Source organism: Methylobacillus caricis (genome assembly GCF_020532705.1).
GTDB lineage: Bacteria > Pseudomonadota > Gammaproteobacteria > Burkholderiales > Methylophilaceae > Methylobacillus > Methylobacillus caricis.
The window spans coordinates 401946-458076 of the sequence record NZ_JAJAVD010000001.1 but is presented as its reverse complement, the minus strand read 5'-3'; the positions used below and the strand labels follow the sequence as shown (position 1 = coordinate 458076).

Below are 56131 nucleotides of genomic sequence, written 5' to 3'. Positions count from 1 at the left end.
TCACCAGCTGTGCCCCATAGGGCAAGTGCCCACTCACCATCTGGTAGGCAATCACGCCCAGCGAAAAGACTTCCGAGCGCAATGAACCTGACTCCCCCAGCAAACATTCTGGCGCAGCATATTGCATGGTGCCTAGCCAATCATCCCCAGGCAGGGAATCAGCCAGCCCAGCCACCTGGGTCGAAGCAAGATCGATCAGTTTGATGCTTCCATGCTGGTCTATCATGATATTTTCAGGTCGCAGATCCTGATGCAGCATTTCCAGGTGATGAAAAGCCTGCAAGGCCTTGGCGATTTGCTCCATGATGCTGCGTACTTGTTCCAAAGCAGGCCGGGGATGATCACGCATCCATTGTGCCAGTGTCTGGCCTTCAATGAACTCAAGGGCAACGTAGAGATACCCTGGCTTGCGTGTTGAGTGCGCAGGCCCTACCACATGAGGATGATGCAAACGGCGCGCAACCCAGTCCTCGAGCACGAAACGATCCAGGTAATCGTTATTCGCGCTCATATCCACAGAAGGAGTCTTGATGACTATCTGCTCTCCGCTTTCCTGGTCAAGTGCAAGATAGAGATGGCTCCGGCTACTGCGGTGCAGGTCCCGCAGGATCAGGTAACCATCAAACAGCATGCCTGCTTCCAGTATGGGAGGCAGTGCTAATTCAAACCGCTGCTGCTGGATTTCGGGAAAGCCTGGGTCAGGCAAGCGGTCTATGCGCACGATTTGCAAGGTCTGGTTATCCAGACTGCCGCGCCGTGTTGCCTCAGCCACAATCATACGCGCTGCAAGGTCAAGATCATCAGCATGTTGCGCCAGCACCTGCGCCACCAGCGTGCCATCAATATAATCATGTACGCCATCTGAGCTTAACAAGAGATACTCCCCTTCTTGCAAGACCCAGGATTGATAGTCAATCTCCAGCCGGGACGAGATGCCCAAAGCACGCTCAAGATAACTTTGGCCGCCACCGATGGCTACACGGTGATCAACGGTCAGTGGCTCCAGCACGTTCCCTGTCAAGCGCGATATCCGTGTGTCACCGACATGAAAAGCATAGGCACGTGTGGACTTGATGATCAATGCTGTAAATGTGCACACATAGCCCTTGTCGCGCTCAAACCGGTATTCACTACGCTGGCTTTGGGCATATAGCCAGGAGTTGCTGGCCATCAGTACTGCTTGCGCCGACCGGCTGACACTCCAGGCATCGGACGTACAATAGTAATCGTCAAGAAAACTGCGTACGGCCATCGCACTTGCCTCATGGCTGACAGCGCTGCTGCTGACGCCATCGGCGATGGCAATCACAGCCCCTTTGCGGCTGAGCAGGGGCTCAGCCGGAATCAGCGCAGCATGGAAATCCTGGTTGAGTGGCTTGGACCCGCTAACCGAGCACTGCCCCAACGTAATTTCCAGCATAGCGCCCACCCTACTGAACCCTTTTCATGAGGATAAATCAACGCACATTGCGCTTGGCTGCAGTACGTACATGCGTCGCATACAGCGTCAACCCTGTGAAGGCCAGGCCCCCGACCAGATTGCCCAATACTACTGGCAATTCGTTCCAGATGATGTAGTCCATAATGGAAAAATCACCACCCATCAGTAATGCGGAGGGAAACAGGAACATATTGACGATCGAATGCTCGAACGTCATGCCGAAGAAAAGCATAATCGGCATCCACATTGCCACCACCTTGCCCGTCACACTGGTGGAAATCATGGCGCCCACCACGCCAGTAGACACCATCCAGTTACATAGCATGCCACGTACAAAGACTGTCAGCATCCCCGCTGCACCATATTGAGAATAACCCAGTGTACGTTTCTCTCCAATGCCGGCAATCACCGTGCCTACCTTGTCCGGCTCTACAGAAAAACCGAATGTAAATACCACCGCCATCAACACCGCAACGGTAAAAGCCCCCAGGAAATTACCGACAAACACCAAGCCCCAGTTGCGTAACACTCCTTGAATATTGACGCCTGGACGTTTATCTATCAGAGCCAGGGGCGTTAATACAAAGACACCTGTCAAAAGGTCAAACCCCAGTAAATACAACATGCAAAATCCAACCGGGAACAAGATCGCCCCGATAATTGGATATCCTGTCTGCACCGACGCAGTAATCGCAAACACCGCGGCCAATGCCAGAATAGCCCCTGCCATGTAAGCACGGATTACGGTATCGCGTGTGGACATCAATACTTTGGATTCCCCGGCATCCACCATCTTGGTGACAAATTCGGAAGGTAAAAGATAAGCCATAACAGTTCCTATGCTTGATTAGCAGACAAAAAAACGTCCACCCCCAGCCCTCTGGATTAAAGAAAGCTGGGGGTGGACGTCGTTGTCCAAAAAAATCTATGTCAAAAGCACCATTACTTTTGATGCTACCTTCCAAGCAATAAACAGACCATAATGTATAGGTGCTGAAAGTGGGCCAAATAAAGAGATGTCTTTCTATTCCGGCCCTCCAAATGCCCTGAAATAGGGCAATGAGAATGACGGCTGTCACATTAAGGTGCAATCGAGATGCCACAACAGGGCTCTCATTTGACCCTGCAAGCTAAAACCGGAGAATCCCTATATTGGACTCATTCTCAGGATAGCCATATAAGTAGCTTCATTCCAGTTGATGCTATTGGCTGGAGTGTCTGCCGGTTTTAATCTCAAGAATTATTCCATAGAGAGAATGTCATGAATGACAATAAAGCGTCGTGAATCTCGTGGGTAATTAACGGGTGAAGAATAGCTTGATACGGCGAAAGATACGGTCAAGCAACGTGCCATCCAATTGATAGTGCTTATGCAGCGGCTGCTTGACCTGCCAGGTGCAACGCAAACCAGCTGGAAAGGTCACAAGGTCGCCCTTGTAGAAGGTCACAGGAGCACTACCGTCGTTGGGCGTAATGACTACTTCACCTTCAAGAATGTAGGCAATCTCCTGTTCCGGAAAAACCCAGGGGAAAGTCGAGATTTCCTTGCTCCAGGTTGGCCATTTGCTGACACCAAGGGATTCCAGGCGTGAAGCGGCAGGGTTCTTTTCAATAACAATCTTGCTCATGATAATTCTTTCAGTTTTGCCCGGAGGCATATACATTACAATTAACCCGGCCCCGCCGGATTACAACCAGGCGGTATGGTACCGGCCCTGACCTATCATGACTAGCCAAAGAATTTAGACACGGAAAACCCGGCAGGAAACATATGTCCGATCACGCTATCCACTGGCCCGCCATCATCCATCATGCTGGTGACGATGAGCTGGAATATATTGCAGACCAGCAAGGCTGGAACTTCTGGCATCCCTCCCATGGAAAGTCCAGGCTGATAGATACAGCAGGCCGCATCTATACAATCACCAGTCACAGAAAATTGCAGGCAGAAGGCACTTCATTATCACTGGATGAAATATTAGCCTTGGTAAGGGCGCATGCAATGCTGGAAGGCATATGTTGTACTACCAAGATTGGGGCAGCGAATATTCATGCTGCCATCACACTAGTCGCCAGCCTGGAGCAGAAATAACCATGCAGACTGAAGACCTTGAGTTACTCGCCACGCGCACCATGCCTTACGGCAAATACAAAGGTCGCTTGATTGCCGACTTGCCGGGCAATTATCTCAACTGGTTTGCACGTGAGGGATTTCCCCCTGGAGAAATTGGTCGCCTACTGGCATTGATGCAAGAGCTAGACCATAACGGCTTATCCTCGCTGCTGGTTCCATTAAGGCAAAAATGAGCGACCCGCAAATTTAAAGTGCAGGGTCGGGAAATATAGATAGGCAGAAAACTACGCCTACCCTATTAAAGAAAACGCCGGACATTAAGTCCGGCGCTTGGATTTGAGTCATCACCAGGGGGGGATGGCGAGACTCGAAGACAGCCCAACATCAGCTTATCCTTCTGAAGTCATATAGCATGTATCGTGCCAAAAACATAACCAATTGTTTTAAAACAAATTTATTAAACAACCCCGATCAAGCCAACTCAAAATTCGTCTCCATATGAAGACACATAAAAAATAAAATCAACATCGATAAATATAACTCATTGTTTTATATAAAAAAATATGAGTCTCAAAAATGAGACATATTATTGATAGCTCTATAACCCGCTGAATGACTTAATTATTTTTTAAAATCAGCAGATTAGAACCATTACCAGACATTGATGGTGATGTGACAAAAAATGTAGAATATGATTGTTGAATTTAAGAGGCGGTTATTTGAGCCTGATGGCTCCTATCGCTGGATATGGATTGGCTGGTCATTCTTGCGTATGTACGCCACCATTTTTCTCCATGCATTCAATTGCTCTTCCTCAATTTCCAATTGTATTCCCAGCATCTCAGTGACTGACACACCATCCTTGAGTAATTGGCTTTGGAGCCCGATGCTCATTCTGGACATCAAGCGCTCTGCTTTTTTAATGCTCAGGCTCTGGGCTTTTACTAGATAATCAGCTTTACAGGATTTGACTTTCACAATAGTTCTCTTTAAGTTGGCAACGTAATACTTCATGAAAATATTGCATTTTTATGAATACCAATCATCAGCCTAACCAACCAAAGTTACAATGGGATGACAATTTCATGTCACTCAGTCCTCGGCATAATATTTAATACCATTCGGAACAAAATTAAACCCGCACGAAACTTTTTGCCACTAGCACTCTCAAACTGTGAGTGCTAAAATTGTTTTCATGAGAGAGGTTCCAAACATGAGCAACGCCATGACATTACCTTCAATTTCTTCTTTTGACAGTCTTGATCAGTACATGCGTACAATCAAGACTTTCCCCGTGCTCAGCGCGGAAGAGGAGCATAGCCTGGCTACCCGCTTGCACAAGGAAAACGACCTTGAAGCGGCAAAAACCTTGGTGGTTTCCCATTTGCGCCTAGTTGCGAGTATTGCCCGTGGCTACTCAGGTTATGGCTTGCCACAGGCAGACCTGATCCAGGAAGGCAACATTGGTCTGATGAAGGCAGTGCGCCGCTTTGATCCTGAACGCGGGGTTCGCCTGGTATCCTTTGCCATGCACTGGATTAAAGCCGAGATACATGAATACATCGTGCGCAACTGGCGCTTGGTCAAGGTAGCCACGACCAAAGCCCAGCGCAAGTTGTTTTTCAATCTGCGTAGCATGAAAAGCGGCAAAACCGCGAGCCTGCAATCCGACGAGGTTGAGCATATTGCCCGCGAGCTGAATGTTAAGCCTGAAGAGGTATTGGAGATGGAGTCCCGCATGTCGGGGCATGAAATCTCGCTGGAAGGCAATACTGATGACGATAGCGAAGATATCTTCAGTCCAATCTCCTATCTGCAAGATACCAATGCAGAACCGTCAGAAATACTGGCTGAACAAGAGGCGGAACACCTGCAGGCCACAGGTCTGGCAACCGCGTTGGCAAATCTGGATGATCGCAGCCGCCGTATCGTTGAAGCCCGTTGGCTGCAAGAAGACAGCTCTGCTACGCTGCATGAACTGGCAGCCGAGTTTGGCGTTTCTGCTGAACGCATCCGCCAGATCGAGCAAAAGGCCATGAAGCAGATGAAAGGCTTCCTGGCTCAAGCAGATTAAAGCTGTAGCAAACCCAATAAAAAAGGCTGCATCTGCAGCCTTTTTTATTGGGTCAAATCTTTGTTAGTTGCTATGTACTAATAACGCACCAATCAACCAAAGATAATCACTGACAACACACTAAACCACGACATGGCAATCAGGGCTATGGTAATGGTCAATGGGAGATTCTCAAAAGTGAAATAGGACTTGATGCCATCCTTATCTGTATCTGTAGTGGTACTCATTTCATTCCCCAGCAATTTATTTCTCAATTTTATTCTGATTGGCCACATGCTTCAAGTGGTTAAACGGGATCATGGGATCGTCATCGTCCATCAGGATACGCTGCGCAGGCCCTTCAAGATCATCATACTGCCCGCTCTTGATCGCCCATAATATGCCAACTGCGGCAAAACCGATAAATACAAAGGTTAATCCCAGCTGCAATAACAATCCCGATAAACTCATGCCGCGTTTTCCTCTATCGCCTCCTCAAAATGAAGGGCATTATGCATATGCTGACGCAGTACCTTAAGGTCTGCAATTTGCGCCAGTATGCTTTTTTCTACCAATTCCAGCTCGCCAATACGGTCTTCCAGGGTATCCGTTGCCTTGTAGATGCGCTTGATACTCTCCAGGCGTCTGCGTAACTGCAACTGATGCTCACGCACCTGGGACTCCATAGGGGCAATCACAGCCTTAAGCCAGTTCTCCACATCATGGTTGGCCACTTCGTAAACATGGATCACACGACTGGCCAGGGTCTCGAAAAATTTAGACGTCAATGTCATCTTTTCGTTCGTGATCATGTTCAACGCAGTATTGAACTGCTCCCGATAGGCCCGCTCAAGCTTAGCCAACTCTTTCTGATAACGCAGTGTCGAGAATGCTGGAGGTTCCGCCTTGCGCAAGCCATGGTCCTTGGCAAACTTTTCATACATGGCATCCATCATGCGCTTGATCTCGTCAATCTGACTATCAGACTGGACAAGCCTGTCCCTGAGATCGGCAAAAAAACCATCCATGGCACTGCGGATACTTTTGGTAAAGCTTGCGCTGATCATGGTATTGCGGGTATTGGTCACCTGCACCCTCAAGGCTTCCATACCCAGCAAGGTAAAGAGCTTATTGGTTTGCTGGGAGAATACGCTGCGTAGCGCCTGGAAGCGTTGCAGCCCCTTTTCGAAGATTTCCTTGTCCACCTTGACCTTGTTCATCATGTGCTCAATGACATCTTCGTTCTTGCCACGCAAGCCGCGTAGTTCTTCCAGCTGTTCATTCAAACTGGCAAGACGTGCATCCAGGAGAATATGAGAATTACCGACCAGGTCATCTATCTCGCTTTGCGTATTGTCCCTGACTATTTCCTTTTTGGAGGGAATCAACTCATCGGACAAGGCCTTTTCCAGTACTGGTAGTCCACTGCGGGCAAGCAAGGCATTATCACTGGCAATTTTGGCCAGCAGGCCCTTCTGAGCAGAAATAGGGAATATCTGGCTTTCCTGCAATCCCAGCAACTCAGCACTTGAACTTATTTGCTTGCTGATCTCACGGCTTATTTCTTCATCGTCGCGCAATTCATCCCACAAACCATCTATTTTGTTCAATACAGCCAGCCGTCCCTTTTGCTTCCAGCGCGTGCCACTTATATATTGGCGCCAGACATCAATTTCGGACTTGGTCACACCGGTGTCAGCTGCGAGGATGAACAATACGGCATGCGCATTGGGAAGCATGTTCAAGGTCAGTTCAGGTTCGGTACCAATGGCATTCAGGCCAGGAGTGTCAAGAATGACCAGGCCTTGCTCAAGCAGTGGATGGGGGAAGTTGATCACCGCATAACGCCAGCATGGGATATCCACACTGCCATCATTATTCAGGCTCAGCGCATCATCCGCACTATTGGCATCAAACAGGCCATAGCGTTCAGCCTCTTCAACTGTCACGCGCTTGGTACGACTCACTTCCCTGAATACTTCCACCATGCCTTCACTATCGGCAACATCAAACGGCAGCGTGGTCCACTCATCAGGGTAACGTTTGTATTCAGTGGTAGTAGCGTCAGATGTACGGGTTTCTATCGGCAATAATTGCAGGGAAATGGGCTTGGTTGCATCGTAAAGCAACTCTGTCGGGCACATTGTGGTGCGCCCAGCGCTTGAGGGGAGCAGCCGTTGGCCGTAATCAGGGAAAAAGATGGCATTGATCAACTCAGACTTGCCGCGGGAGAATTCAGCAACAAACGCCACATTCAACTTGTCTTCACGCAGGCGCTCAAGCAGCTGTTGCAGACGCAGGTCCATTTGCGCATCATTCAACTCCTGCTCATTGAGCCAGTTGCGATAATCGCAAATCGTCTCCACCAAGGCTTTACGCCACTCCGTGTAAATCTGAAAATGACGTGTCAGCTTATTACCTGTCATAGCACCCCCCGATGCTTTTTATTTAGCTATCACTCTAGCACGGTTGTGTAAATAATTAAATGAATCATACAGCTAATACATATAGTTGAAGTCCTGTCCAGACAAGCGGAACCATCGAATGGACAGACGGTATTTTGAAGCCTGATTGCACATTCTGCTATCATCGGCTTTTAGCACTTACCGGCACAACTAGAGATGAGCGGCTTGAGCCCAGATTCCCCTCGCCCTACAGATATCCGCTTGCACCAGGCATCACACAAGCTGGAGATATCTTTTGACAATGGACTGAGTGGCACGCTCTCCTGCGAATTTCTCAGGGTTTACTCTCCCTCTGCCGAAGTGCGTGGTCACGGCGCAGGCCAGGAAGTGCTGCAAACAGGCAAACAGGATGTCAATATCACAGCGATCGAACCTATCGGTCATTATGCAGTGAAGCTGACATTCAGCGACGGCCACAATACCGGCCTCTATTCCTGGGACTATCTATATGAATTGCTGGAAAACCATGATGCATTATGGCAAAAATATCTGGAAAGACTACAAGCATCCGGTGGCAACCGTAGCCATGAAAACCGTTAATTGCAATGCGGTTTAAATAGCGACAACTTGGAAATTGAGCATATGAGTGACAATACAAAAACACATTTCGGCTTTGAAACCGTTGATGAAAGAGACAAGGCACGCAAGGTAGGCGAGGTATTTCACTCTGTTGCGCGCAAATATGACCTGATGAATGATGTCATGTCAGCGGGCCTGCACCGCGCCTGGAAACGTTTTACTGTGGAGATTAGTGGCGTCAAGGCTGGCGACCGCGTGCTGGATGTTGCTGGCGGCAGTGGCGACCTTTCCAGGCTATTTTCCAACAAGGTCGGGCCAGATGGACAGGTGATACTCACCGATATCAATGCATCCATGCTGGCCGTAGGCCGTGATCGGCTTATAGATGAAGGCAAAGCTGTGCCTGCATTGCAGTGTGATGCAGAAAAACTGCCTTTTCCTGACCAGTACTTCGACTGCGTCACCGTCGCATTCGGCTTAAGAAACATGACGCACAAAGACAAGGCGCTTGCAGAGATGCAACGCGTGCTCAAGACCGGCGGCCGCTTGCTGGTACTCGAGTTTTCGCAAGTATGGAAGCCATTGGCGCCACTTTATGACGCCTACTCCTTCAAACTGTTGCCAATCATGGGCAAACTGCTTGCAAACGACGCAGATAGCTATCGTTATCTCGCTGAATCCATCCGCATGCATCCTGATCAGGAGACGCTGAAGCAAATGATGCTGGACGCTGGTCTGGGCAAGGTGGATTACTACAATCTGTCAGCTGGCGTTGTCGCCTTGCACAAGGGCTGGAAAACCTGATCAAGAACAGAACTATAGGGGATACGAGCCCATGCTCAAGCAAGTATTAACACGCCTGCTAAACCACCTGCTTGCACAGAACAGCTGGGCACCAGCCCTGTTGCAACCTTTTGGCGGAAAAAACGTTCGTTTTGTAATGCCGCCCATCAGCGCAACCGTTGCAGTACTGGAAGACGGGGGGTTGGCGATTGCAGGTGAAACTGCAATCACGGATGCCACCATCACGATTCCCCTGCCAGTGGCTTTACGCATATTGGCAGGCGATGAAACCGCCGCTGCCCAGGCCTCCATAGAGGGAGATACAGAACTTGCTACTGCATTATCACGTGTGTTGCAGGGCATTTCCTGGGAATATGAGGAAGATTTAAGCCGGATTGTGGGTGACGTGCCTGCCTACGAGATTGCCAAGCTTGGTCGTCAGGCAGTACAGCAGGTCAGAAAAAACAGCATCAGCGTGGCGGGCATGTTTGCCGAATACTGGCAGGAAGAACTGCCATTGATCGCGAAAAAGCGGCACGTCGAGCGGTTCCTGCAGGATGTCGACATTCTGCGTGAAGATGCTGAACGCCTGGAAAAGCGTATTCAAAAACTTCAATCACGGTCCACTGCAGCCAACAGCCAATCCTGAAAGACTCTACTCTCAATGCGTTTTATCCGGCTCTTCAAAATTATCTTTGTCACCCTGCGGTTTGGTCTTGATGAGTTTATTCTGGGGCACACCCGTTTGCGCCCCCTGCAACGTCCAGTCAATATGCTGCTGTTCTGGCGCAATACCTCCAATCCAAGAGGGGAGCGGTTACGCCTGGCACTGGAATCCCTAGGTCCTATTTTCGTCAAGTTCGGCCAAATGCTCTCTACCCGCCGCGACCTGATACCCCTTGATCTGGCAGATGAACTGGCAAAACTCCAGGACAGAGTCCCGGCATTTCCTTACAGCGATGTGCAGGCCATTATAGAGACGTCCTTCGGCAAACCGATTCTTGAAGTATTCGAACAGTTTGATATTGAGCCTGTCGCCAGCGCATCTGTCGCCCAGGTGCACTTTGCACATTTGCCGGGCGGCACGCCGGTCGCAGTCAAGATATTGCGCCCCGGCATCAGTACCGTGATTGAGAAAGACTTGCGGTTGCTGGACGGAGCGGCCTGGCTGTTGCAAACGCTGTCTTCGGACGGCAAGCGGCTTAAGCCACGTGAAGTGGTCGCAGAGTTCGCCCGTCATATCCATAGCGAACTGGACCTCATGCTGGAGGCAGCCAATTGCAGCCTGCTGGGCCGCAATTTCGCAGACAAGCGCTTGTTGCTGGTACCGGAAGTTTATTGGGACTGGTGCCACGAGCAAGTCATGGTCATGGAGCGCATGAACGGCACTCCTGTCAGTCAGGTTGCCCATATGCGTGAGGTCGGCGTAGACATTCCCAAGCTGGCACGCGACGGCGTGGAAATTTTCTTCACCCAAGTGTTCCGCGATGGCTTCTTCCATGCAGACATGCATCCGGGTAACGTCCAGGTAGCGGATGACGGCCGCTATGTAGCGCTGGATTTCGGCATCATGGGTACGCTGAGCGATCAGGACAAGCAATACCTTGCCCGCAACTTCCTGGCTTTTTTCCGCCGTGACTACAGGGAAGTAGCTCGTGCCCATATCGAATCCGGCTGGGCCCCCAAGGACACACCTCTGGATGAGTTTGAAACCGCTATCCGCGCAGTCTGTGAACCCATCTTCGACAAGCCTCTCAAGGAAATCTCCTTCGGCAAAGTGCTATTGCGCCTGTTCCAGACATCGCGCCGTTTCGGCGTGGAAATCCAGCCGCAGCTGGCCATGCTGCAGAAAACCCTGCTGAATGTGGAAGGTCTTGGGCGCGACCTGGACCCCAACCTGGATTTATGGAAAACCGCGCGCCCATATCTGGAGCGCTGGATGTCGGAGCAAATGGGGTGGCGCAGTGCACTGGACAATCTTAAGACTGAACTGCCTTACTGGGGCAAGATACTGCCGCAAATGCCGCGTTTGCTGCACCAGCAACTGGAACGCAACCTGGAGCATCCGCCGAGCAATGTAGAGCTGCAGCTGATCCTGCAAGCGCACCAGCGCCAGGGCTGGTGGTTACGCCTGATAGCCGTGGTATTGATATTGCTTGCCATACTGCAGCTGGCCACTGCATTCTGGCTTCCGGCGCACTGAGGAGGGCATTTCACGGCAAAGCTGTTGATTAGCCGCGAGAAAGTCGCCAGCCTTGCCGAGTTTTTGCTAAAATCTGCCAGCCAAAAATAAGCTCGTCAAAATTTCATGGATCATTTTTAGCAAAGGGCCGGTTTAGTGCTGATCTGGTTTGTCATTCTTTACGTCCTGATTTCTATCAGCATTGGCCTGTTCGCCGCCACCCGTGTCAAAACCACCAAGGATTATGCTGTTGCCGGACGGCACCTGCCCTTGCCTGTGGTCATGGCCACAGTCTTTGCCACCTGGTTTGGCGCAGAGGCAGTTTTCGGCATCTCGGCCACTTTTGTGAAAGACGGCCTGAATGGCATTGTGGCCGATCCGTTCGGCTCAAGCATGTGCCTGGTGATTGCGGGCTTCTTCTTCGCCACCCAGCTCTATAAGCTTAATATCATCACCCTGGGCGACTTTTACCGCATGCGCTACAACCGCACAGTAGAAATGCTTACCACCATAGCCATCGTCGTCTCCTACCTAGGCTGGGTGGCCGCACAAATCAAGGCGCTGGGCTTGATTTTCCATATCATCACCGATGGCGCTGTCAGCCAGGAAGCCGGGATGATCCTGGGAACGGCCATCGTGCTGACCTACACTACCTTTGGTGGCATGCTATCTGTCGCCATCCTTGATTTTGTACAGATGACGGTCATCATCGGCGGCATGCTCTATATCGGCTATATGGTTTCAGGCATGACCGGTGGTGTAGCACCTGTGATCGAGCATGCACGCCTGGCTGGCAAGCTGGACTTCCTGCCTCCTGCAGATCCTTGGCTCTGGGTAACGTTCATAGGAGCATGGATGACCATGATGCTGGGCTCCATCCCGCAACAGGATGTGTTCCAGCGCATCACTTCAGCCAAGAGCGCCAAGGTGGCCATGTGGGGATCGCTACTCGGCGCCTCCGTGTATTTCTGCTTCACTTTTGTGCCGATGTTCATTGCCTACTCGGCCACCATCATAGACCCAGTGTTTTTCAACAAACTGATAGACCAAGACTCACAACGCGTCCTGCCCACCCTGGTGTTGCAGCATATGCCCATCTTTGCCCAGGTGATCTTTTTCGGTGCCGTCCTCTCTGCCATCATGAGTTGCTCTTCCGCCACCCTGCTCGCCCCTTCCATCTCGTTTGCAGAAAACATCGTGCGCGGCTACCTGCCGCACCTGGATGACCGGGGCTTTCTCAAGGTTATGCGCATCTGTCTGGTAGGCTTTGCTGCTTGTGTGCTCATATATGCACTCAATTCAGAACTATCGATTTTCGGCATGGTAGAATCCGCCTATAAAATTACCCTGGCAGGCGCTTTTGTGCCCTTGTTCTTTGGAGCGTTCTGGAAACGCGCCACCAACCAAGGGGCGCTGGCTGCGATTATTGGCGGCATTGCCGCCTGGGTGTTGGTGGAGGTACTAGTAGGCGAGGAAAGCCTGATTCCTGCCCAATTGATAGGATTGGCAATCAGCATTATCGGAATGGTGGCAGGCTCATTACTGCCGCAGAAAATCGCGAAGACGATCCACGAACAGCCAGGCTACCTGCATCGTCACGCAGCACATCCCCATGTACCACATAAGTAAGACTGTAAAGTTGGTTGCTATTTGCAGTGATACCGCTGGTTTCATCCCCTAAGATCAGTCCAGTCTATCCTTTTGATTTCGCGCCCAAGGAAACTTCTTAATTACCGGAGGCCACTCACTCAGCCCGACTTCTTGCCAAGCCCACATTGTTTCATCGCTGCGTCTTTCACTCTGTTGAATTGAGACATGTTGAGAACGGGGTCTTTGGCAAAATCTGCTACTGTTTTCTCCGCTGTGCAAGTGCAGATTTCTTCGGCGTTTGGCCGCCTCAATTTCAGCACGAACGCACAGGGCTCATAGACATATTTGTATAGGTCTTCTCGATTGACGCATTGGTTGCTCATCGGAGGGTTGCTGACCTTTTTGAAGATTTCACCTTCAGCGACACTGGCGTCACTTCGCATATATTCAGCTTTGGCCTGGTTCTCGATACAGTCGCAATCGAACATGGATTTCATGGAGTAGTTGCTGACGCATTGCCGATTTATTTTTTTCGCGCGCTCGCTCGCCTCCGGTTCGGTAAGCAGAGCAACCGGAGCGGGCTTGTTGCTATCGCTGAGCTTTCCTGTTTTTGGATTGCAATAAAGTTCATATTCCTTGCCTGACGCAACTTCAATGATTTTTAGCGGGGACTTCCACCTGATGCATTCGCTTTCTGCCCAACCACGCGCATGCTTCTCCGTTGGCAAGTTCGACTTTGATCTCCGCCATGAACCACTCTTCTCTTTGACTTCGAGATTCCACCCTAATGCCAAAGGTGACGCGGGTTTCGTAGGCTTATTGGTCTCCGGTTCAGCAGACTTAGCGATCGGCAAGCTGTCCAGCCTTGAGATCACACTGAAACACATGCTCCTTGCCGGAGTCAGTATCAACGATTCTTACAGAAGAATTACTTACACTTTTCCCGGCCATTATGTCGGCCATTTTCATTGCGGATTGCATCTTGCATCCAGCATTTGCAGTAGCGCGCGCGACTTCCTCGGTTGGTTTCCGACCTGTGCTCTTCCATGAGCCATCCTCCCCTTGGGTTTGAATCTCCCAGTCGGCAAAAACGCTACTACTACCCAGGAGACAACCAAGAAATACAGCAGCGATTCTTTGATATGTTGTCATCGTGTTCCCCTTCCCCCTTCTTGGAGAAGATAAGAAAAAAAGTTTTCATATTCCTTAGCAAATCAAAGGGTCAGGCTCAATTAGCCTATAAGCAATGTCTCAGAAGGTACAACAGTATTAGGCCGTTTTTGACCTACGCCATTGTCGAACATAGGGCCAATAACTAGCCAGGATCAACAGCAGTGCCAGCACAAGATATACCCAGCGCAATGAATAAGCCGTGACAAAGCTGGCCGCGGGTTTCTGCTTTTGCACAAAGCGATAAAATGCTGGCGCATCATCGCCATGGATATATTGGCCATTGATCTCTTTTGCCAACTCCTGCAAATACTCTGAATCCAGCTTGGACAAATATCGATCATATTCAGCAGAAGCCACGGGCGGATCCGGGTCATCCTTGCTGGTATCGTTATAGGTCACACCCACTGCCCCAGCAGAATTCTCCTTGGCATCGGATGACCAATACCCTATCCATTGGTTATTGGAGTTATAGCGGGGAATCGGTACATCCTGATCCTTGCCCACGCCAACAAAAACAACATTTTCGCCAATCTGCAAATCGCTCAGGTCCAGTTTGTTGATGGCATTGACCTTGGGGGCTTCATCGCCATCCGTGAAAAACAACAAACGGGCTGGCGCATTCAGGGAATCAAACACCTTGGCAGCACCCTTGACGCCAAAGCTCAGCCGGCTATTGCCGCGCCAGGACATGCGCCACTCCAGATGGTCAATTGCATCCACGATCACGTCATAATTGGCACAGGTTTCCAATGGCATGAACAGCAGCGCCACATCCTCTGCGGCAAACACGCCCAGGCTGAAATAGGTGCCACAAGGCGAGGACTCCACAACCTTGCGCATCAGATGGCGCGTATAGGCAATGCGGCTGACGTTCTTGCCATCCAACTGTACATCTTCCGCATTCATGCTTTGTGAGACATCAGCCAGCAACAGGTAGTTGTGCACTTCCTGCTTGAGCTGAACCTGTGGCTTGAAAATAGCCAGCAGCAACAGAATGACGACACCCAGGTAAAGGACAGATTCGTAATGGTCCTTCAGCCACAACCAGGTCTGCTGCACGGAAATCCTTCTCATGGCAGGCCCACGGGAATATTACTCAACTCCATGCCAGCCTGCTCTTTTTGCAGGCCTTGAATGCCGTCTGGCAGCACCAGCAATAGCAGACTGAGATTGAATTTAGCCATGCGCGCAGCCGGATCAAGCCTTAATGCCTGTTCATAGGCAATCCGTGCCTGCGACAAATCATACTTGGCCTCATCCTTGAGGCTGCCATCATCATTGAGGCGACGCTTCAAGCCCGACAATAATAGATTGTTCCCGATGTTGTACTGAATCAAGGCCTGATCGGATTGGGCGGGTGCAGTTTCCAGCAACTGGCTGTAGCTCTGCACGGCATGCTTGTGATCGCCAGACTGCCCTAGTTTGTAGGCGGCCATGAACTTCTTTTGCAGGGGGTAGGCATCACTGCCTACCAATTCGCTCTGTCTTATCTGGCGGTTCGCCTGCTCAGCCCGCCACCATTGGCTGCCCTCATAGACAGCGCCAGCCGACCCTGCCAATAGCAGCAAGCCGAGAAAGAGGTTAATCCCTTTTATGCGGTTTCCCATGTATGCACCCTGAAGTTTTTGATGACGAGCATGCCTATGCTCAATACCATGGCCAGTAGTATCAGGTCCCGCGAATAATCATGGCCGGGCACTGTCACTGAATACTGGATAATGTTTTTCTCGCGGCTATCAATATCCTGGATAGCAGTCTGCAATGCCACAGGGTTATCTGCCTCGTAAGCCTTGTAGGTAATCTTGAGGGACTTGAAGAAGCGGTCCAGCTGTATAGCCGCCGGGCCTTCGCCTGCTGGGTAGGTGCGCTTGCCGAAAATGCTGATGTCGTCCGGTTCGCGCAACACGATCCAATAGAGGTTGATGCCCTTGGTCTTGAGTTCCTCCCTGATTCGCTCTTTCACCCTTGGACTGAGCTTGCCGGCACCGTCAGAAAGCAGGATGATGGCTCGCGATCCGGAGCTCTGGATACTGTCAAACAAAGTGCTCGCCTGGGTAATACCTGCCCCTATATTGGTCTGGTTGATGCCCGCACTGGTAGCTGCATTGATGGCAGCATGAATGGCATCACGGTTAGCGGTGATCTTCACACCATAAAGCGCCGAGTTGGTGAACGCCACCACGCCCATCATGTCATCTGGTCTGGAGTCGATAAACTGCGTAATCAAGCGGCGGGCAGCGGCAGACTTGATCTCGCCAGCCCGTCCACTGGTCGCATCGCCGGCAAAGGGATGATCCATGCTTACGCTGCGGTCTATCACCATCACGGTTTGCGCGCCTTTCCCCACCTTGCGCACGATCTTGTCCTTGCCCTGCGGCGACGCAAGCGCAAGCACTATACTTAAAAGTACGATGGCAGTGACTGCTTTCAACAGCAGGTTGATGTTGTCCGAGAATTTATCTTCCGGCACCATTTCCAGCCATGAATAGCGTTGCCCCTCCAGGCTTTTCAGCCAGAATGGCACCAAGGCAAGCGGCAACAGCAGCAAGGCCCAGGGATGCATTAAACTCATGCCACTCTCCGTTCGCAATCCCGGAGACTGCGGCAGAAATGCTGTGCATCCTGGATAAACTGCGCAGCATCTACAGGCTGTGTGGTAAACAGCAAGGTTTCAGAACGTACAAAAAACGCATCAATCTCATTCCGCATCGGGCTGTATTCAGGATATGCGGCAAAAAACTGCCCCAGGTTTTTGCGGAAGAGTGAACGTCCATAGACCTGATTGAAGGCTTGGTGCACATATTGCAGTGCCTGTTGCTCCTGGCCGGCTTTTTTCGGCAGCTTGCGCAACTTGCGATAAGCCTGTGAAAACTCACCGCCCATGAATGGCAACCAACGCTTGTCCGCATTCACATACACCAGGCCGGCCAATCCTGTCATCAATGCCACCAGCGCCAAGACGAATCTCAACCTGTGCGCATCACTGTCAACCAGAGACGGCTTGATCTGCGGCTGAATATTGTCTCTGGCAGTATGGATACTGCCCGTCACCAAGGGTGAAAACCAGAACTGCCATGCTGGAACATTGATCGCGGCAGCCTCCTGGCCACCGGTAAGTGCCAGTGCAGTTTCTGGCAGGCGCAGCACCTTGGGCAATTGGCCCGTACTGAATATCTGGTAACTCAGACTCACCGAATAGCGATTGCCATCCCCTGTTTTCTCGGTATGCACGCCGATATCTACCAGCTCCACACCCTGGTTGCGCTCCCCTTTCTTGGGCAGCGCCGTCATGGACAGTTGGTATGGGGCTTTTGCCTCCAGCTGGATCTCTCGCTGCAATACGTCACCAATATGAATCCCGGTGCTGATGCGCGGATTGGCTACACTGATCAGGCTGGCAGGCTCTTCTGCTGCCTGTACCAAGATGGGGAAGGTAATGCTGGTGAGCATCAACCATAAAATCGTTACTTTTTTCATGCTGTCATATACTTTTCAAAGTATTGGGTCATGGCGTCAGGCTGGAACTCGCCGCTGACAAAATGTGGAGGGCTTTCAAATGCCAGGAACAAGTCCTCGAGCACCTGCCGCCGTTGCTCGAAGGCCTCTATGAATTTGGCCCGGATGGACTCCCGGAAGAAAATCGTGCGGTCCCTCCCAGTTTCAGGATCTATCATGGTACCCAGGCCAAACCGTGGCAGTTTGCGAAACTCCTGCTCTTCCCACAATACAACCGGCACCACCTGGTGCTGGGAGAACATGTTCATGGCCTGCTCTATCATGGAAAGTGGCATGTGAAAGTCCGATATCCAGAATACCAACCCCTTGTTCTGGCTCAGGTACTGCGCTGCTTCTAGCACACCGGCGGACCCCTTTCCAAAACTGTTGATACTGGCAAATGACTCGATCCGCTCCAGCGCCTCATGTACCTGGTAGCTCAACGGCAGCACGTAATCATCCAATACATGTTGATCATAACCAATCAGCCCGAAAATATCGTTTTCCGCCGAAACCGAAAAAGCCACTGAAGCGGCAATCTCCATCACCAGCTCGATCTTGCGCTTGCCACCCTTGAACAGCATGGAGCTGGAAAGATCACACACTGCATAGACCGGCGTAATCGAGTCATGATTGAACAATCTCACCTGCACTTGCTCATAGGGATCACGCAAGGTCTGGCGCAGATCCATGCGTCTCAGGTCAGGATAGTCGACCAAGGAGGTATTGCCCTTGTACTCAAAGCCGAGGCCGCGTTGTATCCCCAGATGATCGCCTGAGTGCACACTGGCGGACTTCCAGGGAATCTGATAGGCAAATGGCTTGACGTAAGCGGGTATCATGGTCTCAGGACTTGGCTGGCACTGCCACAGTTTCCAGGATCTTTGCCGTCAATTGCCGCGATAGCAATGTACGACGGCTTTCATACATGGAGTTGAACACCATTCTGTGCGCAATTACCTCATGGAACACGGCATGGATATCCTCAGGGTACAGGTAGTCACGATTCATGAGCCATGCATGTACACGTGCAGCCTTCAACAGCATGCCCATGCCACGCGGGCTGGCACCAGCCTGAATCAAACGGTGCATATCCACCCCGTCAAGCGCTATGCCAAAACTTTCAGGTTTTTGTGTCGCAGACCATAAGTCCATGACATATTCTTCCAGCGCAGGAGATGACTGCACATGGTTTTGCACCACATCGGAAAAGTCATTCAACTGGTCAAATGCCAGCAGGCCTGACTCCACTTTTTGCGTGAGCTTCTCTGCATGCTGGAACTTGGTATCGAATACCAGGGACTTGCGCAGCTCGCGGTCGTCCGGGATATCAATCGCAATTTCCATCATGAAGCGGTCACGCGCAGCCGATGGAATTTCAAAGGTTTCATTCTTCTCCACTTGGTTGCGGTCAGCAAATACCACCATGTGCGGCAAACGATATTCTTTCTTGAATGCATGTAGATGGCGTTCCGCCATCACACGCAGCATCAGTGCATGTACCTGAGGACGGGCGCGGTTGATTTCATTGAAGAAGAATACGGAAAGTTTTTCGCCAGCGCGTAACAAAGGGCCTTCGTCAATCTGCGGGCGACCTTCGGGGCCAAGAAAAGTGTGATAGACCAAGTCGTTAGGCATCAGGTCCACCGTACCCTCAATACGCTCATAAGCGCCGCCTATGCCACGAGCCACGGATTGCAACAGCGTGGTCTTGCCTACCCCGACCCCGCCCTCGAGCATCACATGGCCTCTTGCGAAAATTGCAATATTGATCAGTCGTATGGCGGCGTCCTGGCCCACGATCACGCCCTGAACCTCATTTTCCAGTTTCAGGGCACGGGTTCTCCAATCTGCCAACTGGGTATCGATAGCTGCACTTGCCATGTCACTTCCTAATCTTGAATAAACGGTAGGATAAAATATACAGATCTGTATATTAATGTAGTATGGCTGCGATATTATTTTTTCGCAATACAATTTAGAAAAATTCCCGAAATCCGGGCATTGTTGGGAAATTCTCCCAGCCATAACAGATGGTCAATACAGAGTAATCAGGCAGAAAATGATGAAGGATATAGCCAGGATTGAAGTTGGAATTCATCATCAACCAATGGCTATTTACAGCAAATACCATGTAGTAGATATGGCATACGATTAAGAGATCACTGTTCAGAATCATAACCTGCTCTAGCAGACAAGCATGAAGATCATCCAGTCAGAGCTCGTTAAATCAGATTACCTTTTCTGGCAATGCGGACAGTAGAAAGTGGAGCGTTGTCCCAACCTGATGCTGAGTATAGGAGTCCCGCAAATCTTGCAAGGCTGGCCAGTACGGCCATAAACAAAATACTCTTGCTGGAAATAACCAGGATTGCCGTCCGCACCAAAAAAGTCGCGCAAACTGCTCCCACCAGCCTGCAAGGCGTCGTGCAAAGTAGCCTTGATCTCTGCAACCAGTCTTTCGCATTCGGGCAGTCCCAGCTGGTTGGCTGCCTTCTCGGGATGAATGCGAGCACGGAACAATGACTCGCTTGCATAGATATTACCCACCCCCACCACCAGATGGCTATCCATGATCACGTTCTTGATACAGGAACTGCGGGTGCGGATCTGGCTATATAGCCAGGTACCAGTAAAGACGTCATCAAGCGGTTCCGGCCCGAGTACACTCAAGAGCGCATGGGTGGCTGGATCCAGCCCCGCCCAGAGCACAGCCCCAAAACGTCGGGGATCCCGTAGACGCATCACACGGCCATCCGTGAAATGGATATCAAAATGATCATGCTTTTCTGGCTGGATATCACACTGTAGCAAGCAGAGCCTGCCAGACATGCCGAGATGGAGTATCAGCGCGCCACTTTCAAACCGGGCAATAATATATTTGCCGCGACGACTGAGTTCAAGCAGCTTCTTATCTACCAGGGTTTGCTGGAGATGATCGGGAATGGGCCAGCGCATTGAAGGTTGTCGCACAATGACCTGTGCGACAACCTGTCCCAGAAGCGGCACCAAGCCGCGGCGGGTCACTTCAACTTCTGGTAGCTCTGGCATTAATACTGGCTTGAGTGTCTGGCCTTAGTTGGCAAGACCTATAGGTGGGTTCAGCAAGGTAAAGCCGATATCGGATGGGAAATGATAACGCATTCCCTCATCAGGACGCCCTATAATCATCTCCGGCGCTTCCTGCAACTTGTCAAAATGCACACTCTTGCCACCCTTGAGCTTGACCGAGAATGAAGGATAAGTGGCCTTGCGATCCGGTGTATACGGCTCCACCGCGGTAGCACGGATCTTACTCCAATAACTTTCATACCATTCGTTCATGGCATTCTGGTCCGGCTTGGCATTTTCCAGGGACACCTTCCATTTGCCATCATCAGCCAGGTCCACCTGCAAACGCACTTCTTCCCATTGCTCCAGCCTGGAGAAATCGAAACCCGCGACTTTTTCCCCGGGCCTCAGCGGGCTTTTGTCCAGTAGCTCGACAACCTGCGTGGCAGCAGTCTCAGAATAGATAGGCGGCACCAGATAGACTGCATCCTTGTAAGCCACATACTGCTCGGAACTGACAGGATTATAGATACCGAACAAAAACTCTTCATTATCAAGCTTGATCTTGAGACGCGGATTATCCAGGCCAAAGCGCGCAAGGTCATTGGCAGGAAATTGATCCGGACTGTTGGCAGCCACAATGGAGACAATACGTTGTACCGTCATCTGGTCTGCGCGAGCCTTGTAAGGCTGGGACAGGTACCAGAACCCATCCACCTTATCAAACACCACGGGTGCCTTGGCAGGAAACTCTATACTCAGCCTGCTGAAATCAGCAAGCTTGAGCGCAGACACCGGATATTGCTGTACGGATTCTTCCTTTTGCTGCGGCCTGAGATAGAGGAATGCAACAATCCCGGCAATCACCAGCAGCAGTGCAAAGTTAACCAGCCAACGTGCTCTCATGCCTTGCGACGCCTCCACCAGATCACCACACCAATAATGACCAGCACCACCGGCAAGATTCGGCTGAAACCGAGGAACACTGACTGAGCCAACAGATTGGACCATCCTTCTGAAGGAATGATCACGTTGACGTCCTTCAGTGGCTTGGGCTGGATCGTGATCAAACGGTCATCACCGGCAAGCCAGTTGACCATATTGAGGCCAAGGTCGAGATTGCCACCATTGCCCAGGAAGGTATTGGACAAGAAGTTGCCATTACCCACCACTACCACGCGCTGGCCCTTTTCGCCGTATTTACGCTCCATGGCTACCGCAATATTGATAGGACCGGGAATGTCCTTCTTGTTGTCGAAACTGACCTTGTCATTGATTTCACCGGTTTCAAGCCAGCCATTAGGTGCAACTTCAACAATATTGGAAACCTGCCAGCCATTATCATAGGTCCCTGCAGCAGTAAGCATGCGCGCTTCCGGGAACAAGGTACGCAACATGAAGTTCTTGGTGATGGCGTGCACGCCATACTGGTTGGCAAAGGCGATCTTGGCATCCGCACCATATTGCTTGGCTGACAAATCCACCACCATCCCCGGGGTCAATTCCAGGCCCAGGTACTCGGCAACCGGTTGCAAGCCATGCAGGTTTTTCTCGTCATCAATCAACCAGAACAGGTTGCCGCCAGCATCGAGGTAATCCTTGATCTTTTTGACTTCAATTTCAGTCACGTCAACCTGCGGGCTGGCGATAACCAACATGGCACCATTATGTGGAACGGCCTGGGCAATCAACAGGTCAGGATTGGCAAGCTTGAAACCCTTCTTTTCCAAGTGCTTGCCGAAATCTCCGATATCATGGTTCTTGACACCTATTAGGCTACGCTCCCCATGCCCATCCAGGAACATGATGGCATTCTGGTTGGTACGCGACAGCCTTACCATCAGGTTGGTCATTTCCTGTTCAATGAAGGCCTGTGGCGGCACGATATGTTCTGTGCGCTTGTTGAACTCGACCACCAGTTCGATTTCCGAGCGCACACCAGCATCCTGCGTCGCCTTCGGCTCTTCTGCCGGATTGACGAACTCCAGCTTGATATCAGGCTTCACACGTTGGTAACGCTCGACAAACTTATGGATGAACTTGCGGTAAGACTCATCCTTGGTCACATAGGCCGTGATCGTGATCGGCCCATTCATTTGCTTCAATACGTTAACGCTGCCTTCAGTCAGCGTATTGCGGCTACCCTGGGTAACGTCCCGGCTGGCATGGTACTCATGCGACAGAAAGCCGATCAGGAAGATAAACACCAGAAACAGTACAACAAAAAAGCTGTTCTGCACGAACAATTGAAAGCGTAGTTTGCGATTGGTTTTCATAAAGTCTCTCGATCAGCCACGCAAGCGATCAGCATCCAGTCTACGGATAGTCAGGGTCAGGAAAGTCACGATAAACAACACGAAATAAGCAATGTCTCGCGTATCAACCAGACCGCGCGAAAAAGGCTCGAAGTGCTTCATCAAGGAAAGGTAGGCCACCGTATTGCTGGGATCTCCTGCCAGGAAGTGGTCCAGCAGCAGCAAGGCGAACAATGCAACAAAGGTAATGATTGCCGCCACTACGGGTTGCTGGGTGGTGCTGGAAACATAAATGCCCAGCGCACAGAAACTAGCGACCAGCAGCCACAAACCTGCAATATTGGAAAGCACAAACCCCGTATCAATATCAGCCCACAGGTTAAGTGAGAACATCATGGAACCGATCAACAGGATGGTAATCGTGAGAAATGTCACTAAACCAAAAAACTTGCCCAGGACTATCTCCGTCAGTGACAACGGCGCACTGAACAAAAATGGCAGGGTTTGCTGGCGACGCTCTTCACTGATGAGCCGCATGGAGAGCAAGGGCACTGCAAACAGCATGATGAAGGAGGCGATGCCAAATACATTGCTGCCGACAAATTCGGTTACGCCTATCCGCTGGTCTGGGCGCATGGCACCGGACATGGTCAGGAAGTATTGGTCTATACCCATCAGGAAAAATGTAGCGAACACAAACTGCAGCAAAGCCAGGATTACCCAGCCCATGGGCGAGGAAAACAGCCCCTTCAGTTCTTTTCTGGCAATATTGATGATCATGAATGAAGCACCCTCTTGGGAAAACTGCACCTATCAGGCAGCAGCTGGTTCCTGGAATGTTAATTGAACGAAAACTTCTTCAAGGCTGGTCTGATCAGGATTGATCTGGAACAAACCCCATCCCTGGCTGACAGCTGCTTGCACCAGCGCTTCAGCAGGCACATGGCCAGGTGTGTGGTGTACGCGCAGGAACCCGCCTTCAACAGCATCCACACTTTCAACACCGGGGATGGCAAGCAGTGACTCAGTGGCAGGTGGATGATGCAAGCCCAGCAATAACCGGTTGCCGTGACGCTGTTCCTTAAGCACATCGATAGAACCGTTAAACACAAGGGAACCCTTGTGTATGATCTGCACCCGATCACAGACCATCTCGACCTCAGGCAGGATGTGGGTGGAAAGAATGACGCTATGCTCCCCCCCCAGCTCCTTGATCAGGGCACGGATGTCACGAATCTGAATCGGATCAAGGCCAACCGTTGGCTCATCCAGAATCACCACCATGGGGTTATGAATGATCGCCTGTGCAATCCCGACGCGTTGCTGGTAGCCTTTGGAAAGATTCTCGATCAGGCGCTTGCCCATTTCAGTGAGACCGCAGCGCTGCTTGGCGATATCCACCGCTTTTTTGATATGGCCACGGCTGACCCGGTGCAAACGTGCGGCAATCGTCAGAAACTCATCTACCGTCAGTTCGCGATAGAGGGGCGGCTGCTCTGGGAGATATCCGATCAGCGCCTTGGCATCCTTGGGTTTTTCGATCATGTCGATACCGCAAATTTTCACCGAGCCGTTGCTGGGCGCAAGATTGCCAGTCAACATCTTCATTGTGGTCGACTTACCAGCCCCATTCGGGCCGAGAAAACCCAGGACCTCTCCCTTGTTCAGCGAAAAGCTCACATTGCTGACTGCTGCACGACCGCCATATTTGCGGGTTAAATCTGATGCCTCTACGGTAATAGTCGTCATAAATTCTATGGGATATCCGGTTTAAGGGGTGCTAAGTTAAAAAAACGCCTGACAACTGTCAAGCGCGAAGTATTTTAATCCAAGGTGGTCGCCGGGAATATATTGATGTTGTCACTATTGAAAAATCATAATTAAAACGGCTATAGTCGAACTTCATTATGGATGAACTTGCAGCTAGTGTCACGGACTAAGCATAGAGATGCAAAATCCTGCAAAGGTTTCCTCTATGCCATTGAAACCGGGACAGCAAATCCTCATATTTGACATCATCAATCTAGCAATGAGACCTCTTATAAAATGCCTATCAGCAAAATTATTAAAATAACCGTCGCCTCCGCGGTAATGACACTAGGCATGAACCATGCAACCTTTGCCGCTACCCAGACCACGGCCAGTAATCCTGATGAGCCTGCGTTAACAGGGGAATTTGTCTACAAATACCTGATCGGGGAAATCGCCGGCCAACGTGGCCAATATGACTTGGCAAGTGCCGTATTTCTGGATCTGGCAAAAGGCAGCAAGGATTCCCGACTGGCCGAACGCGCAGCCAAAACCGCCGTGATCGGCAATGACGGCAGGACAGCGATTGAAGCCGCCAATCTCTGGTCGCAGCTGGATCCCGAGTCAACAGAAGCCCATCAGGCATTGACTCAGATGTTGATCAACACCGGAAAATTATCCGAGGCAAAACCTCACCTGCAGAAACTATTGGCAAATGAAGAAGCTCGCCCCAGCGGCTTCATGTTCCTGAACAGCCTGCTTTCCCGGCAACCCAACAAGGCTGCAGTGCTCACGCTGGTTCAGGATTTGGCCAAAAGTTATCCCGAGCTTCCGGAAGCCCACTTTTCAATTGCACATGCCGCATGGAATGCAGGCGATATCCAGCTGGCGCTGAACGAACTCAATACCGCCAACCAGATGCGTCCAGGCTGGGAAATGGCAGCCCTGATGCAAGGCCAGGTCCTGCTTGGGCAATCCCCTGACCAGGCAGTCACCTTCTATCGCCAATACCTAAGCAAATATCCCGAAGCCAATGAAGTCCGTCTGGCCATGGCCCGCATCCTGGCTGGCCAAAAGAAATTTGACGAAGCCAAGGATGAGTTCATCAAGTTGATACAGGCCTCCAATGGCAATCCGGAGATCCTGGTCGTTGTAGGCCTGCTTTCACTACAGTCAGGAGAGCTGGATGAAGCTGAGAAATACCTGACCCAGGCGTTGGCGAAAGATTTCAAGGATAAAGACCAGGCCTATATCTATCTGGGGCAGATCGCCGAGAAAAAACGCAATGACGATGAGGCCGTCGGCTGGTATAGCAAAGTATCCCCCGGTGAAGTGCGGTATGTAGATGCCCAACTGGGAGTAGCCAATGTCATTGCCCGCAAGCAAGGCATAGACGCCGCCATCAACTCACTGGAAAACCTCAAGGGCCTGACAGATGTCCAGCGCGCTGCAGTAGTGCACGCCCAGGCAAATGTATTGACGCAGGCAAAGCGCCACCAAGAGGCATTCACCCGGCTTGAGAACGCCATTAATACGTTGCCGAACAGCCCAGAGTTGATCTATGACTATGCCATGGCCGCCGAACGCGTACAGAAACTGGATGTCATGGAAAGGGAACTACGCAAACTGATCAAACTGCAGCCTGAATTCTCACAAGCCTACAATGCCCTCGGCTACTCACTGGCTGATCGCAACATCAAGCTGGAGGAAGCGAAAACACTGATAGAAAAAGCCCATGCATTAAGCCCGGATGACCACTATATTCTCGACAGCATGGGCTGGGTCTACTATCGCCTTGGCAAGCTCGATACGGCATTGGACTACCTGCGCCGCGCATATTCACAGCAAAGCGACCCGGAAATTGCTGCCCACCTTGGCGAAGTCTTATGGAAGCAAGGCAAGCGCGATGAAGCCGTGCAAACCTGGGAAGCTGCCTTGGCAGAATTTCCTGAAAACGAAGTATTGCTAAGCACCAACAGGAAATTCAAGCGCTAGCATGCAATACCCATTTCGCTGGCTGGCCAGCCTTGCCCTATTATTGCTGGCTGGCTGTGCCAGCATGCCCAGCGGCCCGTCCTTACCTCCCAGCACACCAGAGCTGCACCAGCAACATCTAGAAACGGTCGCACGCATCAAGTCATTCAAACTTCAGGGTCGCATTGGCGTGCAAACGGCAGCCAAGGGATTTTCGGGGTCTACCCAATGGCGACATGCTGCAAGCAACGACGATATTGCCCTGTTCTCGCCGCTGGGCAGCCAGGTTGCCACAATTAGCCGCTCCCCTGATGGTGTCAGCCTCAAGACCAGCGATAACAAGGCCTATCAGGCCCAGGATGCTGAAACGCTGACAGAACAGAATCTCGGCTGGCGCCTGCCCATGACCGGGCTTTCTGACTGGGCACTGGGGAAACCAAGCCATACTGCCATTGAATCCTCCACGTGGGACGAGCAAGGACGCCTGCTCACGCTCAAGCAAGACGGCTGGGATATCGAATATGGGCAATATGTCCTTGCAGACGGCTACCAGCTCCCTAGCAAAATTACACTGCGCAGCGCGCAGCTGACCCTCAAGCTGATTGTGCAGCAATGGCAATCCTTGAATCAATAAACCCTAAAGACCATTCACTTTCACCAATGCAAGACTTTCAGCTATTTCCGGCACCCGCGAAAATCAACTTGTTTTTGCATATTATCGGCCGGCGCAGCGACGGATATCACCTGTTGCAAAGCGTTTTCCGCCTGCTCGAGTTTGGCGATACCGTCCATATCAGGCCACGTAAGGACGGCCTTATCCAGCGCAGCTTGGCCATACAGGGCGTGCCTGAAGAGCAAGATCTCTGCATGCGTGCTGCAAAACTGCTAAAGCAACATACGAACAGCAAGTGGGGCACTGATATTTTTGTCACAAAACGCACTCCTATGGGAGGCGGCCTGGGCGGGGGAAGTTCAGATGCCGCCACCGTGCTGTTGGCACTCAATCGCCTGTGGCAGCTTGATCTCAGCCGTACAGAGCTCATCTCACTTGGCCTGCAGTTGGGAGCAGACGTACCTTTTTTTATTTTTGGTGAAAACGCCTGGGTGGAAGGTATAGGCGAAAAATTGCAGTCAATTCAATTACCTTCCGCACATTACCTGGTATTGACTCCACAAGTGCACATTTCGACTGCAGAAATTTTTGCATCGAGGGAATTGACAAGGAACACGAATCCCACGACAATAGCGGCCTTTCTGAGGGACTTGGTTCACAACGATCTCGAAACTGTGGTTTGTCAGCAATATCCCGCTGTTGCAAGCTGCCTGGAATGGCTAACGCAATTTTCGCAGGCTCGCATGAGTGGTTCTGGCGCTTCAGTGTTCGTAGAGATGCAGAGCCAGGAAGAAGCAGAAGCTGTGTTGGCAAGAGTCACTGAACGTCGTGAGCTGCAAGAAATTGCAGGATGTGAGATTTCAGGATTCTATGCAAAAGGTTTACACCAGCATCCGCTGCACAGCTTTGCAACCTGAGGAAACCGATCAATTGGGGAGTCGCCAAGCTGGTTAAGGCACCGGATTTTGATTCCGGCATGCGAAGGTTCGAATCCTTCTTCCCCAGCCAGAATAAAAGCGTGTAACTTAAAAAATTACACGCTTTTGTTTTTTGTACGCGATTTATTAACAAAAGGATTCCACTGTGGCCCGCGGCGACATGATGGTATTTACCGGCAATGCGAACCGTACGCTTGCCGAAGAAGTAGTAAACCACTTGGGCATAGAGCTGGGGCGCGCGACAGTCGATCGCTTCAGTGATGGCGAGGTGATGGTCGAGTTGCTGGACAATGTCCGCGGCAAGGACGTGTTCATCCTGCAATCCACCTGTATGCCAACCAATGACAATCTCATGGAAGTCATGGTGATGGTTGATGCGTTACGTCGGTCCTCTGCGGGCCGCATTACAGCAGCAATTCCATATTTCGGCTACGCCCGCCAGGATAGGCGGCCACGCTCTGCACGTGTAGCGATCACTGCCAAGGTGATCGCCAACATGCTTACCAGCGTTGGAGTTAACCGCCTGCTGACCATGGACTTGCACTCGGACCAGATTCAGGGATTTTTCGACATTCCTGTCGACAATATTTATGCAACGCCTATCTTGCTTGACGACTTGCTCAAGCAAAATCATGAAAACCTGGTAGTCGTATCACCCGATGTTGGCGGCGTTGTACGGGCACGTGCAGCAGCGAAGCAGCTGAACGTAGATCTGGCCATTATCGACAAGCGCCGCCCAAAACCAAATGTGGCCAAGGTAATGAATATCATCGGGGATGTGAATGACCGCACCTGTGTGCTGATGGATGATATGGTAGACACTGCCAATACTTTGTGTGAAGCTGCCGTTGCCCTCAAGCAACAAGGCGCTCGCAAGGTCATTGCCTATTGCACCCACCCAGTGCTTTCGGGTGAGGCAGTATCAAGAATTACCAATTCCGAGCTGGATGAACTGGTAGTGACCAACACCATCCCATTGCGTTCCAATGCACTCTCATCCTCCAAGATCAGATTGCTGAGCACTGCACAACTGTTTGCGGAAACCATACGCCGCATCAGCAATGAAGACTCTGTAAGCTCGATGTTTGCAGAATAAGTTTCGGTCAATGCGAATGCATTGACCTTATTCTGTTATCTGGTCGCGGATAACAGGCAACCCAGAGCTCTAGGGCTCTTTTTAGGAGTAGTAAAATGGCTATTGTAATTAAAGCAAGCACGCGCGAAGGCAAAGGTACGGGTGCGAGCCGCCGTCTCCGTCGCGCTGGCAATGTTCCAGGCGTAGTATACGGTGGTGAAAAAGAAGCGGTCAGCCTCGAGTTCAACCACAAGGAACTGTTCCTTGAGTTCCGTCACGAGGCTTTCCATGCCTCTATCCTGACACTGGATATCGGCGGCAAGAAAGAACAAGTGCTGCTGCGTGACTATCAACTGCATCCAGTCCGCAACACCATCCAGCACATTGACTTCCAGCGTGTTAGCGCATCCGAGAAGATTCACGTAAAGGTGCCTTTGCACTTCATCAACGCTGAAATCGCTCCGGGCGTGAAGCTGGGTGGCGGCATTGTGGCTCACATCCTGACAGAAGCCGATGTTAGCTGCCTGCCTAAGGATTTGCCGGAATTCATCGAAGTTGACCTGGCAAACCTGGAAGCGGGCCACTCTATCCACCTGTCTGAAATCAAGCTGCCCAAGGGTGTTGAGTTCGTACAATTGGCGCATGAAAATGATGCTGCAGTTGCGTCGATCGCCAAGCCTCGCGGCGGTGCAGCTGCTGATGACACTGCTGTTGAAGGTGACGAAGCAGCAGAATAATCTCGCTGCTTGATGCTTAAACGCGCGTTCCGGGCAACCGGAACGCGCGTATTCATTTAAAGATCAGCATATTTATGACCGGTATCAAGCTTTTTGTAGGCCTGGGTAACCCTGGTGACCAATATGAAGACACCCGCCACAATGCTGGCTTCTGGTGGATAGACCAGGTATGCGCAGAGACTTCCAGCAAGACCAGCCTGGAAACCAAGTTTTTCGGCCATAGTGGCCGACTCAATCATGGCCAGGAAGCATGGCTATTAAAGCCAACCACGTTCATGAATGCGAGCGGTCGCTCCGTGGCTGCGCTTGCCCGTTTTTACAAGATTCCTGCTGAAGCGATCATGGTGATCCATGATGAATTGGATCTGGCCCCTGGTACAGTACGTCTTAAAAAAGGCGGTGGACACGGTGGACATAATGGCCTCAAAGACATTGCAGCATGTCTGGGTACAAATGATTTCTGGCGTCTTCGCCTCGGTATAGGCCATCCTGGAGATCGCAATGCTGTTGTGCATTACGTGCTGAAACCCCCATTGCGTGAAGAAATGCAGCAGATCGAATGTGCCATGGATGACGGCACCCGTGTATTGCCATTGCTGCTGGATGGGAAGTTTGAAGAAGCCATGCTCAAACTGCACACCAAACCAAAACAGAATTAATCCTTAACTCCGGAACAGGCAAATCATTATGAAATGCGGCATTGTTGGCCTACCTAATGTAGGAAAATCCACCCTCTTCAACGCAATTACCCGCGCAGGCATCGAAGCCGCCAATTACCCGTTCTGCACCATAGAACCGAACGTTGGTATCGTTGAAGTGCCTGACCCGCGTTTGCAACCACTCATTGACATCGTCAATCCGCAGAAAATCCAGCCTGCCATCGTCGAGTTCGTGGACATCGCCGGCCTGGTTGCAGGCGCTTCCAAAGGCGAAGGCCTGGGTAATAAATTCCTGGCGAATATCCGTGAAACCGATGCAATTGCCCACGTTGTGCGCTGCTTTGACGATGGCAATATTGTTCACGTTGCAGGCAAGGTAGATCCGCTGGCTGATATAGAAACCATCAACACCGAACTTGCCTTGGCCGATATGGAAACGGTTGAGAAAACCTTCCAGCGCGAACAGAAAAAAGCCAAATCAGGCGATAAAGAAGCGATCGCCCTCTGCAGTGTCCTGGAAAAAGTACAAAAGCACCTGGACCAAGGCCACCCTGTACGTACTCTGGGATTGGATGAAGACCAACTCAAACTGATCAAGCCCTTGTGCCTGATCACGGTCAAGCCGGTGATGTATCTTGCCAACGTTGACGAAAGCGGTTTTGAAAATAACCCCCTCCTTGACAAGGTAGTTGAGCTGGGCAAAAAAGAAGGTGCGCCCGTGGTCTCCATCTGCGCCAAGATCGAAAGCGAGATCGCCGACCTGGAAGATGAAGACAAGGCCATGTTCCTCTCTGAACTTGGCCTGGAAGAGCCTGGCCTGGATCGCGTCATCCGTGCCGCCTATGATCTGTTGGGCCTGCAAACCTACTTCACTGCCGGCGTGAAGGAAGTACGCGCGTGGACTGTACGCAAAGGCTCAACAGCACCACAAGCTGCCGGGGTGATCCATACTGATTTTGAGCGAGGCTTCATCCGGGCCGAAGTGATTGCTTATGACGAATATGTCAGGCATAAAGGCGAAAAAGGCGCTCAGGAGGCCGGGAAAATGCGCCTGGAAGGCAAGGAATACATCGTGCAGGATGGTGACGTAATGCACTTCAGATTTAATGTATAAAGCTACATTTTCGATTTAACTCAACCCCCGGTAAACCGGGGGTTGACTGGCCGGAAGCACCAAGGATACCTCTCAATCGGCGAGTACCGGAATGCCCTGCCAGATTGAAAGGAGCGCCTTACTCCGGACTTGCCTGGAGATCACGGCGCTTGCGGATTTCATCCATGACCTCACCTGTACTCCACGCATGCTGCAGAAAATCCGCCACAACCTTTTCCTCATCATCACTCAACGGGTCAAGACCGCTTTGCTGCAAACGTAACTTGAATTGATTAAGGTCCATGACGTTGCCATCGGATGAAAAAGTCATCATTAAGTCCTTGTACACATGATTGGCGTGAAATTTTTCCAGTATCATCAATAATTCATGAGCTGATTCGGATGACGCTGATCTGCCCATCGGACTCCAACCGCATCTCCTTCACATCGGCCAAATCGCTCACGCCTTCTTCCCGCAGCTTGGCCATGAGCTCCTCCTTGGTAATCCACTCTCGCCGAACGTTATGCCACTGAATTTTTCCACCTTTCACCAGCATCATGGTGGAAGCTTCAGTAAACCGCCTGATGACAGGAATGCGATAACTCAAATAGTCAAAAAGCAGATTCCAGACCAACAAGGTCGACACCAGTAATACACCGTCTGCAATGGTTTTGGCATCAGCACTCATCGCGTTTTGTGACGCATCCGCCACAATCACCACAAACAGGAAATCCCCTATGCCAAGATCGCCTACATCTCGCCGTAGAACAAAACGGAAAATGACAAACAGAAACCAAAACATAAGGGAGCCGCGTAGCACGATTTCCCAAGGTGATACGCTAAAGCTGAAAAGCTCCATAACCTGTCATCCATACCACGATATCTAATCATTTTAAGCACCCAATTTGTCGTAGCATGTAGGCCATTTTCGCCACTCGCTGTAGGAAAGCATCCGATAAGATTGGCTCGTCCTCTTGTCTCCTACAAGAAAATCAGCAGACTCTGATTCCATGAGTCAGCATCAGCAGGCAGTATGAAACACCACTTTTTTTTCCGCCTGGAGGGGTTTATGTCCCAATCTACTGCCGGTAAATGTCTTAATCTGCTAGCCCTTCTTTTAGTGATCATGCCGATGCTGTTGTCTGATCTCGTTGCGGCTGAAAAACTTTCATCCAAGGATAAAGGCTATATGCAAGATATTGCCCGCCTTGGAATATTACAGATGGAGGCAAGTGAGTTAGCCATCGTCAAATCCAGCAATGGCAAAGTGAAAGAGTTTGCACGCGATTTGATCAAGGAGCGGCATGAAATCACTGAACAACTTAAACAACTAGCCCAGAGAAAGCAAACCAAGTTGCCTGATGAACCGTCACTCGTCCAGAAAGCCCGGTACGGTTTTCTATCCTCCAAGGATGGGGCAGATTTTGACCGGTCTTATGCAAAAACCATAGGCGTCAGCGCGCAACAGGATGCTGTCAAATTATTTAGTAAAACGGCATCGCGCGCAGAAGATCCAGAGCTCAAATCCTTCGCCTTGCAATATCTTCCTGCACTTGAAAGCCACCTTCAAGAAGCCAGAGTGCTGCGAGAAGACTTTGTTGCGCAGGAATAAACTATCTAGGGTCCGCATGCAGAAGGTGAAACTATCGTTTCCTATCTCGTTCAGGATATTCAAAACCTGAAATGTCTTGAGCAATTCAATTAAAGTTTGTTGTCATATTGTCTTACATCCTTATAAGACACAGGCTTATAAAACCGCAGCCCCAGCTCTTGAATAATTAAGACACTTTCCTCGGCGATGGAGAAATGAGTTAGTAATCGCCAGGGTAACTTTTTCTTAAACTTCATAACGGAGGAGCATGATGGTACAAACACATTCTTCATCACCGCGCGGGTTCGCGGCAATGAGTGCCGAGAAGCAGCGCAAAATTGCCAGCATGGGGGGCAAGGCCGCCCACGCAAAAGGAACCGCTCACGAGTTTGATTCTACAACAGCCAGGATTGCGGGCAAGAAAGGCGGGCAGGCCGCCCATGCAAAAGGAACCGCCCATGTATTTAGTTCGCAAGAGGCGCGGCTGGCCGGCCTGAAGAGCGGGAAACGCTAGCCTGCGACGAGTAGTTTCGCAATAAAAATAAAGCCAGGATATCCTGGCTTTATTTCCAACAAAAAATCAGGTCAACTTGCAGCGCTTCACAGCACGCCTCTCATCATTAAAAATGCATGATGCTCGGCATATAGCTCACTGCCTTTCTCCAGTACCGCTTTATAGATACGGGTGGCCTTCAATCCCTCTTGACGGTGATGCATCAGGGGCGACATCAAATTGATCAAACAATCCATAATTTCATTCTGGCTGCTGTTTTCACTTACTTGCTCCAGCATATGCACCTCTTGTCCGACAAAAGCATGCGCATCAAGCCCAGCAATACCAGCTGTCCGTCCAGGACAATTTCTTTCCAGATGGATCAGGCGCTTTCTATCATTTGTATCGTGAGCTAGCCACTCTCTCAATATTTCTAGCTCATAGCCTTCGGGCAACTTCCTCTCTTGAGCCAAAGTGAGCCAGATACGGGTTTGCTCAACACTGGACGCTGTAGCCCATCCATCGCTACATAACTGCATCACCAATATGGCAACTGAGGGAGCTGGCAGCAATTTCTCACTCCTCCCGCATTCATAACACTCAGCCTTATAGGCCTGCTCCAGGCAATCCACCCGTGACTGCATGACAAATAGCAACTCTTCCTGCAAATCAAAATTTGCCACTATCTGGGAAACTTTTAATCCCATCTGACTCAGCTTGTACCCTTTCTGGACACGCTCAAGCAACGCTGTTTTTTCCTGTTCTGAGACAGCTTCCTTCAGCAAGGATTGAAGCATGGTGAGTGCACACACCAAGCCGGCATCGCCCTCCGTGGCATTCAAGGTAAAATAAGGCGGTTTTATCTCCAGTTCGTTCAATTCATATGCTACAACCAGCATATCCAGTGACAGTAGCTCGCCTCCTAGGCTAAAGCCTATGATTTCCGGAAGATATCGATCCGCATGATGCCCAAGAGCCAAACTAATGGCTCCATGCACGAAATACTTATTTTGCAGGCCACGCCAATTGGAGTTTCCACATTCATTCGACACAAGCAATTGCTCATAAAGCGCGACATGATTACAACTTGTATCTCCATTCCCCACAGTCTTCAAATAAGATTTGCAAAGGGGGGCAAACTGGGGATCACGCCACCGTTTCAGAAAACCATAAAAGCATGCGCCTTCCACCATCCTTCTGGGAGCCATTGCCTGCAAGAAATGTAACGCGTGCGCTTTACTTGTAAAGTATCGGCGCTTGCCGCCTTCGTGGCGCATCTGCAAATATTTACGATATCCTTGAACCGTCTGCTTGCCCTGCTGCTCCAGCCATGTTTGTATTGCTGGAATCGAGGCTGGCAGCTTTCCAGGCATAGATTCCGCTTGCTGCAGGCAATTGGCAAGATATTGGTGAGCCTTGATATGTGCTTGGGCGCTTATAACCGGCTGAGTTAGTGCATGATAAAGCTGGCGAGAAACCGCTACTTCTGGCTCTCTCTTGGATGATAAGGGATAGGCACTGCGCCGATGGACCACCGCAGGGCGCTCTGTCAAAAGCAATAACTTAGGAACAGATCCGAATCCGAAGGACTTACTTGATGCAATTTCTTCCATGATCCACCCCCCGCATTGATTTGAATGCATATATAGGCAATCATTCTCTGCTTCAGATATAGAAGAAAATATCAGACAGATTCCCAATATTTCGTAGGAAAAAACGACACGACTGAGTCACCCAAACTGCCGGGATCTGGAATACATAGATACTACTGGCATAACAGCTGCCTGTAACAGGCGAGCACGAATTTTTAGCAGAAAATATTTATAAAAATCTTTAATAAACACTTACTTAAATAAATCACGCGAGAAAAATTATTCGCTATTGATAACTGCGTTCATTGTCTACCTTCATGGATCCATGTCGTTTTGTGGTTTAGTCTCGAAGAAAAAATTAAGTAATAAATCACTTTCAGCTTTGACATTACATCCACTAGAAAATAGAATAGCGGGCTTGGTCAAATCAGTCAGTTTCTGGTGATGTAGCTCAGCTGGTTAGAGCACAGGATTCATAATCCTGGGGTCGAGGGTTCAAGTCCCCCCATCACCACCAAATACCTTTCCAGAGAAATCCAGGAAAGTCTAAAAACCCGCGTAACTGCGGGTTTTTTATTGTCTTTGCATCCCCATATGTCTGAGCTGGCAACCCTGGATCTCCTAGGACTCTTAACGAAGTAGGCATTGGCATCAAATCGGTTCACTGGTCGAAGTGCCAGCTCCTGCATTGCAACCTTGAACTTGTCCCAGCTAGTCATACCTAGACTCAACACTTCCTTTACCTCCTTAGGGTCAAACGATCTACTATGTGGAATCCTGACCATGCCTATCCTATCATCCAGAGCGATCTGCAAGGTATTGTTGCATACGACTCTGCCTGAGGTGAACTGGGCTGTGGTTGCCAGTGAGACTTTATTGCCCAGGACGTGCCAGGGAAGTTCGTTGGCATAGGCCATAGTGTGGACTACATGTGACATTGTGAGCTCCTGAAATGCAAAAACCCCGAGACGTAGAAAGTAACGGGGCTGTAAATGAATGAATTGTTGTACTCAGTGATTCAAATTACTGATGGTCTTGGTGTTGCTTATCGTATTGATCAAAGTAGTCGGTGATGATTTTAGCCAGAGCTCCCATCAATGCGAGCAAGATGGTTCGCATCACATATGCAAAGGCCATACACATGGTTTATTTCCTAGGTAATGGTTACTAAGTTCTTATACCTAGATAGTGGTGAGATATTGAGAGGGCCTAGCTTAGTTTGCAGGGTAGGTGGTTTCAGCTGTCCACTGACCTGGTAATTGGGCATGTAATTGCCAAAATTGATCTGCAATGTCTGATGTCTCTTTGGAGCCGGGGTTCACGAACGTTGTGATTGTGATGGTCGCCACATGAATGCTCTGCTCTTTGAAAGATTCAAAAAGCCCAAGTGCCAATGCTCTTATACCTGCCTTACCAATGCTTAAGGACAAGTAATCAGGGCTTGGGTAGAGCGCAAAGCCTCCACCTGTCAGCAAAATAGTACCGTTCTTGGCATCTGCCATTGTTGTAGCTACAGCTTGCACCGCTGCCAAAGCACCACCAATATTGACGGCCAAGTCACTTACAAAGGTTTCTTTAGATTGGCCTGCAATAGTGGCCTGACGGAGGCTTGCAGCGTTGTAATGCAACACATCAATATTGCCGTATTTGCTTTCAACATCAGCAATGAGAGAGGCTACCTGGGCTGGATCAGTGGCATCAACAGTCCTTGCCTCTGCTTGAAAGCCTTTGCTAGTCAATTGTTGAATCAAGGTTTGAGTGTTTTCAGCGTTACGGTTAGCCAAAATGACACGGAAGCCTTCTTTTGCAAAACGTTCAGCAGTTGCGATGCCGATACCTGCGCCAGAGCCAATACCAAGAAATGTTTTCATGTGATTTCCTTATGAAATTTTAATTCGCATAATCGCCATCCATTAACTTTCCCTTGGAAGGCTTGGATAACAACTTATACAGCGTGTGTCATTGTGCTAGTTACAAAAATAATGATAAACAACATAATGTTAAAAATATTGTTTACTGAAAGTATAGAATGGATCGATTCATAAGCATGCAGGTGTATGCCTCTGTGGTGGAACTTGGGAGTTTCACGGCTGCAGCCAATGCATTCCGGATATCCCCTGCAATGGTGACCAAGCATATCAATCAAATCGAGAAGCGACTGGATGCCACCCTCATCAAGCGAACGACAAGAAGGTTGCAGGTTACTGAGGTAGGCAAAGAATATTACGAAAGCTGTAAGGAGATTCTCAAGCAAGTTGAGGCAGCTGAAGCGGGAGCTGCGATACGCAGCGGCAAACCTAAAGGACTTCTTAGGGTGACAGCCTCTATTTGGTACGGCTCAATTACCCTCACACCAATTGTTTGTGACTATCTTGCAGAATTCCCTGATGTCAGTATCGAGCTATCGCTATCCGATAGGTTTGTTGACATTATTGATGAGGGTTTTGATGTGGCAATACGCATTGGCGATTTATCGGACTCTTCATATATCGCCCGCAAACTTTCCACCTTTGAGTTATCCATCTGCGCTTCACCGTCATACTTGACCATTCATGGTACTCCTGTAAAACCAGAAGACTTGAAAGACCATCAGTGCTTGGGGTTTACCAACTGGCGTAGTCATAGTGGTTGGAAGGTAGTAGAAAAATCAATTACAGGCCACAGCAACAACTATTCTCGGTTCGACTCAAACAATGGACAAGCCCTGCGTGAAGCGGCTTTAAAGGGGATTGGCATCATCATGATGCCCAAAATCCTAATGGAGGATGACATCAGCAATGGCCGCTTAATTGAGGTACTTAAGCCTTTCACTCCCCCGTCAAGGCCTGTTAGTGCCGTTTACCCCAAAGAAAGGCAAGCCACTCCGAAATTGGCATCCTTCATTGAGTACCTGGTAGGTAGAGTCAAATGAAATTGATACTATTTGCCACTACCCTACTCCTCCTAGCCTCCCTTAACGTACACGCTGATACCCTCACAGGAAAAGTTGCTAAGGTAGCCGAATATCCATCATCAAAAGATTTGAAAAAGTCTTGGGTGCTCCAGCTATATTCAATTTAAGCTGATATCGATGTATGGCAAATGGAAGGATTATGGTAATAACTATAAGGAAGCATTCCTCAAAACCATGTCGAACTCGGAAGAATCGAAACAAGTTCAGTTTAAAAACAATTCTTCACCTTGCCTCCTCTCTTCTAACATCCTATTTTTATTACCCAAAAGACCGGTAAGCAATTAAAATACCATTAACATTAATACGACTGATTATTTATCTTTGATGCGGATTCTGTACCATTTATACCTTATTGTCTTACGCAAGGAGGGGCTATGACACTTGAAAACATGCGCTCCAAGATTTTGAAGGTAGCTAGCAATCTATTTGAATCTCGTGGCATCAATGCCTCTGGAGTAGATACAATCATTGCTGAGGCAGGAGTAGCAAAAGCAACTCTGTACAAGCACTTCCCAAGCAAAGATCTACTTATCATTGCTTTCTTACGCAGTAATGCAGACAACTTTCTTGAATGGTTGAAATTTTGCCTAAAAGAGAAACCGAGTGACCCTGCAGAAAAATTGATTCAGCTTTGCGAGTTGCTGGAAGAGCATATATTGAATGCCAAATCCAAAGGCTTGCCTTTTCATTTGGCCTCAGTAGAATTTCCTGACCCCAATCATCCCGTTCACAAGTATTCTGTTCGCCTTGCCAAAGAACTGCAGTCTTACCTTGTAAGTTTAGCTAACGAAGCTGGCGTAGTTGAAGCTGAGTCTTTAAGTCAGCAAATTATAATGCTGTTTGAAGGTGCCTCTCTGGTCGAAAGGTTGAGTCCAGGCAATGGGGCTACAGGTCGCGCAAAGCAAGCAGCTTCTCTTCTCATCCGAGCATCACTCGTATGACTTTTTGCCAAGGCCTGCTGGAGGCATTGTTAATGCTGGATAAGTACAATGAACCTTGGCTAGCGCCAACTGTAATTGGGTGAGTTCATTTAAGGCAATTTCACCACTTTGAATAAATGTCAAAAATGCTGATCGCTGATCCTCAGGCAGCATCATTGCTTGTGGAAACTGGCATTTCATTTTCTCCATATTTTCTCGCATTGAGTAAAAATGGCTTGGCACATATGGGCTGGGAATACTAGGATCAATTGGAGAAATAGCTAATTTATCAATCTCAATGCCTTTCGTTGCTATTTCCGGAAGTAAAAAGAATTGATAGCTCACCAAGCCTACAGCCGCTGCAATAACCGCCAAATAATATTTTTTGAATGTTGGCCTGCGGGAACCAGCCAATAAGGCATCAATTGCATTATTCGCAATATCCCAAGAAACGTTGCCTTCGTTGCGAACTTGCATTCGCAACGTCCCAATAATTACCATTGCGACCTGCTCTGCAACCACGTCTGGGTGCTTTGCCCCAATTTTGGAAATTTCAGAAGTAATTAATCCACGTAAAATTTCAAGATCTGTTGCATCAATGTACTCAATACTCTCCATTGACAATGCCTTAACAAGTCCAATGATTCTATTTCTAGGCACCTTACCCGCTTTGTGCATAGCATCAACTAAGTTTTTCTTAGTAAAAAAGCTTTCAACCACAGGTTCTCCAATAATCCTTTGAATCATGATTAAGAGATTTCAGTATCACCCTGCGGCAATCAATCTCAAGCATATACTGAGCAGTATACTAAAAGCATGATCAACTTATTTATTTAAAAAAAACCCCCTTCTTGAGCATAAGAAGGGGGTGGATAAATCGCTCTGAGTGAGGAGATTTATCAATGGAGGCTTAAATTTTTCCTTCTCAATTTATTACATAAAAAACTAGAGGCTGAATACATTAAGAGCACCGCCGCCAGGAGCAGCGTTGTACTTGGTCAGTTCTTTGTAACCACCAGCTGCACCCAGCGCATCAGTGGAATTGGACAAACCCAGATTCATTGCAACACCAGCCCAACCGCCGATACCGGACAGTACGCCAACGTATTGCTTACCCTTGTGGCTGTATGTGAATGCATTGCCAATCACACCAGAACCAACCTGGCTTTTCCAAAGCTCTTTACCAGTTTGTGCATCAACAGCCTTGAACCAACGGTCCAGAGTACCGTAGAACACCAAGTCAGAAGCTGTAGTCAGAGCACCACCCCAAGCAGAGAATTTCTCCTTGTTGTACCACTTGCTCTTGTTGGTCATTGGATCATAAGCAGCAAAGCCACCCATTACGCCATCAGGACCAGCAAACATGGTCAGAGTCGCGCCAACCCATGGCTGACCAGCGATGTACTTGGACTCAACTGGTTCGTATGTCATACAAACGTGGTTAAGTGGTGAGTACATAAGTCCAGTACGAGGAGAATAAGCAGCTGGCTGCTGGTCCTTGGTGCCTAGTGCTGCTGGGCAAATACCTTTAGCGTTATAGTCTTGATGGGTTGAAAATTTTGCATCCTTGAGAGGAATACCGGTCTTAAGATCAACGCCTGTTGCCCAATTAACAAATGGGTGTACTTTTTCAGCGGAAACCAAACTGCCGGTCTGCGCTTCAAATGTATATGCAAAGCCATTGCGGTCATGGTGCCAAGCGTATGTCTTGCCGCCCTTGTCGAACAGGATGACTTCGTTGATGCCGTCATAGTCCCACTCATCATGAGGCGTCATTTGATAACCCCATCTGGCGAGTCCAGTGTCCAGGTCACGAGCAAAGATTGTCATGGACCACTTGTTGTCACCTGGACGTACGTCTGGATTCCAAACTGAAGGGTTTGCAGTGCCGTAATACACTAGATTTGTTTTAGGATCATAAGGCCACCAACCCCAAACAGATGCTCCGCCATTTTGCCAACCATCCTTAACAGCTTGAGGCTTCAACCATGTCTTAACACCTAAGTCTGATTCTGGAAACTTCAGTTTTTCCTTAGGCAGAGCCTTGAAAGAACCGCCTTCTTTATTACCGCCGTTCACGTCCTCATAAACAGACAGTGAGCTATAGTGTGGGTTTTCCTTGTTGAAATCCTTACCTATTAATACATCACTGTCTGGGCCGGTATGATACGCACGCCATGCCAAAGAACCATCTTTAATGTTGTATGCAGAGAAATGACAACGTACTCCATACTCTGCCCCGGAACATCCTGTTAAAACCTTGTCTTTAATCACATGTGGTGCATTAGTATTTGTACCACCCTCTTTAGGATTAGTAACTGTTGCATCCCAGATTTTTTCACCGGTTTTTGCATTAAGAGCCACCAAGGTGCCATCGTTCTGTTGCAGAAATATCTTGCCATCACCGAATCCTAGTCCGCGATTAACAACATCGCAGCACATAACAGCTTGTACAGATGGATCTTGCTTAGGGAAATATGCCCAAACAATTTTTTGATTATCGTTCAGGTCAAGTGCATATACGTTGTTAGGAAATGCTGTATGTACATACAGGATATTGCCAACAACAACAGGTGAACCTTCATGACCACGGTTTACACCTGTAGCAAACTGCCATGTGGGTTTCAAACTCTTGATATTATTCTTATTGATTTGATTTAGCGTGCTATAGCCTTGATTATTGTATTGGCCACGCGGGTGAACCCAATTACTTGCATCTTTCATTGCGGCTTCTGTATCTGCTGCTGCATATACGTTGGAGTAAGCAACTGATGTTGCCATCCCAAACGCAAGGCTTAAAACCAGATTTACTTTTTTAATCTTCATTTTGGCCATCTCCATAGTTTTTCAAATATTCAGAGCCTGATGCAAAGACCAACTCCATTAGCCATTGCAAATACAAATAGAGCCCTGTTACTTATCAAATCGTTGGAAAATTTAAAAAGAATTTTCTCTTTGATTTGCCTAGTCAACGCTAGTGGAAGATACTATAGACAGACCTGTCTGACTTTGCAACTGTTATGTATAAAATGAAGTATTACACTTATGTAACATCAGGGGTGTAATTTAATATGTTATTGAATATATTGATATTTTACATAATCCATTTACACTCAAGCTGAGTACTTAACTCGAAGGGATAAGCTGGATTATGGTTTGAGATGAATCCCATCCCCTGGAGTGGAGAAAGGCCTAGGAGAATTGCTAACTATCCAAGTAGATCGTTTAGGGCTCACAATTTTAATTAATTTCCAGCCAACATCATGACTTCCAACTGATTAGCTAACTGTCTTTGAGTAAGGTGCTTCTTGGCTTTAGAACCGTCGAAATTCATTCATCCAGTCAAGCACTCATATCCTTTTCATTGGAAGCGGCAATTCATTCGCATTTTTCATTGATGCATGAACAAGATATTGCTCTGTCCTATGACAGAATATGTTCGTAGATACCGGCTGCGTGACAATTTATACACAGTATCGCCCCTGGCCTTAAGGTATAGGGGGAATGAATACTCATGATACCTTTCCAGCGAAATCCATGAAAGTTTAAAAACTCGTGTAACTGGGGGGGGGTTATTGCCCCTTTCCAACTACTCATGGATTTGAGTGGTTTGAGTATCGCCTGCTCCTGCTCCGAACCCGTCCTTAAGAAGCAGAACCTCAAAAAAAGCCACCTGAAGGTGGCTTTTATCCTCCTTAAGGAACTAGCTCAGGTTTTTACTCCTACGCGAAGCAACTACACCTACAAGTGCTAGACCAAGACCAAGAAGCGCGTATGAACCTGGCTCAGGCACGGCCTGGATACTAATTGCACCGCTATAGACCCCGCCAGCCACCCCATTGGTGGTGCCTTCTACATTGATGTAATAGTTTCCGGCTTCCAGATTAGCAAAAGTGAATTCACCTCCGGCCACAGATCCTGCAAGCCAGGTATCAGAGCTGTTGTAGAGGTTGAAACTGAGGTCACTAAAGCCTAGGACATTTACTCCGGCATTGGTAAGTGGCAAGTCACTGAGTGAGAAAGTACCTGTCGAAACATCAGCCAAGCTGAAATTGAAGGTATTGGTGAAAGTGCTATCAGCAGCTACAGTGTTGGTATAAGTATTGATACCAGCATGCAGTTCGCCAAGATCCACCACATCGGCGGCATATGCACTAGAGGAAGCAACTATGAGCGTTGCGGTACCGAGCGCTGTTTTGAGAATATTCATACTAACTCCTTAAAAGTTGTTGTCGATGAAATTCCCCCCAGAGAAATTATAAACAGACTTGTCCCGCCACAAAGAACTTATAGTTATTCTCATATAACCTTAAATAACCTCAACCTTAATAAATTAGCTAAATAATAATATGAGATTCCTTGCTATCACTGGGCTCACGGTCGCTTACCGCAGACCATACTGAACATGGGTTAATTGCTGTGTATCAGGCCCTAATGGACTATAGATAACGGAGCCTGTACCAGAAGATGGCCAATAGCGCGCCCTGTTCGGCTTCTCAGTGATAGATGAAAAATTGTTGAAGCTTATGGACAAGAACTGGCAGATGCGCCGGACTTTCAAAATCCCGAATTACACAACGGATCGGAATGAGCTGCCCTCAGCAGATAGTCCTAAGGACAATATTCATTTATCTGATTGGTTTATCCCTAAGGAAAGCACACGATAATTTCACTGACCTTTGAATATGGAATCATTAATCACTGCCTCAATGTGATGGCCATCGGGATCAACCAGGAACGCAGCGTAGTAGTTTTCCCCGTAATGAGGCCTCAGACCAGGCTGGCCATTATCATGTCCTCCTACAGCCAAAGCTAAAACATGAAAGAGATTAACTGCCTCACGAGTTGGTGCGGAGAATGCAAGATGGAAACCAGTCCCTGGCGGTGTCGCGGGGGAACGAAGCTTTAAGCAGAATTTGTCCTTTCCATCCTCTATGCCATAGCCGATTGCCGTGTCATCCTCAAAAACTCGGCGATACCCCAACGCACCAAGGGCTGCATCATAAAAGGCAGCACTTGCCTGAAGGTCCGTCACAGCGAATGAGATGTGGCGGAGCATGTTGTATTCACTTGGTTCGAGTTAATGGGATTTAGCGGCTAGCCACCAGAAACAGTCTTGAAAATGGCAATAATACTGTTCCATCTGGAAGCGCAGGATAAGCTTCAGTAATATTTGCAAGGTATTGTTCCAAAAAAGCAGATCGCTCCGCGTCCTCTAGCGGAGTAAGGTAAGGACGTAACGCTGTGCCCTTGAACCATTCGACTATAGCTGCCGCCCCTCCAGCGAGAGGATGGTAATAAGTCGTACGCCAGATATTGATAGCGCTGCAATTTTCTCTAAGCAATTCGTAATAAAAACTGGCATCGTGTCGAATATGATGTATCACTGATCCAATTTTCTGGGACCAAGGACCATTGGCTGCAACTTCGCGTGCAAGTCGGTGGGCAGGCTCATCTAAATTATCAGGGATTTGTACGGCAAGGCATCCGTCACCTGACAGTTTGCTAAGCAGTTTAGGGTAAAGGACATCATGGTTGCCTAGCCATTGCAGGGAAGCATTGGCCAGAATGACATCGAAACGCTTAGTGGGAGCCCAAGTACTGATTTCCGAGAGTTCGAATTGCAATGTTGGCAGTCGCTGCTGTGCAGCCACCAGCATCTCCTCCGAACTATCAATACCGCTCACTGTGGCTTCTGGGAAACGATGAGCTAGTATTTCAGTGGAGTTACCTGGCCCACAGCCCAGATCCACAGCACTACGTACATCTATAGATGGTATGGCTGCCACTAAATCTTTAACTGGTCGGGTTCGCTCTTGCTCAAAAGCTAAATACTGCTGCGCTGACCATGTCATTAATATCCCCTTTCAATTCATTTTGTGATGATTGAATACCACATGAGCACACAACCTAACGGATGGTTATCTTAAATCTTATGAGAGGGAGCTGCCTACAATCGCACCAAATTTAAGAAATAGTGCAAGCATAGGCAGATTACCTTGATCAGATTAGGGCAGAATTCAATTAGTGTAAGCCCGTCATAGCCATGTCACAAAAGAGATTGCTCAACCAGTTGTGGCTATTATTAATTAGGACGATTTTCTTGTAGGAAGCATTCTTAAAACACCAGCCAACTTATAATTAATTAAATTTCCTGTAAAACCGATATTTTTAATCTAATGAATTAATAAGTGAATATTTTTCGTAATCAATCTCACCACGAGTACGTATACCTAATCTTCGCAAGATAGGTAAAGGAGGACACCACCCTTGAATGCTATGCTGCATCAGGAAGAGCAATACGCCAGCAGGAAGCGCAAACCATTTTTTATTAACTACCACACCCAGCGCTAATCCAGTCAAGGCTATAGTTGAGGCATTTATTTCCAATACTCTTTCAATATCCCACTCTTTATCCAATTCTAATATCCGCCCTCTGATTTCATCCTCACTCAAAGCCGCATATTTTTCAATATTGCAATCAGTCTGGCGATCAATCTCATTGTTTACACTATCTGATGTGGACCGACGAACTCTATCCGCACTGTTGTTAACTTCAATATCATATTTAGTCATTATTTTTTCCTTTTTGAAAAATTTTCATCGCTATATTTATGTCGATAGGAAAGTAAGATTTACTACATGTAAATTTCTCGGTGTATTAATTAGCTATCTCTAGAATGCGTAATAGACTGACATTTTGGTATATTAATAAAAAGAAAATGCAATATTATGCAAGGGAAAATATACGTTCTGCATTTCAACGAATAATAGCGATTTCTACAAAGCTAATTTTCAACACAAGATTTTATTAACTAAAGAGATTATGAATATTCTGGCCTTTTTATGCTTCTGTTTCAATTAGAAGATTCCTGGTTTTACCGTCAGACCCTGCTTACACTCATCCTCATCCATTTAAAGTATAAAGTTGTCACATGTCATCTTTATAGTTATTTTTTTCTGATAAAAATTAATAATCTGTAATATCTTTTTGAGAACCTTGTCTGGTAACTTATAAATATCCAGATCAAAGTGAAAATCAGTCTTGACCTGCAATATTTCATCAGGCTGAATATCATCTTCTATGGTTGAAAAATGACACCGTAAAGACACAGGTACCTGTGTCTTTACGGTGAGTACCTGATGTTCTTGGATACCGATTCTGCCCTTGGAAGACCAGGTTTCGTTCGAATGGCCATGAGGGACTGCTGCAGATATGGTATCCAGCCTATCTAGGACCGACGATGGCATTGGGATCTACTGTAAGATCAATAGCTTAGAGGATTAATTATGTGGGTTCCAGCAAGTTTGGCTTATTTGCTGGTGGCGCTCTTTATCAGCTTGCGCTGGTTGCTTCTCCAGCCTGGTGCCGACCGGTAGCACTTGGCATACAATCCGCCATCATCCCAAGTTGCAGGCTTTATTTGTAAAAACACTGGACAGCTTTCCACTCACTTTTTTGGACTCTTTCATGAATATCTCACAAGCGGAAACCGTCTTATCACCAGAATTACTTGAGGCATATCAAGATGCCGACTATGTGGTAAACCATGATCAACAGGCCTTTGTAATACGAATCGGCCTTGCCAGCCCTGAAATGGACAAGATTCTAGAACAACATGCAGCTACCACCATGGCCGTCATTTCTGCGTTCAACCCGCTCAGCAAACCAGCGGATGAAGCCATCAACATCCAAAACACCGAGAAGCTGGGCAACGAGCTCAGGAGCCGTCATCTTGAGTTTAGGAAAGGCTTGGCAAGATCAAGGTCTAACCAGTGGCCCGAAGAAAATTTTATCGTTATCGGCATTACCCTTGATGCTGCGAAAGAGCTGGGCAGGCATTATCACCAAAACGCTATTGTATTTTATGAGAAACCCGGCATCGCAAAATTAATTCTGCTACGGTAAAGAGAATTATTTTTCACGTTTAGGGAGTATCCGGATGTCGCAGGCTTCATTCAATTGCAGGTTCAAAAAAACCACCACTTCAATAAACTTAGGGCAAGAAGCATCAATACAACATACGATGACGTCCTCCTATTGAAAATCCAAATTAAGGCTGCTTATCAAAATCCGCTTCGACGGGGTTTATACTCATTGCACGGCCCGAAGGACTAGCTGAGAACTACAAACTATACACACGCCAGTAACATTGCAACACTATGATGCCTTAGTTAAACAACAACCAGAACAATCAGTATGCGCAAGACACTGCTCTTCTTAGCACTCATTTTTCCTCTTACCTCTTTAGCTAACTCTTCTGTTGACCTTCAGAATATATCCTGCTCAGGGGAGCTGCTTTCATCAGTTAATGAGAACGTAAGCTTGTCATGTTCCGGCAACTTGAGTCTCAGCACTAGCACTATTACTTCTCAAGGCGACATTGAGATCAGCGTTATAGGTTATCTTTTAATGCATGATGTCACCATCATGGGCAAGAATATTGGTATTAGCGGGGAACGCTTCCATGAAAATGGTTCTTGGGGCATGATTTCCAGCAACAGCATGGTGATAAATTTCCAATTCCCGAGTCCTGAGCCAATTTTTTCAGAAGGCATTTACGCAGTAGTGCCATGGATGTTGGAAGATAGACCTCCATTTGATTACCCAATTTCAGCAGTTCCAGAACCTAAATTATTAGCTATGCTTGGACTGGGTCTTGGGATTTTGGGGTTTACTCAACGCTGTCGTAGCAAAACTAAACTGCTTGAAGGCTAATCGGGGTTTTATTGCTCAATCGAATAACTTTACAATATAAAATTATACTAATCGTGAGTAACTCCTATTGTTGAGCGAGACCTTACGTAATTAAATAGCCCTGTTTCTCGCTCATCACTCTTATCTCTCTCCGGGATATTCCAGCGCCCCACCAATCAATTGGAAGGCGCTTTTTCTTGCCTTCAGCTAATTACCATTAGACTAGCTGCAAAACCGGAGACAATATTTAATCAATATCAACATGCTGTTTATTCACAGGACCAAAGTATTCACTTGCGAAGCTTTTAGCAGGGATGGGCTTAGAAAACAGATATCCCTGACCGTAATCGCAGCCAGCTTGTAATAAAAGATTGAACTGCTCTTTCGTTTCTATGCCTTCCGCGATGACCTTCATATCCAGTTTGTGTGCCATGAGGATAATCACCTCGCACAATGCAAGATCAGAATGATTCTTTGTGATATTGCTGGTGAAGGACTGATCGATCTTCAAATAATCCATATCGAATTTTCGCAAGTAGGATAGAGATGAATAACCAGTGCCGAAATCATCGATTGCGATCTGTATACCTGCTTGTTGACATGTTTTGAGCTTATCCAACACGGAGCCTTTAGCATGCAACAATAATCCTTCGGTAATTTCAATCACCATGCAGCTGCCGGGCAGTCCGAGTTTATTGAGATAATCCAGCCAACCACTATGCTGTATATCCCGCTTAAACTGCACAGGCGATTTATTGATGCTGACCTGAAACGTAGGTTTAATCTTTCTCCAGGCTGCAACCTGTAATGCCGCCTGCTCGAACACCCAGTTGCCTATCTCCATGATCAGGCCGGTACTCTCAGCGATGGGAATGAATTCTGCTGGACTCACTAGACCACGCGTGGGATGTTGCCAGCGGATCAAAGCCTCCGCCTTGTGGATATCGCCGGTGGCCAGTTCCACAATGGGCTGGTAGTAGAGCGTGAACTCATCACGTTGCAAGGCCACTCGTAGATCATTGACTAGATGCATGCGTTGGGTCGCCACTTCCTGTAGCGATGGCGTGTAATAGTTATAGCGATTACCCCCCTTCAGCTTAGCCGCATACATTGCCTGGTCAGCATTGCTAAGCAACACCTCGATATCAGTATCATCCTCAGGGTAATTCGATAAGCCTATGCTGCAAGTGATGAAAACAGTGTCGTCGCCCAGCTTTATCGGCTCTGCCACTTTGAACAGGATGTTTTGCGCAGTCTGCTCTGCAGTGAAATGTGTATCTAAATCGTTGAGTACGATAGTGAATTCATCCCCTCCGATATGCGCTACCGTATCGGTTACCCTCACGCAGCTGGTTAAACGGTCCCCTATTTCCTTGAGCAATACATTGCCCATATTGTGGCCAAGCGTGTCATTCACTTCCTTGAATTTATCCAGATCCAGATACATTAGAGTCAATGACCTGCCTGTTCGGCCAGAGCGTTTGATATCCAGAGCCAGTCTGTCCAGAAACAGCATACGGTTGGGTAGCTGAGTTATCTGGTCATAATGCTCAAGATGGAAATAGCGTTCTTCGGATAGTTTTCGGGCTGTGATATCAGTATGAGTCCCAATCATGCGTATCGGTTTGCCACTGAGATTTTCGCAGAACAGCATGCCGCGGCTCAGTACCCAACGCCATGAACCATCCCCACACAACAGGCGGAATTCGGAAACCAGAACCGCCATTTTCCCCTTGATAAAATCCTCTATGTCTTTCAGAGTATTTTTCAGATCATCCGGATGGATCAGGCTATGCAAGTCTTTAGGGCTTGTGCCCAGCTCAATCTCTGAATATCCAAACATCTCTTTCCAACGCACAGAGCGAATTATTTCGTTAGACCGCAGATCCCAATCCCATACACCATCCCCAGGCCCTTCCAAAACAAATTTCCAGTTATTGATACCCGCATTAAGGGAAAGCTGGGTTTTTGTCTGTTGCAGGGTTTTGGTCACCAATAAGTAGAGCAATGTAGCAGTCAGCAGCATATTGACTATGCGTTTGTAATGCAGGTATTGCTCAAAGTGGTCAATATTGGGCAAGAGATGTTGGAATAAAGGGTCACTGAGCAGGATCCATAAAGTTCCAACTAGTACGTACAGCAATACCACTCGTTTAGCGAAGTGGTTCAAGTGCAGGTTTTTGACTTGGGGGAATAGACTCACTGCACATATCCTTTCAAGTTTAAGTACAGTTAATCAGCCAAGAATATTGGATTGAAACGGCTTGTTATTTCACTTCCAAGCAATTCCTTTAACCCGAGAGGGTTCTACTGAAGTCGAATCAATACCGCCAACCCAGTCTACTCTGAATAGTGTTACGAAACGAAATGCTTTAAAAAAATAAAAGATTGAAATAAAAGGAGATAATAAGTTGGGTGAAGCTTTAATCAGAGTTATTTCCCAGTGACAAAAGCTGCTTTAACATTCGGCAAATCATCAATTTCGGATTCTCATGTAAAACACTTCCTACTTAACGACACTGATACCGGGCTTTGCTATTGTTCACAATATAAACCACAGCAGGCAATTCAATCAGTACGCCGGACACCGTTTGTCAATGCCGCCAGGAATGAACCGAACAGACTAATGGCGATGCGTATTCCAAGTCCTTGAATTGGATTTCTCTAAACTTTTTGCTTTGTATTTTCAACGGAAATGTCGCTCTGCAAATTCTCTTGGATCTTATCTAATATGGTTAGAAGGTGTTTACAATCATCTTGTGATAATCCTTGAATAGCTAAACTATCCAACGACTTTTCAGCTTCTTGATACTGTTTGATAATTTCAATACCGCCTGGTGAGAGGAAAAGCTGAGTGCTTCTACGGTCTACTTCATCAGGCCTCGAATCTAATAAGCCCTTTCTTCGAAGCTCATTAATGAGTTTCGCCAATTGCGCCTTGTCGCGCCCAGAATGGACAACCAGATCACTCAAAGTTGCGTAAGGATTTCTGGAAAAAAACCGCAACGCTTTAAACTCCATATGAGTTAGTTTCATTCCATTATCGCGGATTAACCGAAACTGGTGAGACCTGAATTGGTGCATTAATAGATGCAGCTTCTCAAAAATCTGGAAAGTATTATTTTGCATATTGTTGACATTATCCACTATATTTTGCATTATAGTTGATATTATCTACCAAATGGCTGAATATGGAAACTATAGGACGGGAATTCAAACGGGTAAGATTTGAGTTACAACGGAGGACTGTTGAAGTAGCTCATGTAGAAAGACCAACTGCGGGATTTGTTGCGGTGACATTCAAAGGCTCGGATCTCCAAAATTTCCAAAGCTTAGGATTTGATGACCATATTAAATTTATCTTTACCAATGCCTCAGGCGAAACCATTAAAAGGGATTACACGCCTCGTGCTTTCAATACACAAAATCAAGAGTTGACTATCGAATTTGCTTTGCACGATCAAGGCGATGCATCTGACTGGGCAAGAAATACCGGACCAGGCGAGCAGGCTGTCATAGCTGGGCCTAAGGGATCAATGATTATTCCTGAAGATTTTGACTGGCATTTATTGGTTGCAGACTCCTCTAGCCTGCCAGCTGTTGCCAGAAGGTTGGAGGAACTGCCTCTTGATGTAAAAACAATTGTTTTTATCCAGGTTGATCATCTAGAGAACAGACGGGATTTCAAACGGCCATCATCCACAATTATTAAATGGGTAGAGAGCCATGAAGATTTGGTTGATATGGTAAAGGAAATGCATCTGCCCACTGGTGAAGGGTTCATCTGGGCTGGAGGCGAGCATTCTGCGGTGTTGCAAATTCGAACTATTTTGCTAGAAAAAGAGCATCCGAAAGAGCTGATGAAGGTAGTCGCATATTGGAAGAAAGGTGCCGCTGACTTCCATGAAAAGATTTGACTCCTATCGAAGAAGATCGAAGCCGCCCAGCAACATTTTGCTGAAATCATTCCTCTTGGCAGGACAGCAGAAATTGACGAGCTGGCCTCTGGGATAACATATCCTCACCACATAATTACCTCCCTTTTAAAGATTAGGCACTGAAGGCTTTTTATAGAGAGGGCTTTCGAGAAGGTCGAGTGATTTTTGCAATTCAGCGATCAAATTTCGAACTAGCTCTGGACTGAGGGCGAAGCTCTGACCCCGGGTGGCTTCCTCTGGTTTCTGGCCCATGCGGCTCAAATAGTCAGGGCGAAATACAATGACGCCATAGTCTGGTAAAGCCGTTGCAGTAAATGTGACTAATGGAAATAAGGGAATTTGCTCATCTTCTCTCATGTCATTCCTCTCGTTGTGCTTTACAACATTGGCTATCTTTTAAAGCACAAAGAAGTTGTAGGCCATCCATAGGCTGGCCACTGAGACAATGGTGATTTCTACCAAGCTAATTTTAAACATGGGATTTTCCTTAGCAGTAAATTTATGGCTATTGTCCCTATTTCATGCTTTTAATTAAATTGGACAATTTCTGTTTCTCTTGTCAGCGCTTACTTACTTCCACTCTCTTCGCCTGGCCTCCATTGATGAGAAGTAGCTCCTCCCATTGATCCATGGCTTGCCTTGGACAATTTGTCTAAATGCATGGAGCCCAACATTCCACCTGCAACAGGTAATTCTGGCTTTACTTTGCGATTCAGATTACCCCTTTGATGAGCAATGCATTAAGTCCCATCTATCGCTGGTCAACTGAAAGTCTTGTGAATTACGACGACATGTAACCTGATTATTAAATTTGACAGGTTACATTGTTCCATGTAACCATTAATTTTAATTAATACAGTTACACAGAATTGTGAACTGCCCCAATCCCTTATTAATGATGCGGAGAACAATATGACGAGTAGCCTTTTCAGGAGTAGCGCTAAGTTTTTATCTGCACTGACATTTGGTTTGATTGCAACAACAGTGCAAGCAGAACCACCAACCCAGAACATACCTGTCGTGTATTATCACAAAGCCCAGGTTCAGGATGTCACCGTGTTCTATCGTGAAGCAGGTGATCCAGAGCGGCCTACCGTTCTTCTACTGCATGGATTCCCCACCTCTTCGTTCATGTATCGCAATCTCATTCCATTGCTAGCCATGAAATATCATGTAATCGCCCCTGATCTGCCAGGTTTTGGGCTTACGGAATCACCTGGAAGGGCCCAATTTGATTACAAATTTCAGCATTTGGCAGATGTGATGGTCGGATTTACAGACGCCATCGGTTTGAAGAAGTACGCTATTCAAGTTTTCGACTATGGCGCCCCTGTGGGATTGCGGCTTGCGTTGGCTAGGCCTGACCGAATAACAGCCATCATTACGCAAAATGGCAATGCATATGAGGAAGGCTTGGGTGATGCATGGGATCCGATCAGAAAATACTGGCGCGAACCTACCGAAGCGAATAGGGAAGCATTGCGTCAATTCCTGAAACCTGAAGGCCTGGCTTGGCAATATACCCACGGTGTAAAAGATCCTTCAATCGTTTCACCCGATACCTACACGCTGGATTCTGCATTAATGGCACGTCCAGAAAATGAGGAAATACAGCTGGATCTGTTCCTGGACTATGCGAGCAATGTTGCGCTTTACCCCAAGTTTCAACAATTCTTCCGTGATTACCACCCTCCCATCCTGGCGGTCTGGGGGCAGAATGATCCATTCTTCATCCCAGCAGGAGCCAAGGCATACCAAAAGGATGTCAAAACAGCAGAGGTCGAACTATACGACACCGGGCACTTTGCTTTAGAAACCCATAATGATGCCATCGCAGCGCGCATATTGGATTTTCTGAACAGGCGTTTGAAGTAAAATGCCAATAGACATGGCTAGTCTATTGGCTAGCCACAATATTGAGCGATCATGAAACTAACCCATACATCCATTTATTTCAGAGAGTCTATTGGAGGGCACCTAGCCCTCGATTTTCTCAATACCGTTCATATAGCTGAGGGCGTACAAGTAGATGATCTGCAAACTGATCAGGATGTGTTGAAATGGTTATCCGATCATCAGGTTGTGAACATACCGGCCAGCTTCCAGGTAAAGCCAGGAGCATTGCTCACCGCAGCGCGCAATTTGAGAGAGGCCATACGTAATTCAATTATGGCTTTAAAGCAATCAAAACCAGTTGCACTGGATGAAATCAATGGGTATTTGAAGAGTGGAAGCACTTACCAGGAATTGCACTACACTGGCCAGCGAATGGAAGTTTACCAAATTCGTCCAATAGACACGGGCGAGCAATTGCTTGCCCCCGTAGCAGAAGCTGCAGCAGAGATATTGGCCTCTCCAAATCTCGATCTCGTTCGAAAATGTGAAAGTATGGACTGCGTACTCTGGTTTTATGACCGAACCAAAGGCCATAAACGGCGATGGTGCAGCATGGCGGTTTGTGGAAACCGCCATAAAGTTTCCAGTTACAGGCAACGGCAGAGCCTTGCATAGAAGAAGCTAAAAACGAAGCAAGGGGGATATTCTCTCCGTTATGGAATTTATAAGCGACTGGACGAGGGGCGAATGTCACCCAGCAACTCCATTCAACACGTGATGATCATTTCAAATTGGCTCCCTGAGTTCTTTCCTTAATGTCCCAACCGGCCCCAGAATTAACACGGGCTCATACATTCAATAAGAAGAGATCGACGGTAGAATTGGCGGTCACTTCCCAATGCATCAATGTTGTTAATCATTACTGTTTAATTAATGATATCAACAAGATGTGGGAAAGGGCCGACATCGAAATCAGCATCTCCTGCCTTCCCCATTGCGGCACAACTCATCATGATGCATCACCAACTCAATGGAGATAAATGATGAAAACCGATCCTTCCAAACTTAATTCGAAGCCAACACCTAAGCATGACGCTATTGTTGTTCTGAAAAACGATCATGCCACCGTGAAAAAACTTTTCAAGGAATACGAACGCCTAGCGGAAAAAGAAGACATTCCTGGTAAAACTGCTCTGGCCAACCGCATCTGTGCTGAATTAACTGTCCACACAAAAGTGGAAGAAGAAATCTTCTACCCGGCTGCTCGTGAAGCAATCGAAGACGACGACTTGCTCAACGAGGCTGATGTCGAGCACGCCAGTGCCAAGGACTTAATCAGCCAAATTCAAACAACCGATCCGGAAGATCCCATGTACGATGCCAAAGTCAAAGTCCTGAGTGAATACATCAACCACCATGTAGAGGAAGAAGAAACTGAAATGTTTCCAAAAGTCCGAGAAGCCAAGAAACTCGACCTGCGAGCAATGGGCCAGGAATTGACAGACCGAAAAGAACAGATGCTTGCATCTCTTACCGGTTCCGATGGTGAAATCAATCCCAAGGGTCTCGGGGATCTGATCTCAAGCGGAACTACTCATTGATTGTCTAAAGCCATAAAGAAAGTCTAGTTCCAACTGCACTGCCCAAATCTGTGATTTACTTTTGATAAAATTAATTGCCGACGCATCCCCATGCATTGGTTTTATGCCTTTTCCAGAAATTTGGGAAAGTTCAACAACCCGCGTAATTGCGGGGTTTTTATTGCCTTTTTATCCCACACTGTCTAAGCTCCCCTAATAATATCCGCTGGTGATTGTTGGCGGTCCCGTGAATACCCAGCGCTTATCATCCATTTTGTTATGAACAGTGGCTAAAAGGCATTCTGGACATGGCTCTGGCTGATATTGCAATCCGCAGCAATCAGGCAAAGACCAGCACTCAAATGGGGGCGGCCTGTTCTTGGTGGTAACCAGCAAAGGCAATAAGGGTAGCGATAGTCCGACCGTACATTGGGCAAACAAACACCATTTCCCTTGCCGTGTATCCCAAGCTCAGCCTATGGCTCAGCCTGATATGTATTAGATTTATTAAGGTCCGAATGGGTTTAATTGATTGCAAGAAATGCAAGATGGTCATCAGCAGCCATGCAGCTGTGTGTCCCCATTGTGGGGCAAGAAGCACGCGAACCAG

Annotated in this window: 61 protein-coding genes and 2 tRNA genes (2 of these 63 only partly in view); 29 read left to right on the top strand and 34 right to left on the bottom strand. The window is 48.2% G+C overall.

The window, feature by feature from the left end; all coding sequences use genetic code 11:
• The 3 genes from LG200_RS02270 to LG200_RS02260 form a co-directional block, all read right to left on the bottom strand.
• A protein-coding gene (locus LG200_RS02270; RefSeq protein ID WP_226755976.1) for a bifunctional protein-serine/threonine kinase/phosphatase crosses the window boundary here: on the bottom strand, positions 1-1420 show its 5' portion. 296 nt of this gene lie to the left of the window's left edge; 1420 of the gene's 1716 nt are visible here — the first part of the coding sequence; it begins with the start codon at positions 1418-1420; its stop codon lies beyond the left edge, outside the window.
• Positions 1421-1457: 37 nt separating this feature from the next.
• The gene (locus tag LG200_RS02265) at positions 1458-2270 is read right to left on the bottom strand and encodes a formate/nitrite transporter family protein (protein ID WP_226755975.1); all 813 of its coding nucleotides are present in this window, start codon (positions 2268-2270) and stop codon (positions 1458-1460) included.
• 469 nt (positions 2271-2739) lie between these two features.
• Positions 2740-3069, bottom strand: coding sequence for a cupin domain-containing protein (locus tag LG200_RS02260; protein ID WP_226755974.1), 330 nt, complete (start codon positions 3067-3069; stop codon positions 2740-2742).
• 143 nt (positions 3070-3212) lie between these two features.
• On the opposite strand from LG200_RS02260, the gene LG200_RS02255 reads away from it, so the two are divergent.
• Together LG200_RS02255 and LG200_RS02250 are read left to right on the top strand one after the other, a co-directional pair.
• Positions 3213-3533 (top strand): DUF4144 domain-containing protein, encoded by a 321-nt coding sequence (locus LG200_RS02255; protein WP_226755973.1) that lies wholly within the window; start codon positions 3213-3215, stop codon positions 3531-3533.
• A gap of 2 nt (positions 3534-3535) precedes the next feature.
• Positions 3536-3748 (top strand): DUF3820 family protein, encoded by a 213-nt coding sequence (locus LG200_RS02250; RefSeq protein WP_226755972.1) that lies wholly within the window; start codon positions 3536-3538, stop codon positions 3746-3748.
• Between the two features lie 502 nt (positions 3749-4250).
• On the opposite strand, the gene LG200_RS02245 is transcribed toward LG200_RS02250, so the two are convergent.
• Entirely contained in the window at positions 4251-4409 is a 159-nt protein-coding gene (locus LG200_RS02245; RefSeq protein ID WP_226755971.1) for a hypothetical protein, read from the bottom strand.
• Between the two features lie 319 nt (positions 4410-4728).
• Between LG200_RS02245 and rpoH the strand changes: the two genes are divergently transcribed.
• Entirely contained in the window at positions 4729-5589 is an 861-nt protein-coding gene (gene rpoH / locus LG200_RS02240; RefSeq protein ID WP_226755970.1) for an RNA polymerase sigma factor RpoH, read from the top strand.
• 92 nt (positions 5590-5681) lie between these two features.
• Here rpoH and LG200_RS14015 read toward each other — a convergent pair whose 3' ends face one another.
• Genes LG200_RS14015 through LG200_RS02230 form a run of 3 tightly spaced genes read right to left on the bottom strand, consistent with a single transcriptional unit; the run spans position 5682 to position 7994 of the window.
• The gene (locus tag LG200_RS14015; RefSeq protein WP_264193800.1) at positions 5682-5816 is read right to left on the bottom strand and encodes a hypothetical protein; all 135 of its coding nucleotides are present in this window, start codon (positions 5814-5816) and stop codon (positions 5682-5684) included.
• A gap of 16 nt (positions 5817-5832) precedes the next feature.
• Complete coding sequence (ccoS, locus tag LG200_RS02235) at positions 5833-6039, bottom strand: cbb3-type cytochrome oxidase assembly protein CcoS (protein WP_226755969.1); 207 nt, start codon at positions 6037-6039, stop codon at positions 5833-5835.
• Positions 6036-7994 (bottom strand): dynamin family protein, encoded by a 1959-nt coding sequence (locus LG200_RS02230; RefSeq protein ID WP_226755968.1) that lies wholly within the window; start codon positions 7992-7994, stop codon positions 6036-6038. Before LG200_RS02230 ends, ccoS begins: the two co-directional genes overlap by 4 nt.
• Positions 7995-8189: 195 nt before the next feature.
• Between LG200_RS02230 and LG200_RS02225 the strand changes: the two genes are divergently transcribed.
• The 5 genes from LG200_RS02225 to LG200_RS02205 all read left to right on the top strand — a co-directional run bounded on the left by LG200_RS02225 (position 8190) and on the right by LG200_RS02205 (position 13146).
• Positions 8190-8573 (top strand): gamma-butyrobetaine hydroxylase-like domain-containing protein, encoded by a 384-nt coding sequence (locus LG200_RS02225; RefSeq protein WP_226755967.1) that lies wholly within the window; start codon positions 8190-8192, stop codon positions 8571-8573.
• Positions 8574-8615: 42 nt separating this feature from the next.
• Positions 8616-9356: a bifunctional demethylmenaquinone methyltransferase/2-methoxy-6-polyprenyl-1,4-benzoquinol methylase UbiE gene (gene ubiE / locus LG200_RS02220; RefSeq protein ID WP_226755966.1), complete on the top strand. Its 741-nt coding sequence runs from the start codon at positions 8616-8618 to the stop codon at positions 9354-9356.
• A gap of 31 nt (positions 9357-9387) precedes the next feature.
• A complete protein-coding gene (locus LG200_RS02215; RefSeq protein WP_226755965.1) occupies positions 9388-9984 on the top strand; it encodes a ubiquinone biosynthesis accessory factor UbiJ in 597 nt (198 codons plus the stop codon).
• A 15-nt stretch (positions 9985-9999) separates the two neighbouring features.
• Entirely contained in the window at positions 10000-11538 is a 1539-nt protein-coding gene (gene ubiB, locus LG200_RS02210) for a ubiquinone biosynthesis regulatory protein kinase UbiB (RefSeq protein ID WP_226755964.1), read from the top strand.
• Between the two features lie 135 nt (positions 11539-11673).
• Entirely contained in the window at positions 11674-13146 is a 1473-nt protein-coding gene (locus LG200_RS02205; RefSeq protein WP_226755963.1) for a sodium:solute symporter family protein, read from the top strand.
• A gap of 119 nt (positions 13147-13265) precedes the next feature.
• Here LG200_RS02205 and LG200_RS02200 read toward each other — a convergent pair whose 3' ends face one another.
• The 13 genes from LG200_RS02200 to LG200_RS02140 form a co-directional block, all read right to left on the bottom strand.
• The gene (locus tag LG200_RS02200; RefSeq protein ID WP_226755962.1) at positions 13266-13961 is read right to left on the bottom strand and encodes a hypothetical protein; all 696 of its coding nucleotides are present in this window, start codon (positions 13959-13961) and stop codon (positions 13266-13268) included.
• Positions 13948-14259: a hypothetical protein gene (locus LG200_RS02195; protein WP_226755961.1), complete on the bottom strand. Its 312-nt coding sequence runs from the start codon at positions 14257-14259 to the stop codon at positions 13948-13950. The genes LG200_RS02200 and LG200_RS02195 overlap by 14 nt, the downstream gene beginning before the upstream one ends.
• Before the next feature lie 117 nt (positions 14260-14376).
• Positions 14377-15354 carry a vWA domain-containing protein gene (locus LG200_RS02190; protein ID WP_226755960.1) on the bottom strand — a complete coding sequence of 326 codons (978 nt, stop codon included), beginning with the start codon at positions 15352-15354 and terminating at the stop codon, positions 14377-14379.
• Positions 15351-15887 carry a hypothetical protein gene (locus LG200_RS02185; protein WP_226755959.1) on the bottom strand — a complete coding sequence of 179 codons (537 nt, stop codon included), beginning with the start codon at positions 15885-15887 and terminating at the stop codon, positions 15351-15353. Before LG200_RS02185 ends, LG200_RS02190 begins: the two co-directional genes overlap by 4 nt.
• A complete protein-coding gene (locus LG200_RS02180; protein ID WP_226755958.1) occupies positions 15872-16852 on the bottom strand; it encodes a vWA domain-containing protein in 981 nt (326 codons plus the stop codon). The genes LG200_RS02185 and LG200_RS02180 overlap by 16 nt, the downstream gene beginning before the upstream one ends.
• A complete protein-coding gene (locus LG200_RS02175; protein WP_226755957.1) occupies positions 16849-17757 on the bottom strand; it encodes a nonribosomal peptide synthetase MxaA in 909 nt (302 codons plus the stop codon). The genes LG200_RS02180 and LG200_RS02175 overlap by 4 nt, the downstream gene beginning before the upstream one ends.
• Positions 17754-18617 (bottom strand): DUF58 domain-containing protein, encoded by an 864-nt coding sequence (locus LG200_RS02170; RefSeq protein WP_226755956.1) that lies wholly within the window; start codon positions 18615-18617, stop codon positions 17754-17756. The genes LG200_RS02175 and LG200_RS02170 overlap by 4 nt, the downstream gene beginning before the upstream one ends.
• 4 nt (positions 18618-18621) lie before the next feature.
• Complete coding sequence (locus LG200_RS02165) at positions 18622-19659, bottom strand: AAA family ATPase (protein ID WP_226755955.1); 1038 nt, start codon at positions 19657-19659, stop codon at positions 18622-18624.
• 351 nt (positions 19660-20010) lie between these two features.
• A complete protein-coding gene (gene mutM / locus LG200_RS02160; RefSeq protein ID WP_226755954.1) occupies positions 20011-20826 on the bottom strand; it encodes a bifunctional DNA-formamidopyrimidine glycosylase/DNA-(apurinic or apyrimidinic site) lyase in 816 nt (271 codons plus the stop codon).
• Between the two features lie 24 nt (positions 20827-20850).
• The gene (locus LG200_RS02155) at positions 20851-21732 is read right to left on the bottom strand and encodes a DUF4340 domain-containing protein (RefSeq protein WP_226755953.1); all 882 of its coding nucleotides are present in this window, start codon (positions 21730-21732) and stop codon (positions 20851-20853) included.
• Positions 21729-23102, bottom strand: coding sequence for a GldG family protein (locus LG200_RS02150; RefSeq protein WP_226755952.1), 1374 nt, complete (start codon positions 23100-23102; stop codon positions 21729-21731). The genes LG200_RS02155 and LG200_RS02150 overlap by 4 nt, the downstream gene beginning before the upstream one ends.
• A gap of 12 nt (positions 23103-23114) precedes the next feature.
• Entirely contained in the window at positions 23115-23861 is a 747-nt protein-coding gene (locus tag LG200_RS02145) for an ABC transporter permease (protein ID WP_226755951.1), read from the bottom strand.
• Between the two features lie 33 nt (positions 23862-23894).
• On the bottom strand, positions 23895-24830 hold the full coding sequence (locus LG200_RS02140) for an ABC transporter ATP-binding protein (protein WP_226755950.1): 936 nt from the start codon (positions 24828-24830) through the stop codon (positions 23895-23897).
• A gap of 354 nt (positions 24831-25184) precedes the next feature.
• On the opposite strand from LG200_RS02140, the gene LG200_RS02135 reads away from it, so the two are divergent.
• The 8 genes from LG200_RS02135 to ychF all read left to right on the top strand — a co-directional run bounded on the left by LG200_RS02135 (position 25185) and on the right by ychF (position 31940).
• Positions 25185-26825 carry a tetratricopeptide repeat protein gene (locus tag LG200_RS02135; protein WP_226755949.1) on the top strand — a complete coding sequence of 547 codons (1641 nt, stop codon included), beginning with the start codon at positions 25185-25187 and terminating at the stop codon, positions 26823-26825.
• 1 nt (position 26826) lies between these two features.
• Positions 26827-27438, top strand: a complete 612-nt coding sequence (lolB, locus tag LG200_RS02130; RefSeq protein WP_226755948.1) for a lipoprotein insertase outer membrane protein LolB — start codon at positions 26827-26829, stop codon at positions 27436-27438.
• A 26-nt stretch (positions 27439-27464) separates the two neighbouring features.
• Entirely contained in the window at positions 27465-28334 is an 870-nt protein-coding gene (gene ispE / locus LG200_RS02125; protein WP_226755947.1) for a 4-(cytidine 5'-diphospho)-2-C-methyl-D-erythritol kinase, read from the top strand.
• A gap of 14 nt (positions 28335-28348) precedes the next feature.
• A tRNA-Gln gene (locus LG200_RS02120) sits at positions 28349-28425 on the top strand.
• Positions 28426-28515: 90 nt separating this feature from the next.
• Entirely contained in the window at positions 28516-29451 is a 936-nt protein-coding gene (locus tag LG200_RS02115; RefSeq protein ID WP_226757279.1) for a ribose-phosphate pyrophosphokinase, read from the top strand.
• Positions 29452-29546: 95 nt separating this feature from the next.
• Positions 29547-30167: a 50S ribosomal protein L25/general stress protein Ctc gene (locus tag LG200_RS02110; protein WP_226755946.1), complete on the top strand. Its 621-nt coding sequence runs from the start codon at positions 29547-29549 to the stop codon at positions 30165-30167.
• A gap of 74 nt (positions 30168-30241) precedes the next feature.
• Positions 30242-30826, top strand: coding sequence for an aminoacyl-tRNA hydrolase (pth, locus tag LG200_RS02105; protein WP_226755945.1), 585 nt, complete (start codon positions 30242-30244; stop codon positions 30824-30826).
• 28 nt (positions 30827-30854) lie between these two features.
• On the top strand, positions 30855-31940 hold the full coding sequence (gene ychF, locus LG200_RS02100) for a redox-regulated ATPase YchF (RefSeq protein ID WP_226755944.1): 1086 nt from the start codon (positions 30855-30857) through the stop codon (positions 31938-31940).
• Positions 31941-32058: 118 nt separating this feature from the next.
• Here ychF and LG200_RS02095 read toward each other — a convergent pair whose 3' ends face one another.
• On the bottom strand, positions 32059-32253 hold the full coding sequence (locus LG200_RS02095; RefSeq protein ID WP_226755943.1) for a hypothetical protein: 195 nt from the start codon (positions 32251-32253) through the stop codon (positions 32059-32061).
• A 52-nt stretch (positions 32254-32305) separates the two neighbouring features.
• Positions 32306-32722, bottom strand: a complete 417-nt coding sequence (locus LG200_RS02090; protein WP_226755942.1) for a DUF421 domain-containing protein — start codon at positions 32720-32722, stop codon at positions 32306-32308.
• Positions 32723-32989: 267 nt separating this feature from the next.
• Here LG200_RS02090 and LG200_RS02085 point away from each other — a divergent pair, with 267 nt between their 5' ends.
• Together LG200_RS02085 and LG200_RS02080 are read left to right on the top strand one after the other, a co-directional pair.
• Positions 32990-33532, top strand: coding sequence for a DUF4142 domain-containing protein (locus tag LG200_RS02085; protein ID WP_226755941.1), 543 nt, complete (start codon positions 32990-32992; stop codon positions 33530-33532).
• A gap of 247 nt (positions 33533-33779) precedes the next feature.
• A complete protein-coding gene (locus tag LG200_RS02080) occupies positions 33780-34025 on the top strand; it encodes a KGG domain-containing protein (protein ID WP_226755940.1) in 246 nt (81 codons plus the stop codon).
• An 86-nt stretch (positions 34026-34111) separates the two neighbouring features.
• On the opposite strand, the gene LG200_RS02075 is transcribed toward LG200_RS02080, so the two are convergent.
• On the bottom strand, positions 34112-35617 hold the full coding sequence (locus LG200_RS02075; protein WP_226755939.1) for an iron-containing redox enzyme family protein: 1506 nt from the start codon (positions 35615-35617) through the stop codon (positions 34112-34114).
• A gap of 419 nt (positions 35618-36036) precedes the next feature.
• On the opposite strand from LG200_RS02075, the gene LG200_RS02070 reads away from it, so the two are divergent.
• Positions 36037-36113 (top strand) — tRNA-Met (locus LG200_RS02070).
• Here LG200_RS02070 and LG200_RS14185 read toward each other — a convergent pair.
• The gene (locus LG200_RS14185) at positions 36070-36513 is read right to left on the bottom strand and encodes a DUF932 domain-containing protein (RefSeq protein WP_226757278.1); all 444 of its coding nucleotides are present in this window, start codon (positions 36511-36513) and stop codon (positions 36070-36072) included. The genes LG200_RS02070 and LG200_RS14185 overlap by 44 nt on opposite strands.
• 297 nt (positions 36514-36810) lie before the next feature.
• Positions 36811-37467: an SDR family NAD(P)-dependent oxidoreductase gene (locus LG200_RS02060; protein ID WP_226755938.1), complete on the bottom strand. Its 657-nt coding sequence runs from the start codon at positions 37465-37467 to the stop codon at positions 36811-36813.
• Between the two features lie 158 nt (positions 37468-37625).
• Here LG200_RS02060 and LG200_RS02055 point away from each other — a divergent pair, with 158 nt between their 5' ends.
• Together LG200_RS02055 and LG200_RS02050 are read left to right on the top strand one after the other, a co-directional pair.
• Positions 37626-38507 carry a LysR family transcriptional regulator gene (locus LG200_RS02055; protein ID WP_226755937.1) on the top strand — a complete coding sequence of 294 codons (882 nt, stop codon included), beginning with the start codon at positions 37626-37628 and terminating at the stop codon, positions 38505-38507.
• Between the two features lie 416 nt (positions 38508-38923).
• The gene (locus tag LG200_RS02050; protein ID WP_226755936.1) at positions 38924-39490 is read left to right on the top strand and encodes a TetR/AcrR family transcriptional regulator; all 567 of its coding nucleotides are present in this window, start codon (positions 38924-38926) and stop codon (positions 39488-39490) included.
• On the opposite strand, the gene LG200_RS02045 is transcribed toward LG200_RS02050, so the two are convergent.
• From LG200_RS02045 to LG200_RS02035, 3 genes are all read right to left on the bottom strand, one after another.
• On the bottom strand, positions 39479-40216 hold the full coding sequence (locus LG200_RS02045; protein WP_226755935.1) for a hypothetical protein: 738 nt from the start codon (positions 40214-40216) through the stop codon (positions 39479-39481). The genes LG200_RS02050 and LG200_RS02045 overlap by 12 nt on opposite strands.
• A 198-nt stretch (positions 40217-40414) precedes the next feature.
• Entirely contained in the window at positions 40415-42295 is a 1881-nt protein-coding gene (locus LG200_RS02040) for a methanol/ethanol family PQQ-dependent dehydrogenase (RefSeq protein WP_226755934.1), read from the bottom strand.
• A gap of 877 nt (positions 42296-43172) precedes the next feature.
• The gene (locus LG200_RS02035) at positions 43173-43679 is read right to left on the bottom strand and encodes an FxDxF family PEP-CTERM protein (RefSeq protein WP_226755933.1); all 507 of its coding nucleotides are present in this window, start codon (positions 43677-43679) and stop codon (positions 43173-43175) included.
• 316 nt (positions 43680-43995) lie between these two features.
• Here LG200_RS02035 and LG200_RS14180 point away from each other — a divergent pair, with 316 nt between their 5' ends.
• A complete protein-coding gene (locus LG200_RS14180; RefSeq protein ID WP_226757277.1) occupies positions 43996-44136 on the top strand; it encodes a DUF4113 domain-containing protein in 141 nt (46 codons plus the stop codon).
• A gap of 2 nt (positions 44137-44138) precedes the next feature.
• On the opposite strand, the gene LG200_RS02025 is transcribed toward LG200_RS14180, so the two are convergent.
• The 3 genes from LG200_RS02025 to LG200_RS02015 all read right to left on the bottom strand — a co-directional run bounded on the left by LG200_RS02025 (position 44139) and on the right by LG200_RS02015 (position 46045).
• A complete protein-coding gene (locus LG200_RS02025; RefSeq protein ID WP_226755932.1) occupies positions 44139-44528 on the bottom strand; it encodes a VOC family protein in 390 nt (129 codons plus the stop codon).
• A gap of 31 nt (positions 44529-44559) precedes the next feature.
• Complete coding sequence (gene tam / locus LG200_RS02020) at positions 44560-45324, bottom strand: trans-aconitate 2-methyltransferase (RefSeq protein WP_226755931.1); 765 nt, start codon at positions 45322-45324, stop codon at positions 44560-44562.
• 316 nt (positions 45325-45640) lie between these two features.
• Positions 45641-46045: a DUF2892 domain-containing protein gene (locus LG200_RS02015; RefSeq protein ID WP_226755930.1), complete on the bottom strand. Its 405-nt coding sequence runs from the start codon at positions 46043-46045 to the stop codon at positions 45641-45643.
• Positions 46046-46940: 895 nt separating this feature from the next.
• Between LG200_RS02015 and LG200_RS02010 the strand changes: the two genes are divergently transcribed.
• On the top strand, positions 46941-47378 hold the full coding sequence (locus LG200_RS02010) for a DUF3293 domain-containing protein (protein WP_226755929.1): 438 nt from the start codon (positions 46941-46943) through the stop codon (positions 47376-47378).
• Positions 47379-47669: 291 nt separating this feature from the next.
• The gene (locus LG200_RS02005; RefSeq protein ID WP_226755928.1) at positions 47670-48188 is read left to right on the top strand and encodes a hypothetical protein; all 519 of its coding nucleotides are present in this window, start codon (positions 47670-47672) and stop codon (positions 48186-48188) included.
• 226 nt (positions 48189-48414) lie between these two features.
• Here LG200_RS02005 and LG200_RS02000 read toward each other — a convergent pair whose 3' ends face one another.
• Both LG200_RS02000 and LG200_RS01995 read right to left on the bottom strand, forming a co-directional pair.
• A complete protein-coding gene (locus LG200_RS02000) occupies positions 48415-50370 on the bottom strand; it encodes a putative bifunctional diguanylate cyclase/phosphodiesterase (protein WP_226755927.1) in 1956 nt (651 codons plus the stop codon).
• 461 nt (positions 50371-50831) lie between these two features.
• Positions 50832-51296 carry a MarR family winged helix-turn-helix transcriptional regulator gene (locus LG200_RS01995; RefSeq protein ID WP_226755926.1) on the bottom strand — a complete coding sequence of 155 codons (465 nt, stop codon included), beginning with the start codon at positions 51294-51296 and terminating at the stop codon, positions 50832-50834.
• Between the two features lie 35 nt (positions 51297-51331).
• On the opposite strand from LG200_RS01995, the gene LG200_RS01990 reads away from it, so the two are divergent.
• Positions 51332-52084 carry a siderophore-interacting protein gene (locus tag LG200_RS01990; protein WP_226755925.1) on the top strand — a complete coding sequence of 251 codons (753 nt, stop codon included), beginning with the start codon at positions 51332-51334 and terminating at the stop codon, positions 52082-52084.
• Positions 52085-52210: 126 nt separating this feature from the next.
• Here LG200_RS01990 and LG200_RS01985 read toward each other — a convergent pair whose 3' ends face one another.
• The gene (locus LG200_RS01985) at positions 52211-52462 is read right to left on the bottom strand and encodes a hypothetical protein (RefSeq protein ID WP_226755924.1); all 252 of its coding nucleotides are present in this window, start codon (positions 52460-52462) and stop codon (positions 52211-52213) included.
• A gap of 555 nt (positions 52463-53017) precedes the next feature.
• Between LG200_RS01985 and LG200_RS01980 the strand changes: the two genes are divergently transcribed.
• The 4 genes from LG200_RS01980 to LG200_RS01965 all read left to right on the top strand — a co-directional run.
• On the top strand, positions 53018-53980 hold the full coding sequence (locus tag LG200_RS01980; protein WP_226755923.1) for an alpha/beta fold hydrolase: 963 nt from the start codon (positions 53018-53020) through the stop codon (positions 53978-53980).
• Between the two features lie 51 nt (positions 53981-54031).
• Entirely contained in the window at positions 54032-54616 is a 585-nt protein-coding gene (locus LG200_RS01975; RefSeq protein WP_226755922.1) for a CGNR zinc finger domain-containing protein, read from the top strand.
• Positions 54617-54981: 365 nt separating this feature from the next.
• A complete protein-coding gene (locus LG200_RS01970; protein ID WP_319004529.1) occupies positions 54982-55542 on the top strand; it encodes a hemerythrin domain-containing protein in 561 nt (186 codons plus the stop codon).
• Positions 55543-56069: 527 nt separating this feature from the next.
• On the top strand, positions 56070-56131 hold the start of the coding sequence (locus tag LG200_RS01965) for a hypothetical protein (RefSeq protein ID WP_226755921.1). It continues 229 nt past the right edge of the window; only the first 62 of its 291 coding nucleotides appear in the window; its start codon is at positions 56070-56072; the stop codon falls past the right edge of the window.

Excerpts from the sequence above, each read along its gene's own strand:
- LG200_RS02265 (WP_226755975.1), bottom strand. The coding sequence starts at position 2,270 with ATGGCTTATCTTTTACCTTCCGAATTTGTCACCAAGATGGTGGATGCC.
- LG200_RS02260 (WP_226755974.1), bottom strand. The coding sequence starts at position 3,069 with ATGAGCAAGATTGTTATTGAAAAGAACCCTGCCGCTTCACGCCTGGAA.
- LG200_RS02255 (WP_226755973.1), top strand. The coding sequence starts at position 3,213 with ATGTCCGATCACGCTATCCACTGGCCCGCCATCATCCATCATGCTGGT.
- LG200_RS02250 (WP_226755972.1), top strand. The coding sequence starts at position 3,536 with ATGCAGACTGAAGACCTTGAGTTACTCGCCACGCGCACCATGCCTTAC.
- LG200_RS02245 (WP_226755971.1), bottom strand. The coding sequence starts at position 4,409 with ATGAGCATCGGGCTCCAAAGCCAATTACTCAAGGATGGTGTGTCAGTC.
- rpoH (WP_226755970.1), top strand. The coding sequence starts at position 4,729 with ATGAGCAACGCCATGACATTACCTTCAATTTCTTCTTTTGACAGTCTT.
- LG200_RS14015 (WP_264193800.1), bottom strand. The coding sequence starts at position 5,816 with ATGAGTACCACTACAGATACAGATAAGGATGGCATCAAGTCCTATTTC.
- ccoS (WP_226755969.1), bottom strand. The coding sequence starts at position 6,039 with ATGAGTTTATCGGGATTGTTATTGCAGCTGGGATTAACCTTTGTATTT.
- LG200_RS02230 (WP_226755968.1), bottom strand. The coding sequence starts at position 7,994 with ATGACAGGTAATAAGCTGACACGTCATTTTCAGATTTACACGGAGTGG.
- LG200_RS02225 (WP_226755967.1), top strand. The coding sequence starts at position 8,190 with ATGAGCGGCTTGAGCCCAGATTCCCCTCGCCCTACAGATATCCGCTTG.
- ubiE (WP_226755966.1), top strand. The coding sequence starts at position 8,616 with ATGAGTGACAATACAAAAACACATTTCGGCTTTGAAACCGTTGATGAA.
- LG200_RS02215 (WP_226755965.1), top strand. The coding sequence starts at position 9,388 with ATGCTCAAGCAAGTATTAACACGCCTGCTAAACCACCTGCTTGCACAG.
- ubiB (WP_226755964.1), top strand. The coding sequence starts at position 10,000 with ATGCGTTTTATCCGGCTCTTCAAAATTATCTTTGTCACCCTGCGGTTT.
- LG200_RS02195 (WP_226755961.1), bottom strand. The coding sequence starts at position 14,259 with ATGACAACATATCAAAGAATCGCTGCTGTATTTCTTGGTTGTCTCCTG.
- LG200_RS02190 (WP_226755960.1), bottom strand. The coding sequence starts at position 15,354 with ATGAGAAGGATTTCCGTGCAGCAGACCTGGTTGTGGCTGAAGGACCAT.
- LG200_RS02185 (WP_226755959.1), bottom strand. The coding sequence starts at position 15,887 with ATGGGAAACCGCATAAAAGGGATTAACCTCTTTCTCGGCTTGCTGCTA.
- LG200_RS02180 (WP_226755958.1), bottom strand. The coding sequence starts at position 16,852 with ATGAGTTTAATGCATCCCTGGGCCTTGCTGCTGTTGCCGCTTGCCTTG.
- LG200_RS02175 (WP_226755957.1), bottom strand. The coding sequence starts at position 17,757 with ATGAAAAAAGTAACGATTTTATGGTTGATGCTCACCAGCATTACCTTC.
- LG200_RS02170 (WP_226755956.1), bottom strand. The coding sequence starts at position 18,617 with ATGATACCCGCTTACGTCAAGCCATTTGCCTATCAGATTCCCTGGAAG.
- LG200_RS02165 (WP_226755955.1), bottom strand. The coding sequence starts at position 19,659 with ATGGCAAGTGCAGCTATCGATACCCAGTTGGCAGATTGGAGAACCCGT.
- mutM (WP_226755954.1), bottom strand. The coding sequence starts at position 20,826 with ATGCCAGAGCTACCAGAAGTTGAAGTGACCCGCCGCGGCTTGGTGCCG.
- LG200_RS02155 (WP_226755953.1), bottom strand. The coding sequence starts at position 21,732 with ATGAGAGCACGTTGGCTGGTTAACTTTGCACTGCTGCTGGTGATTGCC.
- LG200_RS02150 (WP_226755952.1), bottom strand. The coding sequence starts at position 23,102 with ATGAAAACCAATCGCAAACTACGCTTTCAATTGTTCGTGCAGAACAGC.
- LG200_RS02145 (WP_226755951.1), bottom strand. The coding sequence starts at position 23,861 with ATGATCATCAATATTGCCAGAAAAGAACTGAAGGGGCTGTTTTCCTCG.
- LG200_RS02140 (WP_226755950.1), bottom strand. The coding sequence starts at position 24,830 with ATGACGACTATTACCGTAGAGGCATCAGATTTAACCCGCAAATATGGC.
- LG200_RS02135 (WP_226755949.1), top strand. The coding sequence starts at position 25,185 with ATGAACCATGCAACCTTTGCCGCTACCCAGACCACGGCCAGTAATCCT.
- lolB (WP_226755948.1), top strand. The coding sequence starts at position 26,827 with ATGCAATACCCATTTCGCTGGCTGGCCAGCCTTGCCCTATTATTGCTG.
- ispE (WP_226755947.1), top strand. The coding sequence starts at position 27,465 with ATGCAAGACTTTCAGCTATTTCCGGCACCCGCGAAAATCAACTTGTTT.
- LG200_RS02115 (WP_226757279.1), top strand. The coding sequence starts at position 28,516 with ATGATGGTATTTACCGGCAATGCGAACCGTACGCTTGCCGAAGAAGTA.
- LG200_RS02110 (WP_226755946.1), top strand. The coding sequence starts at position 29,547 with ATGGCTATTGTAATTAAAGCAAGCACGCGCGAAGGCAAAGGTACGGGT.
- pth (WP_226755945.1), top strand. The coding sequence starts at position 30,242 with ATGACCGGTATCAAGCTTTTTGTAGGCCTGGGTAACCCTGGTGACCAA.
- ychF (WP_226755944.1), top strand. The coding sequence starts at position 30,855 with ATGAAATGCGGCATTGTTGGCCTACCTAATGTAGGAAAATCCACCCTC.
- LG200_RS02095 (WP_226755943.1), bottom strand. The coding sequence starts at position 32,253 with ATGATGACTTTTTCATCCGATGGCAACGTCATGGACCTTAATCAATTC.
- LG200_RS02090 (WP_226755942.1), bottom strand. The coding sequence starts at position 32,722 with ATGTTTTGGTTTCTGTTTGTCATTTTCCGTTTTGTTCTACGGCGAGAT.
- LG200_RS02085 (WP_226755941.1), top strand. The coding sequence starts at position 32,990 with ATGTCCCAATCTACTGCCGGTAAATGTCTTAATCTGCTAGCCCTTCTT.
- LG200_RS02080 (WP_226755940.1), top strand. The coding sequence starts at position 33,780 with ATGATGGTACAAACACATTCTTCATCACCGCGCGGGTTCGCGGCAATG.
- LG200_RS02075 (WP_226755939.1), bottom strand. The coding sequence starts at position 35,617 with ATGGAAGAAATTGCATCAAGTAAGTCCTTCGGATTCGGATCTGTTCCT.
- LG200_RS14185 (WP_226757278.1), bottom strand. The coding sequence starts at position 36,513 with ATGGCCTATGCCAACGAACTTCCCTGGCACGTCCTGGGCAATAAAGTC.
- LG200_RS02060 (WP_226755938.1), bottom strand. The coding sequence starts at position 37,467 with ATGAAAACATTTCTTGGTATTGGCTCTGGCGCAGGTATCGGCATCGCA.
- LG200_RS02055 (WP_226755937.1), top strand. The coding sequence starts at position 37,626 with ATGGATCGATTCATAAGCATGCAGGTGTATGCCTCTGTGGTGGAACTT.
- LG200_RS02050 (WP_226755936.1), top strand. The coding sequence starts at position 38,924 with ATGACACTTGAAAACATGCGCTCCAAGATTTTGAAGGTAGCTAGCAAT.
- LG200_RS02045 (WP_226755935.1), bottom strand. The coding sequence starts at position 40,216 with ATGATTCAAAGGATTATTGGAGAACCTGTGGTTGAAAGCTTTTTTACT.
- LG200_RS02040 (WP_226755934.1), bottom strand. The coding sequence starts at position 42,295 with ATGAAGATTAAAAAAGTAAATCTGGTTTTAAGCCTTGCGTTTGGGATG.
- LG200_RS02035 (WP_226755933.1), bottom strand. The coding sequence starts at position 43,679 with ATGAATATTCTCAAAACAGCGCTCGGTACCGCAACGCTCATAGTTGCT.
- LG200_RS14180 (WP_226757277.1), top strand. The coding sequence starts at position 43,996 with ATGGACAAGAACTGGCAGATGCGCCGGACTTTCAAAATCCCGAATTAC.
- LG200_RS02025 (WP_226755932.1), bottom strand. The coding sequence starts at position 44,528 with ATGCTCCGCCACATCTCATTCGCTGTGACGGACCTTCAGGCAAGTGCT.
- tam (WP_226755931.1), bottom strand. The coding sequence starts at position 45,324 with ATGACATGGTCAGCGCAGCAGTATTTAGCTTTTGAGCAAGAGCGAACC.
- LG200_RS02015 (WP_226755930.1), bottom strand. The coding sequence starts at position 46,045 with ATGACTAAATATGATATTGAAGTTAACAACAGTGCGGATAGAGTTCGT.
- LG200_RS02010 (WP_226755929.1), top strand. The coding sequence starts at position 46,941 with ATGAATATCTCACAAGCGGAAACCGTCTTATCACCAGAATTACTTGAG.
- LG200_RS02005 (WP_226755928.1), top strand. The coding sequence starts at position 47,670 with ATGCGCAAGACACTGCTCTTCTTAGCACTCATTTTTCCTCTTACCTCT.
- LG200_RS01995 (WP_226755926.1), bottom strand. The coding sequence starts at position 51,296 with ATGCAAAATAATACTTTCCAGATTTTTGAGAAGCTGCATCTATTAATG.
- LG200_RS01985 (WP_226755924.1), bottom strand. The coding sequence starts at position 52,462 with ATGAGAGAAGATGAGCAAATTCCCTTATTTCCATTAGTCACATTTACT.
- LG200_RS01980 (WP_226755923.1), top strand. The coding sequence starts at position 53,018 with ATGACGAGTAGCCTTTTCAGGAGTAGCGCTAAGTTTTTATCTGCACTG.
- LG200_RS01975 (WP_226755922.1), top strand. The coding sequence starts at position 54,032 with ATGAAACTAACCCATACATCCATTTATTTCAGAGAGTCTATTGGAGGG.
- LG200_RS01970 (WP_319004529.1), top strand. The coding sequence starts at position 54,982 with ATGATGAAAACCGATCCTTCCAAACTTAATTCGAAGCCAACACCTAAG.